At 70.7% G+C, this 57,671-nt stretch carries 46 protein-coding genes (1 of these 46 running past the window's edge); 21 read left to right on the top strand and 25 right to left on the bottom strand.

The genetic code is table 11. The features are described 5' to 3' along the window. Nucleotides 1-1,058 carry the 3' portion of a beta-N-acetylhexosaminidase gene (locus TN53_RS25095; RefSeq protein WP_324609626.1) on the top strand. It extends 469 nt beyond the left edge of the window, so only the last 1,058 of its 1,527 coding nucleotides appear in the window; its start codon lies beyond the left edge, outside the window; its stop codon occupies nucleotides 1,056-1,058. 158 nt (nucleotides 1,059-1,216) lie between these two features. Here the strand turns inward: TN53_RS25095 and TN53_RS25090 are convergent, their stop codons facing one another. From TN53_RS25090 to TN53_RS25065, 6 genes are all read right to left on the bottom strand, one after another. Then, nucleotides 1,217-2,989 (bottom strand): IucA/IucC family protein, encoded by a 1,773-nt coding sequence (locus tag TN53_RS25090; RefSeq protein WP_046260894.1) that lies wholly within the window; start codon nucleotides 2,987-2,989, stop codon nucleotides 1,217-1,219. Further along, nucleotides 2,986-3,540 carry a GNAT family N-acetyltransferase gene (locus tag TN53_RS25085; protein WP_046260893.1) on the bottom strand — a complete coding sequence of 185 codons (555 nt, stop codon included), beginning with the start codon at nucleotides 3,538-3,540 and terminating at the stop codon, nucleotides 2,986-2,988. The genes TN53_RS25090 and TN53_RS25085 overlap by 4 nt, the downstream gene beginning before the upstream one ends. Beyond that, entirely contained in the window at nucleotides 3,537-4,814 is a 1,278-nt protein-coding gene (locus tag TN53_RS25080) for a lysine N(6)-hydroxylase/L-ornithine N(5)-oxygenase family protein (protein ID WP_046260892.1), read from the bottom strand. The genes TN53_RS25085 and TN53_RS25080 overlap by 4 nt, the downstream gene beginning before the upstream one ends. Beyond that, on the bottom strand, nucleotides 4,798-6,240 hold the full coding sequence (desA, locus tag TN53_RS25075) for a lysine decarboxylase DesA (RefSeq protein WP_046260891.1): 1,443 nt from the start codon (nucleotides 6,238-6,240) through the stop codon (nucleotides 4,798-4,800). The genes TN53_RS25080 and desA overlap by 17 nt, the downstream gene beginning before the upstream one ends. 246 nt (nucleotides 6,241-6,486) lie before the next feature. Continuing rightward, nucleotides 6,487-7,353 carry a siderophore-interacting protein gene (locus TN53_RS25070; RefSeq protein ID WP_046260890.1) on the bottom strand — a complete coding sequence of 289 codons (867 nt, stop codon included), beginning with the start codon at nucleotides 7,351-7,353 and terminating at the stop codon, nucleotides 6,487-6,489. A gap of 109 nt (nucleotides 7,354-7,462) precedes the next feature. After that, nucleotides 7,463-8,512 carry an ABC transporter substrate-binding protein gene (locus TN53_RS25065; RefSeq protein WP_046260889.1) on the bottom strand — a complete coding sequence of 350 codons (1,050 nt, stop codon included), beginning with the start codon at nucleotides 8,510-8,512 and terminating at the stop codon, nucleotides 7,463-7,465. 303 nt (nucleotides 8,513-8,815) lie between these two features. Between TN53_RS25065 and TN53_RS25060 the strand changes: the two genes are divergently transcribed. Then, the gene (locus TN53_RS25060; protein ID WP_046260888.1) at nucleotides 8,816-10,744 is read left to right on the top strand and encodes a glycosyltransferase family 2 protein; all 1,929 of its coding nucleotides are present in this window, start codon (nucleotides 8,816-8,818) and stop codon (nucleotides 10,742-10,744) included. Nucleotides 10,745-10,781: 37 nt separating this feature from the next. Here TN53_RS25060 and TN53_RS25055 read toward each other — a convergent pair whose 3' ends face one another. Genes TN53_RS25055 through TN53_RS25040 form a run of 4 tightly spaced genes read right to left on the bottom strand, consistent with a single transcriptional unit; the run spans nucleotide 10,782 to nucleotide 16,436 of the window. Beyond that, complete coding sequence (locus TN53_RS25055) at nucleotides 10,782-11,942, bottom strand: acyl-CoA dehydrogenase family protein (protein ID WP_046260887.1); 1,161 nt, start codon at nucleotides 11,940-11,942, stop codon at nucleotides 10,782-10,784. Nucleotides 11,943-11,947: 5 nt separating this feature from the next. Next, nucleotides 11,948-12,892, bottom strand: coding sequence for a hydroxymethylglutaryl-CoA lyase (locus TN53_RS25050; protein ID WP_063776273.1), 945 nt, complete (start codon nucleotides 12,890-12,892; stop codon nucleotides 11,948-11,950). Continuing rightward, nucleotides 12,889-14,805 carry a biotin carboxylase N-terminal domain-containing protein gene (locus TN53_RS25045; RefSeq protein ID WP_046260886.1) on the bottom strand — a complete coding sequence of 639 codons (1,917 nt, stop codon included), beginning with the start codon at nucleotides 14,803-14,805 and terminating at the stop codon, nucleotides 12,889-12,891. Before TN53_RS25045 ends, TN53_RS25050 begins: the two co-directional genes overlap by 4 nt. A gap of 14 nt (nucleotides 14,806-14,819) precedes the next feature. Continuing rightward, nucleotides 14,820-16,436 carry a carboxyl transferase domain-containing protein gene (locus TN53_RS25040; RefSeq protein WP_046260885.1) on the bottom strand — a complete coding sequence of 539 codons (1,617 nt, stop codon included), beginning with the start codon at nucleotides 16,434-16,436 and terminating at the stop codon, nucleotides 14,820-14,822. Between the two features lie 86 nt (nucleotides 16,437-16,522). On the opposite strand from TN53_RS25040, the gene TN53_RS25035 reads away from it, so the two are divergent. From TN53_RS25035 to TN53_RS25020, 5 genes are all read left to right on the top strand, one after another. Next, nucleotides 16,523-17,119, top strand: coding sequence for a TetR/AcrR family transcriptional regulator (locus TN53_RS25035; protein ID WP_046260884.1), 597 nt, complete (start codon nucleotides 16,523-16,525; stop codon nucleotides 17,117-17,119). Nucleotides 17,120-17,787: 668 nt separating this feature from the next. Continuing rightward, nucleotides 17,788-17,955, top strand: a complete 168-nt coding sequence (locus TN53_RS47415; protein ID WP_159038192.1) for a hypothetical protein — start codon at nucleotides 17,788-17,790, stop codon at nucleotides 17,953-17,955. A gap of 119 nt (nucleotides 17,956-18,074) precedes the next feature. After that, a complete protein-coding gene (locus tag TN53_RS25030; protein ID WP_046260917.1) occupies nucleotides 18,075-19,232 on the top strand; it encodes an acyl-CoA dehydrogenase family protein in 1,158 nt (385 codons plus the stop codon). 35 nt (nucleotides 19,233-19,267) lie between these two features. Next, on the top strand, nucleotides 19,268-20,140 hold the full coding sequence (locus TN53_RS25025; protein WP_046260883.1) for an acyl-CoA thioesterase: 873 nt from the start codon (nucleotides 19,268-19,270) through the stop codon (nucleotides 20,138-20,140). 5 nt (nucleotides 20,141-20,145) lie between these two features. After that, a complete protein-coding gene (locus tag TN53_RS25020; protein ID WP_046260882.1) occupies nucleotides 20,146-21,123 on the top strand; it encodes a cation diffusion facilitator family transporter in 978 nt (325 codons plus the stop codon). A gap of 19 nt (nucleotides 21,124-21,142) precedes the next feature. Here the strand turns inward: TN53_RS25020 and TN53_RS25015 are convergent, their stop codons facing one another. Both TN53_RS25015 and TN53_RS25010 read right to left on the bottom strand, forming a co-directional pair. Then, nucleotides 21,143-21,931, bottom strand: a complete 789-nt coding sequence (locus tag TN53_RS25015) for a phosphatase (protein ID WP_046260916.1) — start codon at nucleotides 21,929-21,931, stop codon at nucleotides 21,143-21,145. Between the two features lie 62 nt (nucleotides 21,932-21,993). Further along, a complete protein-coding gene (locus tag TN53_RS25010) occupies nucleotides 21,994-23,457 on the bottom strand; it encodes a PucR family transcriptional regulator (protein WP_199924647.1) in 1,464 nt (487 codons plus the stop codon). A 122-nt stretch (nucleotides 23,458-23,579) separates the two neighbouring features. Between TN53_RS25010 and TN53_RS25005 the strand changes: the two genes are divergently transcribed. The 3 genes from TN53_RS25005 to TN53_RS24995 are packed head-to-tail and all read left to right on the top strand — an operon-like array spanning nucleotide 23,580 to nucleotide 27,725. Beyond that, on the top strand, nucleotides 23,580-25,025 hold the full coding sequence (locus tag TN53_RS25005; protein WP_046260880.1) for a sodium:solute symporter: 1,446 nt from the start codon (nucleotides 23,580-23,582) through the stop codon (nucleotides 25,023-25,025). Between the two features lie 34 nt (nucleotides 25,026-25,059). Next, nucleotides 25,060-26,040 (top strand): agmatinase, encoded by a 981-nt coding sequence (speB, locus tag TN53_RS25000; protein WP_046260879.1) that lies wholly within the window; start codon nucleotides 25,060-25,062, stop codon nucleotides 26,038-26,040. Further along, nucleotides 26,037-27,725, top strand: a complete 1,689-nt coding sequence (locus tag TN53_RS24995; RefSeq protein ID WP_046260878.1) for a thiamine pyrophosphate-binding protein — start codon at nucleotides 26,037-26,039, stop codon at nucleotides 27,723-27,725. Before speB ends, TN53_RS24995 begins: the two co-directional genes overlap by 4 nt. A 150-nt stretch (nucleotides 27,726-27,875) precedes the next feature. Here the strand turns inward: TN53_RS24995 and TN53_RS24990 are convergent, their stop codons facing one another. Further along, nucleotides 27,876-28,685, bottom strand: coding sequence for an endonuclease I family protein (locus TN53_RS24990; RefSeq protein ID WP_046260877.1), 810 nt, complete (start codon nucleotides 28,683-28,685; stop codon nucleotides 27,876-27,878). Between the two features lie 202 nt (nucleotides 28,686-28,887). Further along, nucleotides 28,888-31,212, bottom strand: coding sequence for an ArnT family glycosyltransferase (locus TN53_RS24985; RefSeq protein WP_046260876.1), 2,325 nt, complete (start codon nucleotides 31,210-31,212; stop codon nucleotides 28,888-28,890). A 144-nt stretch (nucleotides 31,213-31,356) separates the two neighbouring features. Here TN53_RS24985 and TN53_RS24980 point away from each other — a divergent pair, with 144 nt between their 5' ends. After that, nucleotides 31,357-32,196 (top strand): serine hydrolase, encoded by an 840-nt coding sequence (locus tag TN53_RS24980; protein ID WP_046260875.1) that lies wholly within the window; start codon nucleotides 31,357-31,359, stop codon nucleotides 32,194-32,196. A 48-nt stretch (nucleotides 32,197-32,244) separates the two neighbouring features. Then, complete coding sequence (locus tag TN53_RS24975; RefSeq protein ID WP_046260874.1) at nucleotides 32,245-33,267, top strand: esterase-like activity of phytase family protein; 1,023 nt, start codon at nucleotides 32,245-32,247, stop codon at nucleotides 33,265-33,267. Here the strand turns inward: TN53_RS24975 and TN53_RS24970 are convergent. After that, nucleotides 33,264-33,608, bottom strand: a complete 345-nt coding sequence (locus TN53_RS24970; protein WP_052745301.1) for a hypothetical protein — start codon at nucleotides 33,606-33,608, stop codon at nucleotides 33,264-33,266. The genes TN53_RS24975 and TN53_RS24970 overlap by 4 nt on opposite strands. A 360-nt stretch (nucleotides 33,609-33,968) precedes the next feature. Between TN53_RS24970 and TN53_RS24965 the strand changes: the two genes are divergently transcribed. From TN53_RS24965 to TN53_RS24955, 3 genes are all read left to right on the top strand, one after another. Next, nucleotides 33,969-37,682, top strand: coding sequence for an ABC transporter ATP-binding protein (locus TN53_RS24965; RefSeq protein ID WP_046260914.1), 3,714 nt, complete (start codon nucleotides 33,969-33,971; stop codon nucleotides 37,680-37,682). A 117-nt stretch (nucleotides 37,683-37,799) separates the two neighbouring features. Further along, nucleotides 37,800-38,183, top strand: a complete 384-nt coding sequence (locus tag TN53_RS24960; RefSeq protein ID WP_046260873.1) for a hypothetical protein — start codon at nucleotides 37,800-37,802, stop codon at nucleotides 38,181-38,183. Nucleotides 38,184-38,304: 121 nt separating this feature from the next. Beyond that, a complete protein-coding gene (locus TN53_RS24955; RefSeq protein ID WP_046260872.1) occupies nucleotides 38,305-39,732 on the top strand; it encodes a S28 family serine protease in 1,428 nt (475 codons plus the stop codon). A 54-nt stretch (nucleotides 39,733-39,786) separates the two neighbouring features. Here TN53_RS24955 and TN53_RS24950 read toward each other — a convergent pair whose 3' ends face one another. The 4 genes from TN53_RS24950 to TN53_RS24935 all read right to left on the bottom strand — a co-directional run bounded on the left by TN53_RS24950 (nucleotide 39,787) and on the right by TN53_RS24935 (nucleotide 46,860). Further along, a complete protein-coding gene (locus TN53_RS24950) occupies nucleotides 39,787-43,923 on the bottom strand; it encodes a trypsin-like peptidase domain-containing protein (RefSeq protein ID WP_052745300.1) in 4,137 nt (1,378 codons plus the stop codon). Further along, complete coding sequence (locus TN53_RS24945) at nucleotides 43,920-44,252, bottom strand: CU044_2847 family protein (protein ID WP_052745302.1); 333 nt, start codon at nucleotides 44,250-44,252, stop codon at nucleotides 43,920-43,922. Before TN53_RS24945 ends, TN53_RS24950 begins: the two co-directional genes overlap by 4 nt. A 71-nt stretch (nucleotides 44,253-44,323) precedes the next feature. Further along, complete coding sequence (locus TN53_RS24940) at nucleotides 44,324-44,959, bottom strand: hypothetical protein (protein ID WP_046260870.1); 636 nt, start codon at nucleotides 44,957-44,959, stop codon at nucleotides 44,324-44,326. A 122-nt stretch (nucleotides 44,960-45,081) separates the two neighbouring features. Then, nucleotides 45,082-46,860: a glycoside hydrolase family 3 protein gene (locus tag TN53_RS24935; protein WP_046260869.1), complete on the bottom strand. Its 1,779-nt coding sequence runs from the start codon at nucleotides 46,858-46,860 to the stop codon at nucleotides 45,082-45,084. A 527-nt stretch (nucleotides 46,861-47,387) separates the two neighbouring features. Here TN53_RS24935 and aroA point away from each other — a divergent pair. Both aroA and TN53_RS24925 read left to right on the top strand, forming a co-directional pair. Continuing rightward, nucleotides 47,388-48,641 (top strand): 3-phosphoshikimate 1-carboxyvinyltransferase, encoded by a 1,254-nt coding sequence (gene aroA / locus TN53_RS24930; protein WP_046260868.1) that lies wholly within the window; start codon nucleotides 47,388-47,390, stop codon nucleotides 48,639-48,641. Next, nucleotides 48,625-49,257, top strand: coding sequence for a GNAT family N-acetyltransferase (locus TN53_RS24925; protein ID WP_046260867.1), 633 nt, complete (start codon nucleotides 48,625-48,627; stop codon nucleotides 49,255-49,257). The genes aroA and TN53_RS24925 overlap by 17 nt, the downstream gene beginning before the upstream one ends. 48 nt (nucleotides 49,258-49,305) lie before the next feature. Here the strand turns inward: TN53_RS24925 and TN53_RS24920 are convergent, their stop codons facing one another. Further along, nucleotides 49,306-50,253, bottom strand: coding sequence for a LysR family transcriptional regulator (locus TN53_RS24920; protein WP_046260866.1), 948 nt, complete (start codon nucleotides 50,251-50,253; stop codon nucleotides 49,306-49,308). 50 nt (nucleotides 50,254-50,303) lie between these two features. On the opposite strand from TN53_RS24920, the gene TN53_RS24915 reads away from it, so the two are divergent. Then, on the top strand, nucleotides 50,304-50,879 hold the full coding sequence (locus tag TN53_RS24915) for an alpha/beta hydrolase (RefSeq protein WP_046260865.1): 576 nt from the start codon (nucleotides 50,304-50,306) through the stop codon (nucleotides 50,877-50,879). Here TN53_RS24915 and TN53_RS24910 read toward each other — a convergent pair. From TN53_RS24910 to TN53_RS24900, 3 genes are all read right to left on the bottom strand, one after another. Next, nucleotides 50,857-52,110 carry an MFS transporter gene (locus tag TN53_RS24910; RefSeq protein ID WP_046260864.1) on the bottom strand — a complete coding sequence of 418 codons (1,254 nt, stop codon included), beginning with the start codon at nucleotides 52,108-52,110 and terminating at the stop codon, nucleotides 50,857-50,859. The two genes, TN53_RS24915 and TN53_RS24910, sit on opposite strands and share 23 nt — an antisense overlap. A gap of 103 nt (nucleotides 52,111-52,213) precedes the next feature. After that, nucleotides 52,214-53,014 (bottom strand): sugar phosphate isomerase/epimerase family protein, encoded by an 801-nt coding sequence (locus TN53_RS24905; RefSeq protein ID WP_046260863.1) that lies wholly within the window; start codon nucleotides 53,012-53,014, stop codon nucleotides 52,214-52,216. Between the two features lie 17 nt (nucleotides 53,015-53,031). Further along, nucleotides 53,032-53,964: a bifunctional helix-turn-helix transcriptional regulator/GNAT family N-acetyltransferase gene (locus TN53_RS24900; RefSeq protein ID WP_046260862.1), complete on the bottom strand. Its 933-nt coding sequence runs from the start codon at nucleotides 53,962-53,964 to the stop codon at nucleotides 53,032-53,034. A 244-nt stretch (nucleotides 53,965-54,208) separates the two neighbouring features. Between TN53_RS24900 and TN53_RS24895 the strand changes: the two genes are divergently transcribed. The 3 genes from TN53_RS24895 to TN53_RS24885 all read left to right on the top strand — a co-directional run bounded on the left by TN53_RS24895 (nucleotide 54,209) and on the right by TN53_RS24885 (nucleotide 56,528). After that, complete coding sequence (locus tag TN53_RS24895; RefSeq protein WP_046260861.1) at nucleotides 54,209-54,877, top strand: class I SAM-dependent methyltransferase; 669 nt, start codon at nucleotides 54,209-54,211, stop codon at nucleotides 54,875-54,877. A 126-nt stretch (nucleotides 54,878-55,003) separates the two neighbouring features. Next, entirely contained in the window at nucleotides 55,004-55,909 is a 906-nt protein-coding gene (locus TN53_RS24890) for a hypothetical protein (RefSeq protein ID WP_046260860.1), read from the top strand. 31 nt (nucleotides 55,910-55,940) lie between these two features. Continuing rightward, complete coding sequence (locus TN53_RS24885) at nucleotides 55,941-56,528, top strand: hypothetical protein (protein WP_159038191.1); 588 nt, start codon at nucleotides 55,941-55,943, stop codon at nucleotides 56,526-56,528. A gap of 5 nt (nucleotides 56,529-56,533) precedes the next feature. Here the strand turns inward: TN53_RS24885 and TN53_RS24880 are convergent, their stop codons facing one another. Both TN53_RS24880 and TN53_RS24875 read right to left on the bottom strand, forming a co-directional pair. Further along, entirely contained in the window at nucleotides 56,534-56,878 is a 345-nt protein-coding gene (locus tag TN53_RS24880) for a hypothetical protein (protein WP_234441701.1), read from the bottom strand. Nucleotides 56,879-56,971: 93 nt separating this feature from the next. Continuing rightward, entirely contained in the window at nucleotides 56,972-57,472 is a 501-nt protein-coding gene (locus TN53_RS24875; RefSeq protein WP_199924645.1) for a hypothetical protein, read from the bottom strand. Nucleotides 57,473-57,671 lie beyond the last annotated feature (199 nt).

The raw sequence follows: 57,671 nt of genomic DNA, 5'->3' as shown, positions 1-57,671 counted from the left end.
GCGGCGCGATGCTGGACGTGTCCCGGCACTTCTTCACCGTCGACCAGGTCAAGCGATACGTCGACCAACTCGCCCTGTACAAGGTCAACAAGCTGCATCTGCACCTGAGCGACGACCAGGGCTGGCGGATCGCCATCGACTCCTGGCCGCGCCTCGCCCCCTACGGCGGCTCCACACAGGTCGGCGGCGGCCCCGGCGGCCACTACACCAAGGCCGACTACCAGGAGATCGTCCGGTACGCCGCCTCCCGCTATCTGGAGGTAGTCCCCGAGATCGACATGCCGGGCCACACCAACGCGGCCCTCGCCTCCTACGCCGAGCTCAACTGCGACGGCGTGGCGCCGCCGTTGTACACCGGTACCGAGGTCGGCTTCAGCTCGCTGTGTGTGTCGAAGGAGATCACGTACGACTTCGTGGACGACGTGATCCGGGAGCTCGCCGCGCTCACGCCGGGCCGGTATCTGCACATCGGCGGGGACGAGGCGCACTCCACAAGTCACGAGGACTATGTGAAGTTCATGGACCGGGTGCAGCCGGTGGTCGCCAAGTACGGGAAGACCGTGGTGGGTTGGCATCAGCTGACCGGGGCGACCCCGGCGAAGGGCGCGGTGGCTCAGTACTGGGGGCTGGACGACACCGGTGCGGAGGAGAAGGAGCGGGTGGCGGCCGCCGCGCGGGCCGGGACCGGGATCGTGCTGTCGCCCGCCGACCGTATCTATCTCGACATGAAGTACAGCGCGGAGACGCCGTTGGGGCTGGACTGGGCGGGGCTGGTGGAGGTGAAGCGGGCGTACGACTGGGATCCGGGCAACTATCTGCCGGGGGTGCCCGGTTCGGCGATCCGGGGGGTCGAGGCGCCGTTGTGGACGGAGACGATCACCAAGTCCGACGACATCGAGTACATGGCGTTTCCGAGGTTGGCGGGGGCGGCTGAGTTGGGGTGGTCGCCGGCTTCCACGCATGACTGGGATGCCTACAAGGTGCGGCTTGCCGCGCAGGCTCCGAGGTGGGAGGCGCTCGGCATCGACTTCTATCGGTCGCCGCAGGTTCCTTGGTGATTCGTCTGCGGGCCGGTGGGGGCTGGTCGCGCCCCGCGGCGGAGCCGCAGATCGACACAGCCCCGCGCCCCTTTGGGGCGCGTCGCCGCTGAGGCCCCTTGGATGTGCCGACGGGCGCCCCGGGGGACCGTACCCCGGGGCGCCCGTCTGTCTCTGGGTCAGAACCCGGCGATCGGGTTCTTCAGGTTGCCGACGAGCTGAAGTGCGCCCGCCGGGTCGGCCAGGTCCACCATCTGCTGGTTGTTGCGCAGCTGGAGCCGGTTGAGGCAGGACAGCGCGAACTCCGGGGCGAACATGTCGTACTGCCGGAACTTGTCGGCGAGTTCGGGCAGCGAGGCCTGGTACTCGCGGGTGATGTCGGCGACCGTTCGCCAGAAGTCGTCCTCCGCCACGATTCCCTCGGCGGCGAGGTTCGCGGCGAGGAAGCGGAAGAAGCAGTCGAAGACGTCCGTGAAGATCGAGAGGAGCTTCTTGTCCTCCGGCACGTCCACGCGCAGTCGCTCGACCGTCGGCGGCAGGACCGCGTCGACGTCCATGACCGCGATCTCCTCGGCGATGTCCTTGTAGATCGCGCGCTGCACGGCGCCGTCCTTCAGGACGAGGATCACGTTCTCGCCGTGCGGCATGTAGACCAGGTCGTAGGCGTAGAAGCTGTGCAGCAGCGGCGTGAAGTACGCCGTCAGATAGCGGCGCAGCCACTGTGTGGGCGTCAGGCCCGACTGCTCGATCAGGGCGCCGGCGACGGACTTCCCCTCGTGGTCGACGTGGACGAGGGAGGCCATCGTCGCCAGCGACTCGCCGTCCTGGAGGGAAACCACCGGGCTCTCCCGCCACAGGGCGGCCAGCATCTTGCGGTACGGCGAGTAGCGGTCGGTCGCCGCCTCGTACTCGAGGTGCCGGTAGCCGACGGCCGCGCGCTCGCGGATGATCGACAGGCCCGTCGACTTCAACACCGGGTCGTTGTCGATGAGTTGGGCGAGCCAGTCGTTGATCGCCGGGGTCGCCTCCATGTACGCGGCCGAGAGTCCGCGCATGAAGCCCATGTTGATCACGGACAGGGCCGTCTTCACGTAGTGCTTCTCGGGGTGCGACGTGTTGAAGAAGGTCCGGATGGACTGCTGGGCCAGGTACTCGTCGTCGCCCTCACCGAGGCAGACCAGGTGCCGGCGGGCGACCTCGGCGGCGAAGGTGACGGAGAGCTTGTTCCACCACTGCCAGGGGTGGACGGGGATGAAGAGGTAGTCGGCCGGGTCGAGGCCCTCGGCGGCGAGCTTGTCGTGGAAGCGCTCGACGGTCTGCGCGCCCAACTCGTCCCGTACGAAGGTCTCGTACTCGATCCCGACACCGGCCGTGAACGCGGCGCGCGAGCGGTGCGCGGCCAGCCACACCAGGCGGACCGGGCTCGCCGTCTCCGGGGCGTACGACAGGTACTCGTGGATGCCGAAGCCGAGCCGTCCGTTGTTGGCGACGAAGCAGGGGTGGCCCTCGGTCATGCCGGTCTCGATGGCCTGGAAGTCCGAGCGGACGAGCTCGGCGACCGGGAGCTGCGGCTTGGTGAGCTTGTAGCAGGTGCCGGAGAGGGTGGAGGAGATCTCCTCCAGGTAGACCGGCAGGATCTCGTCGCTCAGGCCCAGCGCCTTCTTCAGCTCGATGAAGAAGTCCAGCGCGGCGAGGGGGCGGTCGACGCCGTCTCGGTGACGGGTGATCGAGTCGGCGTCGACCTGCCAGTGGTCGAGGGCGCGACGCGTGGCGGTGAACCCGTAGCGGGTCAGACCGTCGTCGCTGCGGACCTCGAAGCGGCCGTCGGCGGTGGCCTCGGGCGTGATGAGCCGCTCGTGGGCGAACTCGGCGAGGGCTTTGCGGATGAGGAGGCGGTTGGCCTGCTCCCAGCGCTCGGGGGAGAGGTGGGCGACGGCGTCGGCGAGGGTCATGCGGACACCCCCGCCTTGCTCGTCGCCGCGCGGAACTGTTCGCGCGTGCAGAAACTCAACAGCGCCGTCTTCTCGGGCTTCTGGATCTCCCGCTCGGGCACGAACCCGACGGCCTCGTTCAGGGCGTGGACAGCCTTGTTGGAGACGTCCGGCTCGACCACGACACGGACGGTCGCCGGGTCCTCGAAGAGGTGGGCCATCACGGCGGTGATCACGGACCGGGTGAACCCGTGGACGGGGGTGTCGGTCGCCGGGGTGAGGAAGTGCATGCCGACATCGCCCGGCTGCGGCTCGTACAGGCCGACCAGCTCGCGGTGGGCGGGGTCGTACTTCTCCATCAGGAAGACGGGGACGCCGTACGCGTCGAGACCCACCAGCGCGTGGTGGTGCTCGTCGGCGGCTATCTCCATGTAGGCGCGCTCGACGTCCTCCAGTTTCGCGTCCTGCATCATCCAGAACGCGGCCTTGGGGTGGGTGACCCAGCCGTGCAGGAGCTCGGCGTCCTTGAGCGGGTCGAGCGGGCGGAAGTCGAAGGTGTGGGGGGTGGTCATACGGAGAACTCCTGGAACGCGATGGTCTTCTCGACCGGGTAGTACTCGGTGCCGAGCAGCTCACGGATGATGTAGGCGTTGCGGTACGCGCCCATGCCCAGGTCGGGCGAGGTGATGCTGTGGGTGTGCACACCGGCGTTCTGCAGGAAGACGCCGCGGCCCGTGGTGTCGATCGAGTAGTTGCGGGCGACGTCGAAGTTGCCCTGCGTGTCGTAGCGCAGCCGGTCCTTGACGGGGGTCAGGAACTCCGGCTCGGCGTACTTGTAGCCGGTGGCCAGGACCAGGCCCTGCGTCTGAAGGTCGTAGTCCTTCTCCTGCTCCTCCTGGCGGAAGGAGAGGGTGTACGTGCCGTTCTCGTACTCCGCGCTGTTCAGCGAGGAGTTGGTGAGCAGCCGTGTGGGGACGGGCCCGCCGAGGTTCTTCCGGTAGAGCAGGTCGAAGATCTCGTTGATGAGATCGCCGTCGATGCCCTTGAACAGGCCCTTCTGCTGGGCCGTGAGCCGGTAGCGGGTGGCTTCCGGCAGCTCGCGGTAGTAGTCGATGTACTCCGGGGAGGTCATCTCCAGCGTGAGCTTGGTGTATTCGAGGGGGAAGAAGCGGGGGGAGCGCGTCACCCAGTTCAGCCGGTAGCCGTACACGTCGATCTCGGCGAGGAGGTCGTAGTAGATCTCGGCGGCGGACTGGCCGGAGCCGACGATCGTGATCAAGTCCTTCTTCTGGAGCTCCGCCTTGTTCTGCATGTAGCGGGAGTTGTGGAAGAAGTCGCCGCCGAGACCCTGGACGGCCTGCGGGTAGTGCGGGGAGGTGCCGGTCCCGAGGACGAGCCGGCGGGCGCGGTAGGTGTCGCCGGCCGTGGTCGTCACGACGTACCGGTCGTTCTCGTACGTGACCTCCGCGACCGTCGTGCTGAAGCGGACACTGTTCAGCTTGTTCGCGGCCCAGCGGCAGTAGTCGTCGTACTCGACGCGCAGCGGGTAGAAGTTCTCGCGGATGTAGAACGAGTACAGCCGGCCCTTCTCCTTCAGGTAGTTCAGGAAGGAGTACGGCGAGGTCGGGTCCGCCAGCGTCACCAGGTCCGACATGAACGGCGTCTGGAGGTGGGCGCCTTCGAGGAACATGCCGGCGTGCCACTCGAAGTCGGGCTTCGACTCCAGGAAGACACCGTCGAGTTCGTCGATGGGCTCGGTCAGACAGGCGAGGCCGAGGTTGAACGGGCCGAGCCCGATGCCCACGAAGTCGTAGGCTTTGCTCGGGTTTTCAGGACGCGCGGTCAAGGGACTCTCCCAGGTACTGCTCGGCGTGGCCGGCTATCAGGTCGAGGACGGCGGCGATGTCGTCGGTCGTCGTCTCGGGGTTGAGCAGGGTGAACTTCAGGTAGTGGCGGCCCTGGACCTTGGTGCCCGCGACCACCGCGTCGCCGGAGGCGAACAGGGCCTTGCGGGCGTACAGGTTGGCGCGGTCGATCTCGGCCGGGTCGGTCACGGCGGCGGGGATGTAGCGGAAGACGAGGGTGGAGAGCGTGGGCTCGACGACCACGTCGTAGCGCGGGTCGGCGGCGAGGAGTTGCCAGCCCTCGACGGCCAGGTCGCACACCTCGTCGAAGAGCTGCCCGATGCCGTCGGCGCCCATCACCCGCAGGGTCATCCACAGCTTGAGGGCGTCGAAGCGCCGGGTCGTCTGGAGGGACTTGTCGACCTGGTTGGGGATGCGCTCGGTGACCATACGGCGGGGGTTGAGGTACTCCGCGTGGTAGGTCGCGTGGCGCAGGGTGGCCGCGTCCCGGACCAGCACGGCGGACGAACTCACCGGCTGGAAGAAGGACTTGTGGTAGTCGACGGTGACCGAGTCCGCGCGCTCGATGCCGTCGATGCGGCCGCGGTACTTCACCGAGGCGAGCAGTCCGCAGCCGTAGGCGGCGTCGACGTGCATCCAGGCGCCGTACTGCTCGCACAGCTCGGCGATCTCGGGCAGCGGGTCGATGGAGCCGAAGTCGGTGGTGCCGGCGGTGGCGACGACGGCCATGGGGACGAGGCCGTCCGCCTTGCAGCGCTCCAACTCGTGGGCGAGCGCGACGGTCTGCAGGCGCTTGTTCTGGTCGACCGGGATGGAGACCACGGCGTCCTGGGCGAGGCCCAGCAACTTCGCGGACTTCTTCACGCTGAAGTGGCTGACCTCGGAGGCGAAGATACGCAGTTTCGCGAAGGAGTCCGTCTTGGCCTCCTCGCGGGCGAGGAGGAGGGCCTGGAGGTTGGACTGGGAGCCGCCGGAGGTGAACACGCCGTCGGCGTTCGGTCCGAGGCCGAGCCGCGCGTTCGTCCAGTCGATCAGTTTGCGCTCGATGAGGGTGCCGCCGGCCGACTGGTCCCAGGTGTCCAGGGAGGAGTTGACCGCGGAGAGGATCGCCTCGCCGAGCACCGCCGGTATGACGACCGGGCAGTTGAGGTGGGCGAGGTAGCGCGGGTGGTGGAAGTAGACCGCGTCGCGGAGGTAGACATCCTCCAGCTCGTCGAGGGCCGCGGCGGTGTCGAGCAGCGGCTTGTCGAGGTCGATCGCGTCGATCGTCGGGGCGAGGGCGTCGACGGTGACACCCGTGAACGGACGGTCGGTGGCGGCGAGTTTGGCTGCCACCCGCTCTACTCCTTCGGTCACGGAGCGGCGGTACTGCTCCGCGGTCGTGTCATTGAGCAGGTGCGAGCGCATGGTGGGGGTCCTCCGGGGGGAGCAGTCCGTGCGGGTCGGACGGGGGTGGGGACGCGATCTTCGATCTCGCTTCGCGTTACTTAGGTTAGCCTAACCTAAGTAACGCAAGGTAAAACGTGGCATCAACCGTGACTACGGTCACTCCGGCCGCAGTCGGCCCTATCGACACAGCAGACGCAGCGGGCACAGCAGTCACCGCCGTACGCAGGGGAGTCGGGCGTACAGCGGTGGGTGTCGCTCGGTGGGTTACTCCGCGGCGCGGAGCTGCTCCTCGGTCAGCCCCTGACGCCAGTAGCCGACGAAGGTGACGCTGCGGCGGTCGATGCCCCGCTCACCCACGAAATGCCGGCGCAGCGCCTTGACGCTGCCGGACTCACCCGCGATCCAGACGTACGGGTGCTCGGCGTCCGGCAGTTGAGCGTCTCTGATGGCGCCGAGGGCCATGGGGGACCCCTCGACGCCGGGCTCGTCCTGATGGTGGTCCCGGACGAGCCAGGTGACCTCGGCGTCGGCCTCGGTCACCAGATCCTGGATGTCCTCGGCGTGCTGCACCTCGAGCCAGACGCGGGCACGGGTGCCGGCGGGCAGCGACTCGACGATCGCGGAGGCGGCCGGTACGGCGGTCTCGTCGCCCCAGACGACGACGAGGTCGGCGTCCAGCGGCGGCCGGAACCGGATGGCACGGTTGTCGGCGATCGCCGGACCCAGCAGCAGCACCCGGTCACCGGCACCGGCATCGGCGGCCCACCGGGAGGCGGGGCCGGCCGGGGTGGCGGCGCCGGGCTCGACACCGTGCAGCACGAAGTCGATGTCGATCTCGTCGGGTTCCCGGCGCAGGGCGCGCAGCGTGTACGAGCGCATCACGGCCCGTACGTCGTCGGGGAGTTCACGCCACGCCTGCCACCATCCGTCGCCGAGCTCGATCGGTACATGGGGCTCGGTCTGTCCCTCGGCGGGGATGAAGAGCGACAGCGACTGGTCGCAACCGAGGGAGTGGAACTCCCGCAGTTCGTCCCCGGCGAAGGTGACCCGGACCAGGGACGGCGACAGTCGCCGCGTCCGCACGACCTGGAGGGAGAAGAACCGGAAGGGGGCGGCGACGGCGGTGGTCATGGGGTGCGCTCCTGATCAGGGGGCGAGGGGATGCTTTTCAGGGGCGCGGGGAACTGCGCGACCAGCCACAGACGGCCGGCAGCTCACCCGCTACATCAAGCCCCGTTTTTCAGCTGACCTTCTTGGCGTTCTCCAGCGCCTCGGCGAGCGTCTCGAGAAGCGGCGTGCACTTGTCGTACGACAGGATCGGCTCGGGCGAACGGGAGATGACCTGCCCGGCCTTGACCGCGGGCAGCTTCTTCCAGGTGGCCTCGGTGATGTCGGCCGGCTGGATCGTCGAGGAGCGGTCGTCCATCATGATGATGTCGGCCTTGTACTTGTCGACGTTCTCCCAGCTGAGCGACTCGTACCAGCCGCCACCCTTCGCCTTGGCCTTCTCCGAGGGCTCGACGAAGTTCACGCCGAGGGCCTTGAAGTACTCCAGGTCGATGGAGAGGTTGGTGCCGGAGACGTAGAAGATGTCCTGGCTGGCGGAACCGGCCAGCACCTTGATCTCGGGCTTCGCCTTCGCGGCGGCGCGCAGCCGGGTGGCCGCGGCCTCGAACTTCTTCTTGGCGTCGGTGACGGAGGCGGCCGTCATGTCGGCGCCCAGCGACTCCGCGAGCTCCCACACGCGCTGCAGCGGCTCGGTGATCTGGCGGTCGTAGACGGAGATGCCGACGCTCGGGGCGAGCTTGGCGATCTTGTCCGCGGAGGCCGCGGGGACGTACCAGAGGGTGCCGGCGTCGTCGAACATCGTGGTGATGAGGACGTCCGGGGCGAGGGCGGCGTACTTCTCGACGTTGAACTGGTCCCACACGTTGCCGAGGATCTCGACCTTGGAGATGTCCATGTCGCCGGCCTGAACGTCGGCCTTGCCGTCGGTGGTCCTGGTCGGGCCGAAGACGCCCTTGACGGAGATGCCGTAGTCGTACAGCGCGGCGGCGACACCGGTGAACGCGACGATGTTCGCGGGGATCTTGTCGAGCTTCACCTCGGTGCCACGGTCGTCCTTGAACGTCCAGGGACCGGACTTCTTCGCGGCGGTCGTCTCCGTGTCAGAGCCACCGCTTTTCGCGTCGTCGTCGCCGCAGGCTGCGAGCACGGCACCGAGGCCGAGGGCGCCGCCCGCGGCGAGGATGCCGCGGCGGGTGAGGTGGGTGGCTCTGGCGTTGGACATGTGTGTGGCTGCTTTCGAACGGGGCGGAGCGCCCGCCGGACAAGTTCGAATGTAGGTTAGCCTAACCTCAGATCTTGTCCAGGGGTCGGGCCCCTTCGATCGGGAGCTGTGAGAGCCCTGTGGCGTGGGCTGTCGAGGTCCGTGCGACCCAACTCCCTTGAAATCGATGCCTGTTGGGCGACCCTGACTCCTGGTCAAGAACCATGCCGGAGGCGCCACCGCTCCCCGCCCCGCCGTGGCGCCGGAACTCCCCGGCCTCCACCGTCCACGGCCGGAACCTCGATCCGCAGTAAAGTCCGGGGAATGCTGAGAACCAAGGTCAGCGTCATCGTTCCTGTCTACAACACCGGGAAATACCTCGACGAGTGCGCGCCCTCGCTGCTGGGCCAGAGCCTCCCCGCCGATGAGTACGAGGTCATCTACGTCGACGACGGTTCGACGGACGACACCCTGGGCCGACTGGAGAAGATCGCGGCCGCACACCCGAACGTCCAGGTGCACACCCGGCCGAACTCGGGATGGCCCGGGGCCCCGCGCAACCACGGCATACGGCATGCCAAGGGTGAGTACATCCAGTTCGTCGACCACGACGACACGCTCGGGCCCGAGGCCCTGGAGCGGCTGTACGAGCACGCGAAGCGGAACGACGCCGACGTGGTGATCGGCAAGATGTCCAGCACGATAGTGCGACCCCGGCGGCTGTTCCGGTACACCGTGGACGCCTGCACGATCGAGAACGACGAGCTCATGCAGAGCCTGTCGCCGCACAAGATGTTCCGGCGGGCCTTCGCCGAGGAGCACGGGCTGCGGTTCCCCGAGGGGCCCTGGATTCTGGAGGACCTTCTCTTCGTCAGCGCCGCCTATCTCAAAGCGGAACGGATCTCGGTCCTCGCCGACTACCCCTCCTACTACTGGATGAAGCGGGACGACGGCGGCAACAACACCCAGCACCGGTTCAACCCGCGGCACGGATTCTGGCCCAACTGCCGCACCGTCGTCCGCCAGATCAAGGACGGGACCACTCCCTCCGACGACATCGACGCGCTCCAGAACCGGCTGCTGCACCGCCTCTACCACATCGAGATCCTCTCCCGGGCCCGTGAGCCCGAGATCCTGCGCGAGGACCCGGCCGAGCAGCGCCGGCGGTTCGAGGCGGCCCGGGAGCTGGCGCTGGCGGAGTTCCCGGCGGCCGTGCGGGAAGGCCTGCCTGCCGTGTCCCGGCTGCGGGCCGAGCTGCTCGAGGGCGGTGACTTCGCCGGGGCGCAAGCCCTCGCCGAGCGGATCCGCGACATCAAGGCCCGCAGCCGCGTCGGTGGACTGCGGTGGGAGGACGGCCGTCTCGTCGGCGACGTCACGCTCGACCTGCTGCGCGGCGACGGCGAGCCGCTCGTCCTCGTCGAACGGGACGGGAAGCGGTGGCTGGACCCCGCGCTGCTGGACGGCGTCCCGGGAACGGAGGACGGCTGGGAGGTCCGTGACCCCTTCCGGCTGGCGTACGCGGAACTGGTCGTCAAGGACCGGGACCGGGAGGACTGGTGGTACCCGGAGGGCGAACTGGAGGTGCGGCTGAGGTCTCTCGGAGAGGGACGGTCCCAGCTCGTCGCGTCCGGGCGGCTGCGCCTCGACCCGGAGCGGCTGGCCGGCGGTCGACCGCTGCAACGCGGGGTCCACGACGTGTGGGCGTACGTCCAGCTGCTGGGCGTCGAGCGGATACTGCGCGTCACCGGGGACGGCGAGCCGGGCGCCCCCGCCGTGGGGCCGGCGCTGACCGGCGGGCGCCTGTCCCTGCCGTACTGGACGGTCAAGGGGCAGCTCGCCCTGGATGTGGACCAGCGCCAGCGCCGGCTCGGTCCCGACACGGCAGACCTCGTCGGCGCGAACCCCGCGCGCGCCCGGCGGTCGCTCGGACTGCCGTACATGGCGGCGGCGCCCGGCGACCCGTTGCCCGTCGAGGTCACCGTGTCCACCCTGACGATCGCGGCCGAACTGCTCCCCGGCGTCGACGGCACGGCACGGCTGCGCCTGCCCGCAAGCCTCAGGAAGCTCCCCGACGGACGCCACCCGGTCACCCTCCCGAAGGCGGACACCCCGCTCGCGTACGCCGAGGTCCGCGACGGCACCCTGCTGCGGCTGGAGGGCCCGGCCCACCAGGCCGGCAGGGGCCGTCGGTTCCTGGACGCGGTCGGCGACAACCCTCAGGTCCGGCGGGTGCGCCGGCGCCTGGGCAGGTAGGGCAGTGCCGACCCGCCCTCAGTGGGTCGGCACGCGCTCAGCCCACCAGCCCCAACTCCCGTGCGATCAGCATCCGCTGCACCTCACTCGTGCCCTCCCCGATCTCCAGGATCTTGGAGTCCCGCCACATGCGGGCCACCGGGTATTCGTTCATGAAGCCATAGCCGCCATGGACCTGCGTGGCGTCCCGGGCGTTGTCCACCGCGACCGTCGACGAGTAGAGCTTCGCGAGGGCCGCCTCCTTCTTGAAGGGCTCGCCCGAGACCAGGCGGGAGGCCGCGTCGCGCCAGGCGAGTCGGGCCGTGTGGGCCTTCATCTCCATGTCGGCGATCTTGAACTGGATGGCCTGGTTCGCACCGATCGGCCGGCCGAAGGCGTGCCGCTCCTTCGCGTACTTCACCGACTCGTCCACACACCCCTGCGCCAGCCCCGTCGCCAGCGCCGCGATCGCGATGCGGCCCTCGTCGAGGATGCGCAGGAACTGGGCGTACCCACGGCCCTGTTCGCCCAGGAGGTTCGCCGCGGGCACGCGGACGTCCGCGAAGGACAGCTCGCGGGTGTCCGAGGCGTTCCAGCCGACCTTGGAGTAGGGGGCCGCCACCGTGAAGCCGGGGGTGCCCGACGGGACGATGATCGACGAGATCAGCGGCTTGCCGTCCGGCTTGCGGCCCGTCACCGCCGTCACGGTCACCAGACCCGTGATGTCCGTGCCCGAGTTGGTGATGAAGCACTTCGTGCCGTTGATCACCCACTCGTCCGTCTCCGGGTCCAGCCGGGCCGTCGTACGCGTCGCCCCCGCGTCACTGCCGCCGTCCGGCTCCGTCAGGCCGAACGCGCCCAGGATCTCGCCCGAGCAGAGCCGGGGCAGCCACTCCCGCTTCTGTGCCTCGGTTCCGTAGAGGTGGAACGGCATGGCGCCCAGCGACACCCCCGCCTCCAGGGTGATGGCGACCGAGGAGTCGACCCGGGCCAGTTCCTCCAGGGCCACGCCCAGCGCCAGGTAGTCGCCGCCCATGCCGCCGTACTCCTCCGGGAAGGGCAGGCCGAACAGGCCCATGCGGCCCATCTCGCGGACGATCTCGTACGGGAACTCGTGGTGCTCGTAGTACTCGCCGATCTTCGGCGCCACGACGTCGTGCGCGAACGCCTCGACCGTACGGCGGAGTTCTTCGAGCTCGGGGGAGAGTCGGTGGTCCATTGCGGTCACTGCTCCTTGTGGGACAGGGCTCGTACGGTGCGGGACGGGCTGGGTCGGCCCAGTTGTTCGGCCATCCAGACGCTGGTGGCGACGAGACGGTCGAGGTCGACTCCGGTGTCGATGCCGAGCCCCCGCAGCATCCACACGAGGTCTTCGGTGGCGAGGTTGCCGGTGGCGGACTTGGCGTACGGGCAGCCGCCGAGGCCGCCCGCGGAGGCGTCGACCGTGGTGACGCCGTGCTGGAGGGCGGCGTAGGTGTTGGCGAGGGCCTGGCCGTAGGTGTCGTGGAAGTGCACGCCCAGGAGCTCCACGGGGACGCCTTGGCCGGTCAGTTCGGTCAGCAGGGCCCGGACATGTCCCGGTGTCGCCACGCCGATCGTGTCGCCCAGGCTCAGCTCGTCGCAGCCCATGTCCAGCAGCGTCCGGCAGACGTCCACCACCTGCTGGACGGGGACCGGACCCTCCCACGGGTCGCCGAAGCACATCGACAGATAGCCGCGGACATGGACGCCGGCCTCCTTCGCCCGCGTCACCACGGGCGCGAACATCGCCAGTGCCGCGTCCATCGTGCGGTTGAGGTTGGCCTTGGCGAAGGACTCGCTGGCGCTCGCGAAGACGGCGACGCGGGTCGCCTTCAGTGCCAGGGCGCGGTCCAGGCCGCGTTCGTTCGGCACCAGGACCGGGAGGTCCACCGGAACGTGGGCGATCTGCGGGAACAGCTCCTCCGCGTCGGCCAGTTGGGGCACCCACTTCGGGTGGACGAAACTGGTGGCCTCGATCGTCGTCAGGCCCGCGTCGGCGAGGCGGCGGATGAACTCCGCCTTGACCTGCGTCGGGACGGTGCCCTTCTCGTTCTGCAGGCCGTCACGCGCGCCGACCTCGTGGATGCGGACCCGGGCGGGCAGGCCCTTCTCCGGTACGACCATGGGCAGTGCCAGGGGGTGTGTCATTCCGTCGCCTCCTCGTGAGGTGCGATCACAGCGAGCACCTGGTCCATGACGACCGTCGAGCCCGGTGCCACGTCCAGTTCGGCGACCGTGCCGGCGTGTGGGGCGGAGATGACGTGCTCCATCTTCATCGCCTCCACCACCAGCAGGCTCTGTCCCGCGGTCACCTCGTCCCCCACAGCGACCTTCACCACCGTCACCGTCCCCGGCATGGGCGCCGTGAGCGAGTCGGCGCCCGCGTGCGCGGCCCCGGTGAGCGAGGCGGCCACCGGGTCGTGGTCGCGCACATGCCAGGCGTCGCCGTCGCGGCCCACCCAGTCGGCGGCCCGGTGGAAGGTGTGGCGCACGCCGTCGAGGGTGACGCAGACCCGGTCCTCCGTGACGGTGGCGGTGCCGCGTGGGGCGTACTCCACCGGGTCCTGCACCCGCAGAGGGAAACCGACGGGCTTCGGGGTCCCGCCCAGGCGCCAGCCGCTCGGCACCGAGAACGGGTCCGTCCAGCCGTCGCCGTGCGGGCGCAGCGCGTCCAGCCGTACCGCCGCCGCCGCCTCGTACACCTCCTCCGGCACGTCGACCGCGACGAGTCCCGCCACCTCCCGCTCCACCAGCCCGGTGTCCAACTCGCCCGCCACGACCGCCGGATGGCCCAGCAGCCGCCGCAGGAACCCGGCGTTCGTCTGCACGCCCAGCGTGACCGTCCCGGCGAGGGCGGCCCGGAGCTTGCGGATCGCGGTCGCACGGTCGGGGCCGTACGCGATCACCTTGCTCAGCATCGGGTCGTACAGGCTCCCGACCTCGGTGCCCTCGCTGAGCCCGGAGTCGGTGCGGACGCCGTCGCCCTGGGGCTCGGACAGCCTGAGGACCGTGCCGCCGGAGGGGAGGAACCCGCGGGAGGGGTCCTCCGCGCAGATCCGTGCCTCGATCGCGTGCCCGGTCAGCGTGACGTCCTCCTGGCCGAAGGCCAGCCGCTCGCCCGCCGCGACCCGCAGCTGCCACTCCACCAGGTCCAGGCCGGTGATGAGCTCGGTGACCGGGTGTTCCACCTGGAGGCGGGTGTTCATCTCCATGAAGTAGTACGACGAGGGATCGCCGCCCGGCACGATGAACTCCACCGTGCCCGCGCCCCGGTAGCCGCAGGACCGGGCCGCCTGGACCGCCGCCTCGCCCATCGCGGCGCGGGTCTTGTCGTCCAGCAGTACCGAGGGCGCCTCCTCGATGATCTTCTGGTGGCGGCGCTGGAGGGAGCACTCGCGTTCGCCGAGGTGGATGACGTTGCCGTGGCCGTCCGCCAGGACCTGGATCTCGATGTGCCGGGGGCGGTCGACCCACCGCTCGACGAGGAGGGTGTCGTCGCCGAAGGAGGTGCGGGCCTCACGGCGGGCGGCGGCGATCTCCTCGTCCAGGAGGTCGAGGTCCCGGACCAGGCGCATGCCCTTGCCGCCACCGCCGGCGGAGGGCTTCAGCAGGACCGGGGCGCCCAGGGCGCGGGCGGCGTCCGCCAGTTCGGGGTCGCGGCCGCCGGGGACCACGGGGACGCCCGCCGCCTCGACCGTCTCCTTGGCGCGGATCTTGTCGCCCATGAGGGCGATGGCGTCGGCGGGCGGTCCGATGAAGACCAGCCCGGCGTCGGCGCAGGCGCGCGCGAAGGCGGCGTTCTCCGCGAGGAAGCCGTACCCGGGGTGCACCGCCTGGGCGCCGGTCCGGGCGGCCGCCTCCAGCAGCCGCTCGGCGGACAGATAGCTCTCGGACGCCGGGGCCGGACCGATCCGTACGGCGGTGTCGGCCTCCCGGACGTGCCGGGCGTCGGCGTCCGCGTCGGAGAAGACGGCGACGCTCCGCACCCCCATCGAGCGCAGGGTGCGGATGACGCGGACCGCGATCTCGCCCCGGTTGGCGACAAGCACTGTGTCGAACATCGTTTGGAAGTCCCTCACATCCGGAAGACGCCGAACTGGGGGTCACCCAGCGGCGCGTTGGCGCAGGCGGTCAGGGCCAGTCCCAGCACCTGACGGGTCTCCAGGGGGTCGATGACCCCGTCGTCCCACAGGCGGGCCGTCGCGTAGTAAGCGTTCCCCTGACGCTCGTACTGCGCACGGATCGGGTCCTTGAAGGTCTCTTCCTCCGCGGCGGCCCATTCCTCGCCGCGCGCCTCCAGCTGGTCCCGCTTGACGGTCGCGAGGACCGAGGCGGCCTGCTCGCCGCCCATGACCGAGATCTTGGCGTTGGGCCACATCCACAGGAAGCGGGGGGAGTAGGCCCGGCCGCACATGGAGTAGTTCCCGGCGCCGTACGACCCGCCGACGACGACGGTCAGCTTGGGCACGCGCGTGCAGGCGACGGCCGTGACCATCTTGGCGCCGTGCTTGGCGATGCCGCCGGCTTCGTACGAACGCCCCACCATGAACCCGGAGATGTTCTGGAGGAAGAGCAGCGGGATGCCGCGCTGGTCGCACAGCTCGATGAAGTGGGCGCCCTTCTGGGCGGACTCGGAGAAGAGGATGCCGTTGTTGGCGACGATGCCCACCGGGTGGCCGTGGACATGGGCGAAGCCGGTGACCAGGGTCTGCCCGAACTCGGCCTTGAACTCCGAGAAACGGGAGCCGTCGGTGATGCGGGCGATGATCTCGCGCACGTCGTAGGGGGTACGGGAGTCGACGGGCACGGCGCCGTACAGCCCGTACGGGTCGACCTTGGGTTCCTCCGCCGGCTCCACGGACCAGGGCATCGGCCCGCGCGCGGGGAGGGTCGCGGCGATGTTCCGCACGATCCGCAGGGCGTGGGCGTCGTCCTCGGCGAGGTGGTCGGTGACGCCGGAGATCCGGGAGTGCACCTCGCCGCCGCCCAGCTCCTCGGCGGTGACGACCTCACCGGTGGCGGCCTTCACCAGCGGAGGTCCGCCGAGGAAGATCGTCCCCTGGTTCCGGACGATGACGGCCTCGTCGCTCATGGCGGGCACGTACGCCCCGCCGGCGGTGCAGGAGCCGAGGACGGCAGCGATCTGCGGGATGCCCGCGCCGGACATCCGGGCCTGGTTGAAGAAGATCCGGCCGAAGTGCTCACGGTCCGGGAAGACCTCGTCCTGCATCGGCAGGAAGGCACCCCCGGAGTCCACGAGATAGAGACAGGGGAGCCGGTTCTCCAGGGCGACCTCCTGGGCCCGCAGATGCTTCTTCACGGTCATCGGGTAGTACGTGCCGCCCTTGACGGTCGCGTCATTGGCGACGATCACGCACTCGCGCCCGCTGACCCGCCCGATCCCGGCGATGACACCGGCGGCCGGGGCCTGGCCCTCGTACATCCCGTCGGCGGCGAGGGGGGCGAGCTCCAGGAAGGGGGAACCGGGATCGAGGAGGTGGTCGACCCGGTCCCGGGGCAGCAGCTTGCCGCGCGCGGTGTGCCGGGCACGTGCCTTCTCACCGCCGCCGAGCCGGGCGGCGGCGAGCTTGTCGCGCAGCTCCTCGACGAGCTTTCGGTGGCCCCGCTCATTGGCCCGCCAGGCCTCCGACGCGGGGTCCGCCGCGCTGTGAAGCTCCGGTGCCTGATGCATCCCGCGATCCCCTCACCTTGTTAATGAGCGTTAACGTATGTCCTCCAGGTTAACGAGCGCTAACCTCCCTGTCTAGAATTGCCTCCATGGCCACCAGAACCGACGCCCCCACCCGCCGCGAGCAGATCCTCAAGGAAGCCGCTCGACTCTTCGCCGAGCGTGGCTTCCACGGTGTCGGCGTGGACGAGATAGGCGCCGCGGTCGGCATCAGCGGACCCGGGCTGTACCGCCACTTCGCGGGCAAGGACGCGATGCTCGCCGAGCTGCTGGTGGGGATCAGCGAGCAGCTGCTCAGGGGCGCGAGGCGCCGGCTGGCGGAGGTCGACGGAGGCTCCGCGGAGGACGTCCTCGACTCGCTGGTCGAGGGCCACATCGACTTCGCCCTGGACGACCGGCCCCTGATCACGCTCCACGACCGGGAGCTGGACCGGCTGAGGGACAGCGACCGCAAGCTCGTACGCCAGCTTCAGCGGCAGTACGTCGAGCTGTGGGTGGAGGTGGTGCGCGAGGTGTACCCGGTCCTGACGGAACCCACGGCCCGCTCGGCGGTGCACTCGGTGTTCGGACTGCTGAACTCGACGCCGCATCTCGGCCGCCCGGGGTCCCTGCCGGGCCGCGGTGCCACGGGCGAGCTGCTGCACCGCATGGCCCGGGGGGCGTTCGCGGCGGCGGGGACGGAGTGACCCGCCGGCGGGGGGCGATGGGTGGCTCGCCCTGCGCCGACGGGTCAGGTCGTCGCGTGAACCGCCACGACCCGGTCGGTGAAGCAGAGCCGGACCGGCATCCCCTCCCTGTCGGCCCGGTGTGATCATGGTGCCGAGTCGGCCGCCCCCATGGCCAGGGGGAGCACGTCCCGTCTCGTCGTGGGACCTCCGCCACACCGATGACCAGGAATGACGCAGACGTGTCGGGACAAGCGTCTCTGATCAGCTTGGAGATCTCATGTCAGACGTAGTGTCTGGCTCGGGTTCTGCCCATCGTGGAGGCGTGGTGTGGGCGTGCAGGTGGAAGCCCGCGCCCAGCGCTGTTCCTCGCGGCCGGTGTCGGCTGATGGGTGTGCTGATCGTCGTCACGCCCTGGTGCCGGTCGGCTGCGCGGGGCAGCCGTCTTTGGTCCGTGTGAGCGTGTCCCTCCGGACGCCGGCCCGCCGGACCCGAGGGTCCGGCGGGGGAGGGTGTCCGGCGTCGCCTGGGCGTCGGACGTGCTGGGTGTCGCCGGGTGGGTCCGGTCTTGGACCGGTCCGTGCGGCGGGTCTTCGGCGCGGGGGTGATGACGGCGCCCGCTTCGAGTTCGTCGATCACGGTGCGGATGGCCATGGCCCCGCTGGTGCGGTCGGTGACGGTCTTGGCCAGTGCCGGGAGGTGCCTCGCGGGTCCGCTGGACCCTCTCCGGCACGGCGGACGTCCCGGCGGGCACGGGCGCGTACCGCGTCGACCACCTCGACGGCACCACGCGCGAGACGGACGCCGAGGACGTCGTACGGATCACCGAACGGCCGGTTCTGGTGCGGTACCGCTGAGGCGGCGTGACGAGCGTTACGGACGGGTTCCTCTGGACGGTCGTCCCTACTGGCCGGTACATTTGGTGTCTGAGCAAGCGCTTAGACAAGTGATCCTGAGCCAGGTGGAGGTGGCGGCGGTGCGCCGTACGGTGTTCAACGAGGACCACGAGGCGTTCCGGGAGACCCTCCGGGCCTTCATCGAGGCCGAGGTCGTTCCCGTCTACGACGAGTGGTTCGCAGCCGGCCAGGCGCCGCGCGACTTCTACTACAAGCTCGCCGAGCTCGGCGTCTTCGGTATCCGCGTCGACGAGGAGTTCGGCGGCGCGGGCATCGACTCGTACAAGTTCGAGGCGGTGATGTACGAGGAGACCGCGCGCGCGGGTGTGCAGTTCGGCGGCTCCGGTGTGCACGTCCTGCTCGGACTGCCGTACATCAAGATGCTCGCCACCGACGAGCAGAAGAAGCGCTTCCTGCCGAAGTTCGTCTCCGCCGAGGAGATGTGGGCCCTCGCGATGACCGAGCCGGGCACCGGCTCCGACCTCGCGGGCATGAAGACCACCGCCAAGCTGTCGGAAGACGGCACGCACTACGTCCTCAACGGCTCCAAGACCTTCATCACCGGCGGCGTCCACGCCGACCGGGTGATCGTCTGCGCCCGCACCGCCGCGCCCACCGCCGAGGACCGCCGCCACGGCATCTCCTTGTTCGCGGTGGACACCAAGTCCGAGGGCTACTCCATCGGCCGCAAGCTCGACAAGCTCGGCCTGAAGACCTCCGACACCGCCGAGCTGGCGTTCGTCGACGTGAAGGTCCCCGTCGAGGACCTCCTCGGCGAGGAGAACAAGGGCTTCTACTACCTCGGCCACAACCTGGCCTCCGAGCGCTGGGGCATCGCCTTCGGCGCCTACGCGCAGGCCAAGGCCGCGGTGCGGTTCGCCAAGGAGTACGTGCAGGAGCGCACCGTCTTCGGCAAGCCGGTCGCCTCGTTCCAGAACACCAAGTTCGAGCTGGCCGCCTGTCAGGCCGAGGTGGACGCGGCCGAGGCCGTCGTGGACCGCGCCCTGGAGGCCCTGGACGCGGGCGAGCTGACCCCCGCCGAGGCCGCCAGCGCCAAGCTGTTCGCCACCGAGGTCGCCCACCGTGTGATCGACCGCTGCCTCCAGCTGCACGGCGGCTACGGCTTCATGAACGAGTACCCGATCGCCCGCCTGTACGCGGACAACCGCGTCAACCGCATCTACGGCGGCACCAGCGAGATCATGAAGACGATCATCGCCAAGGACATGGGCCTGTAAGGCTCCCGAAATTACTGACCAGTAGAAACGACTGCATGAGTCAGGCACTGCAGAATCTCCTCGATCTGCTCGACCTCGAGCAGATCGAGGAGAACATCTTCCGCGGCCGGTCCCGGCCCGCCATCGTCCCCCGTGTCTTCGGCGGGCAGGTCGCGGCCCAGGCGCTCGTCGCCGCGGGGCGGACGGTCCCCGAGGACCGCCTCGCCCACTCCCTCCACGCGTACTTCCTGCGCATGGGGGACCCGGGCGCCCCCATCGTGTACACGGTCGACCGCATGAACGACGGCCGCTCCTTCACCACCCGCCGCGTGGTCGCGGTGCAGCACGGGCAGCCCATATTCGCCCTGTCGGCGTCCTTCCAGAAGTACGAGGAAGGCTTCGACCACCAGATCCCGATCCCGGCCGCCCCCGACCCGGCCACCCTCCCCACCTCGCAGGAGCGGCTGCGCGGCTACGACCACATCGCCCCGGACGTCATCGAGAGGTTCCTCGAGACCCGCGAGGCGATCGACCTGCGCTACGTCGACGAGCCGCCGTACGGCAGATTCGGCGAGCCGCGCGAACCGCACTCCCAGGTCTGGTTCCGCACCAACGGCAAGCTGGCTGACGACCCGCTCCTGCACGTCGTCCTCGCCACCTACGTCTCCGACATGACCCTCCTCGACTCGGTCCTGCTCGCGCACGGCCGCGGCGGCTGGGCGGTCCACGACGTCGTGGGCGCCTCCCTCGACCACGCGATGTGGTTCCACCGGCCCTTCCGCGCCGACGAGTGGCTCCTGTACGACCAGGAGTCGCCGTCCGCGTACGGCGGCCGCGGTCTCGGCCAGGCCCGCATCTACACACAGGACGGACGGCTCGCCATCTCGGTGATCCAGGAAGGCGTCGTCCGCGCACCCCGGCAACACTGAGGGGCATGACGAACGGCAGCACTTCTGAAGACGACGGCGGCGGCGAGTCCACCTTCACGGTGATCGTCGCCGCCGTCGCCAATCTCGGGATCGCGGTCGCCAAGGCCGTGGCCGGTGTCATCAGCGGATCGAGCGCGATGCTGTCGGAAGCGGCCCACTCGGTCGCCGACACGGTCACCGAGGTACTGCTCCTCACCGCCCTCAAGCGCAGCGAGAAGCCCGCCGACGAGGACCACCCGCTGGGCTACGGGCCCGAGCGGTACATCTGGGCCATGCTCGCCGCCGTCGCCACCTTCGTCGGCGGCGCGGTCTTCTCGATCTACGACGGCATCCACACCCTCGTCGCGGGCGAGGAACTCGGCGACCCGCTCGTCTCGTACATCGTGCTCGGCGTCGCCTTCCTGCTGGAGGGCTACTCGCTGCGGACCGGCGTGAGACAGGCGCGCGGCGAGGCGGCCCGGTTCCGGGCGCCCTTCAAGGTCTATCTGCGCCACACCCCCGACACCGCCGTGAAGGCCGTGGTCCTGGAGGACGCCGCCGCGCTCGTCGGGCTCGTGCTCGCCGCCGGCGGACTGCTCGGCGGCGAGCTCACCGGCTCCGGAGTCTGGGACGGGATCGCCTCGCTGCTCATCGGGCTGCTGCTGCTCTGCGTGGCATGGGTGCTCGGGCGGTCCAACGCGGAGCTGCTGATCGGCCGTCCGCTCCCGCGGCCCATGCGGGAGCGGATCAGGGCCGAGCTGCTGGCGGTGGAGCACATCGAGGCCGTGCTGGAGCTGACCACCCTGGTCCAGGGGCCGCGGGAGGCGCTGGTCGCGGCCAAGGTCGACTTCCGGGACGTGTCGACGGCGGCCCAGGTCGAGTGGGCCTGCGAACAGGCCGAGCTGCGGCTGCGGGCCGCGTTCCCCGGTGTGAGCAGGGTGTACCTGGACCCGACGCCGGGGCATGCGCAGCAGCGGACGGAGGGCCTGAACCCCTGGCCGTGACGCCGGGTCCGGGCCCGGCCTACTTCAGTCCCGCCTCCGCCAGGAGGTACGCCGTCAGCGGGTCGTAGTAGCGGGGGCTGATGACGTGGTCGTCGAGGGGGACCGTCACCTGGACGGTGCCCTCGGCCTCGGCGAGGAAGAGCGCAGGGTCGTTGCAGTCGGCGTAACCGAGGGAGTCGACGCCGTGCTGACCGGCGTAGCCCGCCCACCCGTGGTCCGCGACCACCAGATCCGGCAGCGGACGGCCCTCGCGCTCGAGCCCGGTGAGGATCGCCTTCATCGGCTCGCCGGAGTGGGTGTGCCACAGCGAGGCGCCGTGCTCCAGGACCGCCACGTCCGCGAACTGCATGACGTAGCCCTCGTCCGTCTGCAGCCCCTCCGGGATGACGACGATCTCGCAGCCGGCGCTCCGCAGCGCGGCGGCGGTGGAGTGGTGCACTTCGAGGAGGCCGCCCGGGTGGCCGGTGGCGAACAGGACACTCTGCCGGCCGTCGGCGGCCTTGCGCAGCCGCGCCGCCATCCGGTCGAGGCCGTCCACGGTCAGCTCGGGGTCGATGGTGTCCTGGCCGTACCGGTACTCCGGGTCGTCGTTCACACCCACCCGCTCCGCCATCACCGCGAGCACGTCCTGCTCGTCGGCCCAGCGGTCGCCGAGCTCCAGGCCGAGCCAGAAGTTGCGGACGCCGTTCGCCAGCTGGCGGTAGTGGGAGAGGTTGTTCTCGCGGGGCGTCGCGACATCGCCCGCGATGCGGGTCCGTACGAGGTGGTCGACGAGCTCGGCGCGGCTGGGAGTCCCGGGTATCGGCATGGTGTCCATTGTGAGGCAGGCGGCCGCGGGCGTGCCCGATGTACCGGACGCTGGGACGCGGGTCACTGTCGCAGATCCTGGCTCAGCGCGAACCACAACTCCATGCGTACGTCGGGGTCGTCCAGGTCCGTGTCCAGCAGGGACGCGCAGCGGGCGATGCGTTGGCGGACGGTGTTGCGGTGCACGGCCAGCGCCACGGCGGTGCGGTCCCAACTGCCGTGCAGGGACAGCCAGGTGCGCAGGGTGTCGGTGAGGGCCGGGGTGTCCGCGATGGGCGCGAGGAGGGCACGCGCGTGTGCCTCGGCCTCGTCGTGCGGGACGAGGGCGCTCAGGCCGGGGCGGGCACCGTGGCGGACGAGTCCGCTGCGGGTCGCCCGGGCGCGGGTGAGGGCGCGGGCGGCCTGGGTGTCCGCGGTCGGCCACTCGTGCGGGTCCGCCGGCGCGCTGATGCCCAGGGTCCAGCCGGGCTGTGGTCGCGCCTCGCGGTCGGCCGGGACGAGGACGCGTACGACGTCCTGCGCGAGGTCGACGAGCGGTGAGCCGAGCGCGGCGCCCAGTGCGGAGGCGGCGACGGCGTCGGGTGCGTGCGCGTCGGGACGGGCGTGCACGACGACCCACCGCTCGGCCCCCAGCAGCACGGCCACGTCCTGCGGCGGGGTGCCCAGCAACAGCCGTACCAGCGCGGACGACCGCGCCGCCCCCGAACCGCTCTGCTGCTCGCCGGTGAGCAGGGAGAGCAGCACGGCGGCGACGGAGGCGATGGTGTGGTCGCCGGGAACACCCTGGGGCGAGGTGACCCCGAGCACGAACCCCTGGCCGGCACCGAGGGCGTAGGCGGCGAGGTGGGTGTCGGCGACGGTGTCGGTGGCCGTGGCGGAGGAGCGGCTGGTGACGACCTGTGTCAGATGCGCGAGAGCGCTGTTCACGGCGGCTTCGGGGGGCCGTCCCGCCGAGGCGATCTCCGTCCCCTCCGGTCCGTACAGCACCGCCCGTCCGCTCACCCGCTGGGCCAGCTGCCGCAGCACCGAAGGCACCGGGTCCGGTCGTGAGGCCGCCGCCGCCAGGCTCTGCTGGGCCTCCGTCACGCGGCGCAGCTCGGCGAGGCGGGCCTGGGCCATGAGCTGCCAGACCGCGCGGGCCACGCCGGAGAAGGTGGTCCGGGGCGGGACCTCGATGAGCGGGAGCTCGTAGGCGTCGCAGGCCTCCACCAGCGCCCGCGGCACCGTGTCGTGGACCGGGGCCACTCCGAAACCGAGGGCCGCGCCGCCCGCCGCCACGATCCGGGAGACGTAGTCGTCGAAGTAGGCCCCCGAGCCCGCCGCCTCCGGGACGTGGACGCCGGCCGTCAGCAGCAGCTCGCCGCCCAGCAGATAGGGATACGGGTCCGCCATCTCCGAGGTGTGCGCCCAGTGGATCACCGTGGCGGGATCGGAGGGGCCCGCGATCTGCCGCAGGGCGAGGTCCTCACGGGCCAGGAGGGCCGCGAGGGGCACGGGGGGAGTGGGCGGAACGGAGGGATCCGGCATGGTGTGCACTTCCTCCATGCGGCGCGGCTCGAATGGATAAAACCTACACTTCGCGGCCGCTTTCCGGCCACCTAGTGTCAATGCTCGACACCCGCCGGCGAGAACGCGCGAAGGAGGGCCCAGTGGCCGTCGACTACACAGTGATCGTCATCTACCTGGCCGGCATGCTGGCCATGGGCTGGTGGGGCATGCGCCGCGCCAAGTCCAAGAGCGAGTTCCTCGTCGCCGGGCGGCGGCTCGGTCCCGCCATGTACTCCGGGACCATGGCCGCGATCGTCCTCGGCGGCGCGTCCACCATCGGCGGTGTGGGGCTGGGCTACCAGTACGGACTGTCCGGCGCCTGGATGGTCTTCGCCATCGGTCTCGGGCTCCTCGCCCTCTCCGTCTTCTTCTCCGCGCGCATCGCCCGCCTCAGGGTCTACACCGTCTCCGAGATGCTCGACCTGCGTTACGGCGGCCGGGCCGGCATCATCTCCGGCGTGGTCATGTGGGCGTACACCCTCATGCTGGCGGTCACCTCGACCATCGCGTACGCCACGATCTTCGACGTCCTCTTCGACGTGAACCGGACCGTCGCGATCGTCCTCGGCGGCTCGATCGTCGTCGCCTACTCGACGCTCGGCGGCATGTGGTCGATCACCCTCACCGACATGGTGCAGTTCGTGGTGAAGACCATCGGCGTGCTGCTCCTGCTGCTGCCCATCGCGGTCGTCAAGGCCGGTGGCTTCAGCGAGATGAAGGCCGAGCTGCCCACCGAGTACTTCGACCCGCTGGGCATCGGCGGCGAGACGATCTTCACCTACGTGCTGATCTACACCTTCGGCATGCTCATCGGGCAGGACATCTGGCAGCGCGTCTTCACCGCCCGCAGCGACAGGACCGCCAAGTGGGGCGGCACGGTCGCGGGCACCTACTGTCTCGTGTACGCCCTCGCCGGCGCCGTCATCGGTACCGCGGCCAAGGTGCTCTACCCCAACCTGGCGAGTGCGGACGACGCCTTCGCGACCATCGTCAAGGACGAACTCCCGGTCGGTGTGCGGGGGCTGGTGCTCGCCGCCGCGCTCGCGGCCGTCATGTCGACGTCCTCCGGCGCGCTGATCGCCTGCGCGACCGTCGCCAACAACGACATCTGGTCCCGGCTGCGCGGCCGGACGGCCTCCGGTGACCACGACGAGGTGCGGGGCAACCGTGCCTTCATCCTCGTCATGGGCGTGGCCGTGGTCGGTACGGCGATCGCGCTGAACAACGTCGTCGAGGCGCTGACAGTGGCGTACAACCTCCTCGTCGGCGGCCTTCTCGTACCGATCCTCGGCGGACTGCTGTGGAAGCGCGGCACGGCCCAGGGCGCGCTCGCCTCCGTCGCCGTCGGCGGTCTCGCCGTCATCGGGCTGATGGCGGGTTACGGCATCCTCGCCAACGAGCCCGTCTACTACGGCCTGCTCTCCTCCCTGGTGGTCTACATCGCCGTATCCCTGGCGACGCCGGCCACCGACACCGCCGTACTCGAAGCGTGGCGGGAACGACTCGCCGGGCGCGAGGTTCCCGAGCCGGTCCCGGCATCCCGGTAGACCGAACGCAAAGACACAAGGAAGGCATACGACCATGAGCTCCACCGAGACGCCCCGCGGCCCCGTCGACTCCTCCCGCATCCCGCGGTACGCCGGACCCGCGACCTTCGCCCGGCTGCCCCGCCTCGACGAGGTCGGCCGCGCCGATGTCGCCGTCGTGGGCGTGCCGTTCGACTCGGGCGTCTCCTACCGGCCGGGCGCCCGCTTCGGCGGCAACGCGATCCGCGAGGCGTCCCGGCTGCTGCGGCCCTACAACCCGGCGCAGGACGCGTCCCCCTTCGCGCTGGCGCAGGTGGCGGACGGCGGCGACATCGCGGTGAACCCGTTCAACATCCACGAGGCCGTGGAGACGATCGAGGCCGCCGCGGACGATCTCCTCGGTACGGGCGCGCGGCTCATGACCCTGGGCGGCGACCACACCATCGCGCTGCCGCTGCTGCGCTCGGTCGCCAAGAAGCACGGTCCGGTGGCGCTGCTGCACTTCGACGCGCACCTCGACACCTGGGACACCTACTTCGGCGCCGAGTACACGCACGGGACGCCGTTCCGCCGGGCGGTGGAGGAGGGCATCCTCGACACCGAGGCCCTCTCCCACGTCGGCACGCGCGGTCCGCTGTACGGCAAGCAGGACCTCACCGACGACGAGAAGCTCGGCTTCGGCATCGTGACGTCCGCGGATGTCATGAGGCGCGGCGTGGACGAGATCGCCGACCAGCTGCGCCGGCGCATCGGCGACCGTCCCCTCTACATCTCCATCGACATCGACTGCCTGGACCCGGCCCACGCGCCCGGCACCGGCACGCCCGAGGCCGGCGGCATGACCTCCCGCGAGCTCCTGGAGATCCTGCGCGGACTCGCGTCCTGCAACCTGGTCTCGGCGGACGTCGTCGAGGTGGCTCCCGCGTACGATCACGCGGAGATCACGTCGGTGGCCGCGTCCCACACGGCGTACGAACTGACCACGATCATGTCCCGGCAGATCGCGGCGGCCCGGAAGGACTCGGAAGCGAAGTGACTCACGACCACGACCTGGTGCTCCGCCCGACGCAGGCGCAGACTTCCGCCGCGCTCAACCCTCCTCCCGGCCGCAACGGCGGAGACCTGGTCGTGGAGACACTCGCCGCGCTCGGCACGACGACGGTCTTCGGGCTGCCGGGCCAGCACGCGCTGGGCATGTTCGACGCGCTCAGGCGGTCGTCCCTGCGGTACATCGGTCTGCGGGTCGAGAACAACGCGGGGTTCGCGGCGGACGCGTACGGCCGCATCACGGGAGAGGCGGCCCCGCTGCTGCTGTCGACGGGCCCGGGCGCGCTGACCTCGCTGGCGGCGCTCCAGGAGGCGGCGGCGGCGAGCGCGCCGGTGCTGGCGATCAGCAGCCAGATCCCGACCGCGGGGCTGGGCGGCGGCCGCCACGGCTATCTGCATGAACTCCCCGACCAGTCGGCCTCGTTCCGGGGCGTGGTGAAGTCGGTCCACACCGTGCGCGCCCAGTCCCAGATCCCGTCCGCGATCGAGGCGGCCTGGAAGTCGGCGCTGACCGCTCCGCACGGGCCGGTGTGGGTGGAGATCCCGCAGGACGTGCTGCTCGCGGAGACGGTGATCCCGGTGGTCACGGGCGGCGACGCGTTCCCGGAGGAGCTGCCGCCGAGGCCGGAACTGACGGCGGTGGCGGCCGACTTGCTGTCGCGTGCGGCCCGTCCGGCGATCATCGCGGGCGGGGGAGTCGTACGAGCGGACGCCTCCGGCAAGCTGAAGCAGCTGGCCGAGATGTTGCAGGCCCCCGTGGTCACCACTCCCGGCGGCAAGGGCGCGTTCCCCTGGAAGCACCCGCTCTCGCTCCAGTCCTGGATCGAGGACCGGCACACCACCGACTTCCTGGAGGACGCGGACGTCCTCCTGGTCGTCGGCTCCGGGCTCGGTGAACTCTCCTCGAACTACCACACGTTCAAGCCGCGCGGCCGGGTCGTCCAGATCGAGGCGGACCTCGGCAAGCTGGAGTCCAACCATCCGGCGCTGGGCATCCACGCGGACGCGCGGCTGGCGTTGCAGGCGCTGCTGGAGACGGTGTCCGTACGGGAGGACGCCAAGGCCCCGGAGCGGGTGCGCGAGGTGCTCGCGAAGGTCGCCGAGCGGATCGGGTCCCAGGAACTCACGCTGGAACAGGATGTGTTGGCCGCCGTCCGCAGGGCGCTGCCCGCCGACTCCCCGTCCTTCTGGGACATGACGATCCTCGCGTACTGGGCCTGGTCGGCCTTCGACGCCAAGGGCCCCAACCACATGCACTCCGCCCAGGGCGCCGGCGGCCTCGGCTACGGCTTCCCGGCGGCGCTGGGAGGAGCGGTCGCGGACCCGACCCGGCCGGTGCTGGCGGTGTCCGGCGACGGCGGGGCGCTGTACTCGATCGCCGAGCTGGCGACGGCACGCCAGTACGACCTGAACGTGACGTGGCTGATCGTCGACGACGGCGGCTACGGCATCCTGCGCGAGTACATGACCGACGCGTTCGGCGAGGCGACGGCGACCGAGCTGACGCGGCCGGACTATGTGGCGCTGGCCGAGTCGTTCGGGGTGCCGGGGGTGCGGACCATGCCTCAGACGCTGGAGGCGGACCTCGCGAAGGCGCTCGCGGTGCCCGGCCCTTCGGTGGTCGTGCTTCCGGCGGTGCTGCGGATGTTCGCGGCGACGCACCTGGAGAGCTGACGAGCTGGGAGAGCCGACGCGCCGGGGCAGTTGACGTACCACCGCCGCCCCCGCGACCGCCTGGCGGACCAGGTGGGTCACGGGGGCGGCGACCCGTACCGCGGGTGTGGGGCCCCGGCGGTACGGGCGTACGGTCCGGCGACCGCGCTGCTACCAGATCGCCTCGACCCACTCCGGGTGGTCGATGAACGGGTTGCGGTTGTGCTGGTAGGTGTCGTAGATGACCTGGTTGCGCTTCTCCTCGAACGCGCTGGGCGGGTCCGCCTCGTTCCAGGCCTTGAGGACGGAGAGCTTGCCCATGTACGGGTTGCTGCCGTTGCCCACCTGCTCGTTGGGCTCCAGGTTGGCGAAGCCGTCGTCGCCCTCGTAGCGCACGGCCATGTAGAGGATCATGCGGGCCACGTCGCCCCGGTCCGCGGCGCGCGGCGCGAAGGAGTCGGAGTCGACGGTGCTGCCGCCACCGTTGGTGACCGAGCTGCCGCCGTTGTCGAAGTCCAGGTTGCCGCGGGTGCTGTTGACCTGGACGTCGCAGGGGCGCAGGTGGTGCAGGTCGGTGCCGGGGCCGGTGACCTCGCCGAAGTCGCCGTGGGACTTGGCCCAGGTGTGCTCGCGGTTCCAGTCGCCGACGTCGCCGCCGTTGAGGGACTTGCTGCGCGAGACACCGCTGTAGAGCAGGATCACGTTGCTGCTGTTGTTCGGGTCCTGGTCGGTGACCTTGAGCGCGTCCCAGACCGCGGCGTACGAGATCTTCGTCTGGCTGCTGATGATCGTGTGCAGCGAGGACTTCAGGCTCGTGCCGGTCTTGCCGATCGCGTTCTTGTAGTACGTCGCGTCGTACGCCGTCGTGGTGGCTGCCGCCGGGGACGAGGCCACCACGGGAGCGGTGAGGCCGACGAGTACGGCTGAGACGGTGAGCGCCAGGGACTTCCAGCGGCGCTTGCGTATGGGGTTCACGGGCATCGGGGGCTGTCCGTTCTACGCGTGTTGAATGGAGCGGGCAATCGGGAGCGTGACATGGACATGCGTTCCTGTAAATGGCCGGTAGATGTCGATCAGATGACCGGAAACGGCATATCGCCCCGCATCTACGCGAGTTGACATACCAAAACGACCCCCGGCCTTTCGGTCGGGGGTCGTTCGGCGGTCGCCGGGGGTCGGGACGTCAGCCGACGTCAGACGCGTCCAGGCGGTAGATGGTCGAGGTGTTCGACGAGTTCGACGAGTCGGACGAATCCGAGGATCCGGACGAACCGGACGTGCCCGACGTCGAATTCGAGCTGTATTCGCTCTCCTTCACCGCCGTGCCGTTCTTCTGCACCCACTCGGTGACCTCGGTGCTGAGGCTGGAACCGCCGCCGGGGCCGCCGCCCATGCCACCGCTGCCGAGCTGGATGTAGTGCAGCTTGCCCGCCTTCACCAGCTCCTTGAGCCTGGCCAGGGTCATCGCCTGGTCGGAGCCGGACCAGCCCCACATCGAGATGACCGGCTCACCGCTGCTCATGATGAGCTGCGCGGCACTCTGCGAACTGGCCACCGCCAGCAGCCAGGTGGCGCCGTCCTGGTGCTTCTTGAGGTACGAGATGAGCTCGCTGCTCGTGCCGCCGCCCATGCCGCCACCGCCGCCGGTCATGCCGCCGGGGCCGCCCTGGCCGTTCTGGCCGCTCTGGCTGTTCTGGCCGCTCTGGCCGTTCTGGGTGTCGCCCGAAGTGCCGTTCTCGCCGGTGCCGTCCGGGGGCGTGCCCCCGCCCGCCTGGCCGCCGCTCGGAAGCTCGCCGTTGCCGCCGCCGGGCATCATCTGACCGCCGCCGGGCGCCTCGCCGTTCTGGCCACTGCCCGGGAAGCCGCCCTCGGCCTGACCGCCGGCCTGGCTGTTCCGGCCACCCTGCTGGGTGCCGCCAGGACCGCCACCGGTGCCGCCACCGGGCATACCGCCCCGGCCGCCACCGCCCCCACCGAAGCCGCCGCTGCCCGTGGAGGGCCCGGCCGTCGGGTTCGTGCCGCCCATGCCGCCGCCCGAACCGGACGGCACCGACCAGGCGTACGCGGCCGGACCGGCCACCGAGGCGACGACCGCCGCGGCGAGGGAAGCCGCCAGCAGACGTGCCTTGTTGCCGTTGCCACCGGACCGGAAGACCAGCAGGCCCACGATCGCCGACGCCATGACGACGAGGATCGTCGGCCACAGCCAGGTGTTCCAGCCGGAGGCGCGGCGCAGCAGCACCGCCGCCCAGACCGCCGTGACCGCGAGGCCGAGCGGCAGCACCCACGCCCACCGCCTGTCGGCGCGGAAGGCGCGCAGCAGCATCACACCGCCGCCTCCGCACAGGACCGCGATGCCTGGGGCGAGCGCGGTCGTGTAGTACGGGTGCATGGTGCCCTCGGCCATGGCGAAGGTCAGGTAGTGCAGGCCGGTCCAGCCGCCCCACATCACCAGCGCGGCACGGGTCATGTCGGTGCGCGGGGCGCGGCCGCACAGGACCAGGCCGCCGATCAGGGCGATCGCCGCGAAGGGGATCAGCCAGGAGATCTGGGCGCCGAGGACGTCGTTGAAGAGCCGGCCGAGTCCCGCCGTACCGGAGAAGCCGCCGCCGCCTCCACCGCCGCCTCCGCCGTTGCCCTCGCCGCCGAAGATCCGGCCCAGGCCGTTGTAGCCCATGATCAGGTTCCAGGCGCTGCCGTCCGTCGAACCACCGATGTAGGGGCGGTCGTCGGCCGGGACCAGGGAGACCGCGGCCGCCCACCAGAAGCTGGAGACGGCGAGGACCACTCCCGCGAGCAGCAGGTTGACGACCCGCTTCACCAGCTTCGGCCTGGCGGCGTAGAGATAGACCGCGAAGACGATCGGCAGGGGGATCCAGCCCTGGAGCATCTTGGTGTTGAAGGCGAGGCCGAAGCAGGCCGCCGAGCCGAGCAGCGGCAGCAGCCTGCCGTCACGCGTGGCGCGCAGCGCGAGGGCCGCGCCCGCCGCCATCAGGAACACCAGCAGCGTGTCGGGGTTGTTGTCCCGGTTGATGGCGACCGTGATCGGGGTGAGGGCGAGCACCAGCGCGGCGACCGTCGCCGCGACATGGCCCCACACGCGCTTCACGGACGCGTGCACGATCCAGATCGTCCCGAGGGCGGTCAGGATCATCGGCAGCATCATCTGCCAGGTGCCGAGGCCGAGGACGCGGCACGACAGTCCCATGACCATCAGCGCGAACGGCGGCTTGTCGACGGTGAGGAAGTTGCCCGCGTCCAGCGATCCGAAGAACCACGCCTTCCAGCTCTGCGTGCCGCTCAGCACGGCCGCGCTGTAAAAGCTGTTGAGGCCGGCTCCGGACAGGTTCCAGGAGTACAGGGCCGCCGCCAGGACCAGGATCGCGAGCAGCGCGGGGAGCGACCAGCGCGGTGCCTTGTCCGGGGTCGCCGCGGGTGGGGCCGGCGGTGGCCGGTCGGTGGATACGGCAGTGTCGGTGTGGGGGTGGGGATCGGTGGCAGATGTCACCCGGGCATGGTCCGAACCCCGGGTGAGTGCGCGCTGTGCCGTACCTGGGGCTCTCCTGTGAATTCGCAGAGGAGGAAGTAACGACTGGCACATCCGTTCCCCAACTCGTACAACCTTTCCCTCGAACTCATGAGTCAACAGGGCATGACTCAGGGGATATCCAGACGTGCGAGATGGGTGGCGGGGGGCGCGCTCCTCGCCTGCGTCGCCGCCGCCACACCGGCCGCGGCGGCCACGCCGACCGTCAGCTGTACGTCCGCCAAGGCCGGCCTCGCCGACAAGCTGAAGAAGGACATCACTTCGGCGCTCGCCAACCGCAAGGGCACGATCGCGGTGGGCCTCTACGACCGCACCACGAAGACCACCTGCACGCTCCGCTCCTCGACGGCCTACGACTCCGCGAGCGTCGTCAAGGTCACCGTCCTCTCCACCCTGTTGTGGGACGCGCAGAAGACCGGCCGGTCCCTCACCAGCCGGGAGAAGTCCCTCGCCACGGCCATGATCACCAAGTCGGACAACACCGCCACGTCCACCCTGTGGAAGCAGCTCGGCGTGACCAAGGTGAAGGGTTTCCTCGCCAAGGCGGGCATGACCCAGACCAAGCCCGGCGCCAACGGCTACTGGGGTCTGACCCAGATCACCGTCACCGACGAGCAGAAGCTGATGAAGCTGCTCACGGCCAAGAACGCGGTCCTCACCGACGACTCGCGCTGGTACGTCCGCAAGCTGATGGGCGACGTGATCTCCTCCCAGCGCTGGGGCACCCCGTACGGCGCTCCCTCCGACGTCCTCGTGCACGTCAAGAACGGCTGGCTGCAGCGCTCCACGCACGGCTGGCGGGTGCACAGCGTCGGCACCTTCAAGGGCGGCGGCCACGACTACGTGATGACGGTGCTCACGCACGGCAACAGCACCATGAACTACGGCATCACGACCATCCAGGGCGTCGCGAAGGTCATCCACAAGGACCTCGCCGCGTCCTGACGCCTGCTGGACTCCCGCCCTTCACCGGGCGGCCCTACGGTGACGCCCATGCGCATCAGAACCCTCCTCGCGACCGTCACCGCCGGACTGGCGGCGGCCACCTGTCTGTCCGCCGCCGGTCCCGCCAACGCCCAGCCGGGCAATGCCTGTTCGCCGTCCGTCTCCCTCGACCGCTTCTCCGACGCGCTCGACAAGACGACGTACGAGGGCACCTACGTCGGCAACCTCTCCGCGCTCGCACTGGACCGGGACGGCTCCCTCGCCGCGCTCTCCGACCGGTCGGCGCTGTTCGGCCTGGACGCGAGGACCCTCGCGCCGAAGTCGGTGGTCCCGCTCACCGACGAGAACGGCACGGCGCTCGACTCCGAGGGCCTGGTCGTCGACCGTGACGGCACCCGCCTGATCACCTCGGAGACCGAGCCGTCCATACGCCGCTACTCCCGCGACGGCGCGATACTCGACCGCCTCCCGGTGCCGGCCGCGCTCCAGGTGGCCCCCGCCGGCCGGGCCGTCTCCAACGGCACCTTCGAGGGGCTGACCCTGCTGCCGGGTGGCCGCACGCTGCTCGCGTCGATGGAGTACGCGCTCTCCGGTGACTCCTCCGGTGCCGTCCGCTTCCAGACGTGGCAGCGGGCCGGGGGCGGGTTCGCGCTCGCCGACCAGTACGCCTATCAGCCCGACGCCGGCCTCGGCGTCCCCGAGGTCCAGGCCCTCCCCGACGGCCGGCTCCTCGTCCTGGAGCGCGGCTTCACCTCCGGCGTCGGCAACACGGTCCGCCTCTACCTCGCCGACCCCCGGCACGCCACCGACACGAGCGGTGTCGAGAACCTCACGGGACAGCCAGGCGTACGCCTGATCGGAAAGACCCTGCTCGCCGACATCGTGAACTGCCCGACCCTGGGCGCCACCGCCAAGCAGCCCCAGCCCAACCCGCTCCTCGACAACATCGAGGGCATGGTGGTGACGGGCCGGAGCAAGGGGGCCTGGAAGGTGCTGCTGGTGAGCGACGACAACCAGAACGCGGTGCAGACGACGCGGTTCTATCACCTGCGGGTACGCACGACGCCCTAGTACGGCCGCTCGTACTCGTCGACCGTTCCGTCGCCGTTGTCGTCGAACATGTAGTCGTACTCATCGCCGTACTCGTCCCGGTAGCGCATGCACGAGCCCTGCGTGCGCAGCACCGGCTCACCGTCGTGGTACCCCGGGTGGAGCGTGACCCGGATGCCGTCGTCGACGGTCGTCGCGATGCCGTTCTCGATCTCCTCGACCGTGCGGCCGTCCTCGCGCCAGGCGGACCTGAGGGACGCCACCGCCTCCCGGTAGTCCGCGTCGCTCGCGAAGTCCAGGTCCCAGGTGTAGGTCGGCTCGTCCCGGGCGACGCCCGTCTCGTCGAAGCCGAAGTCGTCCACACAGGACGAGCTGCCCTCCTGGGAGGCCCAGGTCTGGCCCGACGGTGCGGGGACGGGGTGTGGAAGACGTCCTCGCCGGGCCCGGGTGGTGGCGGGCCACAGTTCCCAACCCCTCGGCCACCAGCCCGAACAGCGCCACGGGGGCCACGGAGAGGGCGGGGACCATGATCTTCGACTTCATGCCGTCGATCAAAGCGGCTCCGGCGGGGCGTACGGCAGCGCTGTGCTGCTCAGCCGGTCCGAGCACAGGCACCCAGGCCGACCGGCCCGGTTTGTTGCGGAGGGATGAAATCCGGTTCTTTTCGCGTTGGTGCCTTGCGGAAGATCAGGACCGCAGACAGACCGATGGAGGGCACCCGCGTGAGCGAGCAACGGGGCTGGGCACGACGACTGGCCGGATACGCCTGGCGGTATCCGAAGGACGTCGTCCTCGCCCTCGGTTCCTCGCTCGTCGGCATGGCCGTCATGGCGCTGGTCCCGCTGATCACCAAGGTGATCATCGACGACGTCATCGGCGACCACAGCCGGGACATGGCCCCCTGGGCGGGCCTCCTCATCGGCTCCGCCGTCGTCGTCTACGTCCTCACCTACGTCCGCCGCTACTACGGCGGCCGCCTCGCCCTCGACGTCCAGCACGACCTGCGGACCGAGATGTACGGCACGATCACCCGCCTCGACGGCCGCCGCCAGGACGAGCTGTCCACCGGGCAGGTCGTCGGCCGGGCCACCAGCGACCTCCAGCTGATCCAGGGCCTGCTCTTCATGCTCCCGATGACCATCGGGAACTTCGCCCTCTTCCTGGTCTCCCTCGTCGTCATGGCCTGGCTGTCCCTGCCGCTCACCCTGGTCGCCCTCGCCGTGGCCCCCGCGCTCGCCTGGATCGCGAGACGTTCCCGCAGCAAGCTGCACCCCGCCACCTGGTACGCCCAGGCCCAGGCGGCCGCCGTCGCGGGCGTGGTCGACGGGGCCGTGGGCGGCGTACGCGTGGTCAAGGGCTTCGGGCAGGAGGAGCAGGAGACCGGGAAGCTCCGGGAGGTCAGCCGCCGGCTCTTCGCGGGGCGGCTGCGCACCATCCGCTTCAACTCCCGCTACACCCCGGCCCTCCAGGCCGTGCCCGCCCTCGGCCAGGTCGCGATGCTCGCCCTCGGCGGCTGGCTGGCCGTGCGCGGACACATCACCCTCGGCACCTTCGTCGCCTTCTCCACCTACCTCGCCCAGCTGGTCGGGCCGGTCCGCATGCTCGCCATGGTCCTCACGGTCGCCCAGCAGGCCCGCGCGGGCACCGAGCGGGTCCTGGAGCTGATCGACACGGAGCCGTCGATGCGGGACGGGAAGAAGGAGCTGCCCGCCGACGCGCCCGCGACCGTCGAGTTCGACGACGTGTCCTTCGGTTACGAGGACGAGCGGCCCGTCCTCAGCGGCCTCAGCTTCGAGATCCGCCCCGGCGAGACCCTCGCGGTCGTCGGCTCCTCCGGCTCCGGCAAGTCGACGGTCTCCCTCCTCCTGCCGCGCTTCTACGACGTCACCCACGGAGCCGTCCTCGTCGGCGGCCACGACGTCCGCGAGCTGAGCCTGGAGTCCCTGCGGGCCGCGATCGGGCTGGTCCCCGAGGACTCGTTCCTCTTCTCGGACACGGTCCGCAACAACATCGCGTACGGCCGTCCCGAGGCGACCCAGGAGCAGATCGAGCAGGCCGCGCGCGCCGCCCAGGCGGACCGTTTCATCGCCGAGCTCCCCGAGGGCTACGACACCACGGTCGGCGAGCACGGCCTCACCCTCTCCGGCGGCCAGCGCCAGCGCGTCGCGCTCGCCCGGGCGATCCTCACCGACCCGAGGCTCCTCGTCCTGGACGACGCCACCTCCGCCGTGGACGCCCGGGTCGAGCACGAGATCCACGAGGCGCTGAAGCAGGTCATGGAGGGCCGCACCACCCTCCTCATCGCCCATCGCCGCTCCACCCTGAACCTCGCCGACCGCATCGCCGTACTCGACGACGGCCGCCTCGCGGACCTCGGCACCCACGAGCAGCTCCAGAAGCGGTCCGCGCTCTACCGGCGCCTGCTCACCGACCCCGACGAGCTCGGCGGCGTCTCGCCCGGTCACGCCCAGCCCGCCGCGCCCTGCGAGGACACCTCCCTGCGGGAGGAGCTGGACGCCGAGTTCGACGCCGAGCGCGGCATCACGCCCCGGCTGTGGGCGGGGGAGCGCGGCCCCCGGGACACCGCCCTCGACGGCATGCCCGCCACTCCGGAACTCCTCGCCCAGGTCGAGGCGCTGCCCCCGGCCCATGACACCCCCGGCATCGACGAGGCCCGCGCGGTCACGCCGGAGGAGTCCTACGGTCTGCGCAGACTGCTGCGCGGCTTCGGGCTGCCGTTGCTCATCAGCCTCGCACTGGTCGCCGTGGACGCCGGGATGGGGCTCACCCTCCCGATCCTGATCCGGCACGGCATCGACTCCGGCGTCGGCGAGCTCGCCCTCGGCGCGGTGTGGGTGGCGGCGCTGCTCGGTCTGCTCACCGTGGGTGTGCAGTGGGTCGCGCAGGTCGGTGAGACGCGGATGACGGGACGTACCGGTGAGCGGGTCCTGTACTCCCTCCGCCTGAAGATCTTCGCGCAGCTTCAGCGGCTCGGACTCGACTACTACGAGCGGGAGCTGACCGGCCGGATCATGACCCGCATGACCACCGACGTCGACGCGCTCTCGACCTTCCTGCAGACCGGCCTGGTCACGGCGTTCGTCTCGGTCGTCACGTTCTTCGGCATCATGGGCGCCCTGCTGGTGCTCGACGTGGAGCTCGCGCTGGTCGTGTTCGCGACGCTGCCGCCGCTCATCGTCGCGACGTACTTCTTCCGCCGGGCGAGTGTGAAGGCGTACGAACTGGCCCGGGAGCGGGTGTCGGTGGTCAACGCCGATCTCCAGGAGTCGGTGTCCGGGCTGCGGATCGTGCAGGCCTTCCGGCGTGAGCGGGACGGCGGGGCGCGGTTCGCGGAGCGCAGTGACAGCTACCGGCAGGCGCGCATCCGGGGTCAGTGGCTGATCTCGGTCTACTTCCCCTTCGTACAGCTGCTGGCGTCGGTGGCCACGGCGGCCGTGCTGGTCGCGGGCGCCGGGCGGATCGACGACGCGACGCTGACGACCGGTGCGCTGGTGGCGTATCTGCTCTACATCGACCTGTTCTTCGCGCCGGTCCAGCAGCTCTCGCAGGTCTTCGACGGCTACCAGCAGGCGACCGTCTCGCTGGGCCGTATCCAGGAGCTGCTCCAGGAGCCGACGTCCACGAAGGCGGCCGACGAACCCCTCGAAGTCCTGTCCCTGCGGGGCGAGATCGCCTTCGAGGACGTGCGGTTCGCCTATGGGTCCTCCGACGGACCCGAAGCGGCCCTCACGGGCATCGAGTTGACCATCCCCGCCGGCCAGACCGTCGCCTTCGTCGGTGAGACCGGCGCGGGCAAGTCGACCCTCGTCAAGCTGGTGGCGCGGTTCTACGACCCGACGGGCGGCCGGGTGACGGTCGACGGCTCGGATCTGCGGACGCTGGACCTCACGTCGTACCGCCACCGCCTCGGTGTCGTCCCGCAGGAGGCGTACCTCTTCCAGGGCACCGTGCGGGACGCCATCGCCTACGGCCGCCCGGACGCCACCGACGCCGAGGTGGAGGCGGCGGCCCGCGCGGTCGGCGCCCACGAGATGATCGCCACCCTCGACGGCGGCTACCTCCACGAGGTCGCCGAACGCGGCCGCAACCTCTCCGCCGGCCAGCGCCAGCTGATCGCACTGGCCCGCGCCGAACTGGTCGACCCCGACATCCTCCTCCTCGACGAGGCCACAGCCGCCCTGGACCTGGCCACGGAGGCCCAGGTCAACCAGGCCACGGACCGCCTCGCAGGCCGCCGCACGACCCTCGTGGTGGCCCACCGCCTGACCACGGCGGCCCGCGCGGACCGGGTCGTGCTGATGGACCACGGCCGGATCGCCGAGGACGGCACGCACGAGGAACTGCTGGCCAGGGGCGGGCGGTACGCGGAGCTGTGGCGGACGTTCGTGGGGGAGGACGCGCCCGTGGTGGCCTGAGCCCACGGCGGTGGTGCGTGGCCTGAACTCGTGACGGCCGTGCAACCATCCGACATACGTCCTGCGTCCGTACACCAGTACGCTCATCGCCGGGGTACGGGAGGGACGAGAGTGGCCATGGGTGCGATACGGCGGCGGGTCGCCGTCGGGCTGGCCGTGCTGACCGCTTCGGGGCTGCTCGCTGTCGCGGCGCCGGCGGAGGCCGTCGCGGCCACACACTGCGAGGGCCGCAAGATCCGGACGTACACCTTCTCCACGGGCCATGTGAAGGTCTACCGCCACGGCACCTCGCTGTGCGCCGTCACCGTCCCCAAGCGGGTCGGCTCCCCGCGCACGATGATGGTCAGCCTTCAGGTGCGCGGCTTCGAGGCCGTCGTCGACGCGGGGGTCTACACCAAGCGCGCCGGGCCGGTGAAGTCGTACGTCGGGGGCCGCAAGGTGTGGATCAAGGGGCGGGTCGGCAGCGGGTCGTACTCGACCGGCGGCTGGATCCGTCTGTAGACGTCCGACAAATCCCCCTGCGAACCCGCCAATATCCGAGGGTTTTCCCTATCTCCCCTGGTGCGCAAGCGAGTTGCTCCGATAGCTTCCGCTCGCACATCTGTCTCACAGGGGAGGGTGCATGCGCAAGGCGCTCAGATGGCTGCTGGCGCTCACAGTGCTCATAGGCACAGTGAGCACGGCAGGGGCGGCCACCGCCGCCGAGCCGGCCACCGGCACCACCGACATCAAGGAGAGACTGCTCTCCATACCGGGCGTGAGCCTGATCGAGGAGAAGCCGTACACCGGTTACCGCTTCTTCGTCCTCAACTTCACGCAGCCGGTCGACCACCGGCACCCGTCCAAGGGCACGTTCCAGCAGCGCATCACCGTGCTGCACAAGGACGTCTCCCGCCCGACGGTCTTCTACACCGGCGGCTACAACGTCTCCACGACGCCCAGCCGCCGCGAGCCGACCCAGATCGTGGACGGCAACCAGGTCTCCCTCGAGTACCGCTTCTTCACCCCGTCCCGGCCCGACCCGGCCGACTGGACGAAGCTGGACATCTGGCAGGCCGCCAGTGACCAGCACCGCGTCTTCAAGGCGCTGAAGAAGATCTACACCAAGAACTGGATCACCACCGGCGGCTCGAAGGGCGGCATGACCGCCACCTACTACGAGCGCTTCTACCCCAAGGACATGGACGGCGTCGTCGCCTACGTCGCCCCCAACGACGTGGTGAACAACGAGGACTCGGCCTACGACCGCTTCTTCGGATCCGTCGACACCAAGCAGTGCCGGGACCGTCTGAACGCGGTGCAGCGCGAGGCGCTCGTGCGCCGCGAGCCGCTGGAGAAGAAGTACGCGGAGTACGCCGCCGCCGAGGGCTTCACCTTCGACACCGTCGGCAGCCTCGACAAGGCGTACGAGGCAGTCGTCCTCGACTACGTGTGGGGCTTCTGGCAGTACGCCCAGGCGGCCGACTGCGACGAGGACGAGCTGATCCCGCCGGACGCGAAGACCGCGACCGACGACCAGATCTGGAACTCGATCGACACGATCTCCGGGTTCTCGTTCTACACGGACCAGGGCCTGGAGCCGTACACGCCGTACTTCTACCAGGCGGCCACCCAGCTCGGTGCGCCGAACATCCACTTCCCGCACATCGAGAAGAAGTACATCCGCTACGGCTACCAGCCGCCGCGCAACTTCGTCCCGCGCGAGATCCCGACGAAGTTCCAGCCGTACGCGATGCGTGACGTGGACAACTGGGTGCGCCACAACGCCCGCCACATGCTCTACGTCTACGGCCAGAACGACCCGTGGGGCTCGGAGCGCTTCCGGGTCGACAAGGGTGCGAAGGACGCGTACGTCTTCACCGCCCCCGGCATGAACCACGGCGCCAACGTGGCAGGCCTGGTCGCCGACCAGAAGGCCTTCGCCACCGCCCGCATCCTCGACTGGGCCGGCGTCCCGGCCTCGGCCGTCGCGCAGGCGAAGCCGCTGGCGAAGTTCGACAGGAAGCTGGACGTCCGCGACGTGGAGCGGGAGCCTGCGCTGCGGCCGTAACGTCTCTTGAGGTTTCGCGTGGTGCGCTGACGGCGGGTCCGGGTGGGCCCGCCGTCAGTTCTTTGGGCAGACGGATGCGTCTGAGTCGTCGCGGAGGTAGGCCGTACTTTCCTCCGGCGTGAGGTCGCGGCCGAAGGTGCGGCAGATCTGCTTGATGATCTTGTCGGGTCGGGGGGATGTGGTGATGTCCCACAGTTGCGCTGTTCCATCGAGGCTCGCGGTCGCGAGGAGACGGCCCTTTGGGCTGAATGCCAGTGAGTTCACACCACTGAGGCTGGCGAGGCGTGTGGTGCGGGTCTTGCCGCTGGCCGCGTCCCGCAGCCTGACGGTCCCGTCTTGGCTGCCAGTGGCGAGGATGTCGCGTTGAGGGTGGAACGCCACTGCGCTGACGGCCCCGGCGTGCTCGGTCAGAATGGCGATCGGCCGACCGGTGTCCGCGTTCCACAGGCGGGCGGTTCCGTCTGCGCTGCCGGTGGCGACAGTGTCGCCGTCGGGGCTGAACGCCACTGACCAGATTGGGCCATTGTGTCCGGTCAGGGTGCGGAGGAGCTTTCCGTCCGAGTTCCAGAGCTTCGCCGTCGAGTCGTCGCCGGCCGTGGCGAGGATGCGGCTGTCGGGACTGAACGTCATGTCACGCACCGAGTTGCTGTGTGCGCTGAAGTGGGTGCGAGACACACCGGTGTCCGGGTCCCGTAGGTGGACGGTGCCGTCCCCGCCCCCGGTGGCGAGGGTCTTGCCGTCACGGCTGAAGGCCACCGAGCGCACCGGAGAGTTGTGATCCGCCAGTGGGGCTCGGCTCTGCCCCTTCTTTGTGTCCCAGAGCCGGACGGTTTTGTCTTCGCTTGCGGTGGCGACCATGTCGTCGTCGGGATGGAAGGCCACGGCATTCACCAAATCGCTGTGTTCGGTGAGTTCCCTGCCGGGCAGCCCGGTGTCCGCGTTCCACAGACGGGCGGAGTTGTCAGTGCTGGCGGTGACGATGGTCTGACCGTCAGTGCTGAACGCCAGCAACAACAACCCACCCGTGTGCCCTTTCAGGGTGAAGCGGTCCTTGCCGGCGTTCGCGTCCCACAGGCGTACCGTCGTGTCACGACCTGAGGAGGCGAGGGTACGGCTGTCGGTGCTGAACGCCAGTGCCAACACCTCGTTCGCGTGACCGGCGAAGGTGGCGCGAAGTGCGTGGGTATCCGTGTCCCACAGCTCCACGAAGCGATCGGTGGCGGTGGCGAGGGTCTTGCCGTCCGGGCTGAAGGCGACCACGTGGGCTGTGTCCGACAGCTCGGTCCAGCTCTTGCCGGTGCTCGGATCTCTCAGGTGAACGTAGTCGCCGTCCGTGGTGGCAAGGGTGTCGCCCTCCGGGCTGAATGCCACCGAAGTCACCGGATATTCGTGGCCCTTGAGCGTGGTGAGGAGTTCGCCGGCTTCCGTGTCCCACAGGCGGACGGTCTTGTCGTCGCTGCCGGTTGCGAGGGTGTGGCTCTTGGGGCGGAAGGCCACTGACGTGACATGACCCGTGTGCCCTCTGAGGGTCTTGAGGTGTTTGCCGGTTTTCGTGTCCCACAGGCGGACGGTCTTGTCGTCGCTGCCGGTTGCGATGGTGCGGCCGTCGTGGCTGAACGCCACCGCCCTGACCTGGTCGGTGTGTTCAGCGAGTGTTCTTAGGTGTGTGCCGTCCGCCGGGTTCCACAGGCGGACGAGCCGGTCGGCGCCTGCGGTTGCGAGGGTGTGGCTCTTGGGGTGGAAGGCCACCGCGTTCACCGGATTGTCGTGCGCGAAGAATCTCCGGAGGGGCTTCATCGTGGTCGCGTGACGCAGCCGGACGGTGTTGTCGGCACCGGCGCTGGCGAAGACGCGACCGTCGGGGCTGTACGCCACCGCACGCACCTCGTCGTCGTGCCCGTACAGGCGGCGGTGCGGCTGCAGGGCCGCGGCGCTGCTCAGGCTGTCCACGGCTTCGGACGTATGGCTGCTGCCGTAGGCCTTGACCGCCAGCAGCGCGGAGAGTTCCGGGTTGGTGCCGAGGAGTTCACTGGACTGCGCGGCAAGCTCCCGCGACAGCGCCCGCTCCTTCGCGTTGCCCACCCTGATCCCCTGCCACAGCGCACCCCCCGCCGCCAGCAGTGCGAGGACCAGCAGTCCGCTGAGGACGCCGATGAGCATCCGGTTCCGCCGGATCGCGGACCGATGGCGCTGCTTGCTCGCCGTCAGGAACTCCGCGATGTCCGCCGGGAGTCGCCGCCGCTGGGACAGCTCGATGCCCTCTTCCAGCGCCGTCCCGCCCAGCAGGTCCCCCGGGTCCTTCCTGTCGGCCCAGTGGACCTGGCGTTCGCGGGTGCGGTTGAGCCAGTCCTGGAAGCGGTGGTCCTGGTCCACCCACTTGCGCAGGGCGCCCCAGTCGCGGATGAGGGCCTCATGGATCAGCTCGGCCACCGGTTCCCCGGGCTGGGCGCCGAGGTGCTCCGGGGCCCGCAGCGTCTGGGTCGTGATGATGCGGCGACGGGCGAGCGCGGCGATGACGGCGTCGACGTCCGTCCGCCCCTCCCCGTCGCCCGGGTCCGCCGCCAGGTCGCGCAGCTCGTGGAGGGGAACCTGCGTGCGTACGGCGGTGATGTTGTGGCTGGGATCGCCGGGGTGGACCAGGGAGGTGAGGGCCCGTCGGGCGATGTCCTGCTGCTCGGGGGAGAGTTCGTCGAGCGCGCTGTCGCACCATGTGGTGACGCTGCCGCTGACCTCTCCGATGCGCTCGTACTCCTCGTGGGTGAGATATCCGTCGTGCCGCCGGTTCCACAGCTGCTGGAGCGTCATCTCCAGCAGCGGCAGCACGGTGACCGCCGCCTGGCGGGTGATGGCCGCTCCGGGGGTGATGTCCAGTACGTCGCCGATGATCCGTTCGGGCAGTCCCGGCTGGAAGCGGAGACCGACGTCCTCGGCGGGCAGGACGATGATGTCGTGCAGGTCCTGCCGGCCGAGGGTGCCCGGCACGTTGAGCAGGCCCGGCATGGCGGCGTCCAGCAACTTGGGGGCGAGAGCGGCCAGTTGCGGATAGAAGTCGTCCCGCATGATCAGGATCACGGTGATCTTGGTGTAGGCGTCGGCGGCCTCGGTGACCTCGTCGATCACGGCCAGCAGGTTCCGCAGCCGGCCGTTGGTGCTCTGCACCAGCAGTTCCTCGAACTGGTCGATCACGAGGAGGACGCGCCCGAACGACAGCTCCGCCGCCAGTCTGCGGTTGACGGCCGCGATGATGCCGTCCTCGCTCGCCCCGGGCAGCCCGGCACGCTCGATCTCGGCGAGCATGTCCTTTCTGGGCCGCGTCAGCACCGGCAGCCACCGGTCACTGCCCGGCAGTTCCCCCTCCGCGAGCGCGCGCAGCACGCCCGCCTGGATCAGCGACGACTTGCCCGACCCGGACGGCCCGAGCAGCAGTGTCAGCCGCCGTTGCCGGGCCAGGTTCGCCACGACCTGCCGTACCGCCTCTGCCCGGCCCTGGAACCATCGGGCATGCTCGGCGGTGAACGGCTCCAGGCCCCGGTACGGGCACACCTCCTGCTCGGCCAGCTCCGGCAGGATCTCCCGCAGAACCTCGGTGGGGGTGGCGTACGCGATGCCCTGGCCGCGTTCCCACATGTCCGGCGCGGTGATCTCGGTGAGCATGCCGATGGCCAGGCCGGTCACCTCGTCGAGGACGGGGCCGCCGCTGAATCCGGTGGTGAGGTCGTTGGCGCCGGTCAGCTGGAGATGCGCGCCCCGGTCGTCCGTGGCGGGCAGCGGATCGCCGGCCTCGGCGTAGCCGTAGTGCCCTTCGGGATGGGCCTGCGAGGGGAATCCGTACGAGCGCACCTTGTGGCCCCGGCAGCCCTCCGAGGAGCCGAGCGGCAGGACGCGCGCCCCGGCCGGCGTACCGCTGAGCCGGATGAAGGCCACGTCCTCGTCCTCGGCGGAACGCCACAGCTCCTGCGGAACGCTGCCCTCCAGCCGGTCGGCGTCGACCACGTGCGGGAAGGACAGCAGGACCGTCGTGCCGGGACCGCCGCCGGCCGCCTCGACGACGTGCGCGCAGGTGACCAGCACATCCTCGGCCACCAGGAATCCGGTCCCGGCCACCCGGCCGTCCGGGGTGAGGATCTGGGCCACCGCCGTCGGCAGGTCGGAGGGCATGCCGTCCCCCGGCGCACCCTGCTCGCCGGTCATGACGCATCCGCCTGCGGGTCGTTCTTCCAGGCCACGGTCACCTTCAGATGGCACCCGGCCTGGGTCTTGGTGATCACGGCCCCGGCCTCGAACGCGAGGTCGACGCCGAACTCGACGGTGATCTCGTCGGGCCGGGCCTTGCGCAGCGAAGCGAGGGTGGCCCGAGCGGCCTCCGCGATCGGCTCCAGGGCGCCTTCGAGGGTGACCGGCAGCTCGCGCACGGTATCGCCGATGCGGCCGGCTTTCACCGGCCCCGCGTCCGGCGGACCCGGTTCCTCGACCAGCAGCCAGCCTCCGCCACCCAGGGGTATCCGAGTCAGTGGTGTCACGAACGCCACTCTTCGTGAACCTGGCATATGCCGCACGCCGGAGTGGGCCGTCCGCGTGCCCCGTCAGCCAGTCACACCGGCCTGGCGCAGCCCACCGGTTTCTCGCCCTGGAGCTGTACGTACAACGCCGTCGACACCGGGCACTTCGCGCGGGTCGCGGTCGCCTTCGTCACCTCGTACTCCGGTTTCTTCCCGCTCTTGCCGTCGCAGGGCGTCTCGCGGACCTGGCCGTCGCCGGAGCTGTAGACGCAGTCGCCGACGATGGTGCGCGGACCGCCTCCGCCGCCCGGGTCGCCGGGGTGCGGTGGGGTGAGGTTGCGCATACAGGCGTAGCCCTGCGGGACGGCGCCGTCGCCGTCCTCGTCGGAGGACGGGCTCTGTTCGCTGATGTGCAGCACGAAGTCCGTGGTGCCCGGGCACAGCGGACCGTCGCCCACCGCGCCGTCGAAGCGCGCCACGACCCGTGCCGCCGCCCGCTCGCTGGTGCACGAGACCTCGGTGAAGCTGGTCTTTCCGAAGGAACTGCACTCGTCGACCGAGAGGAAGGCCGCCCCGTACCCCGAGGGCCGGGTGGGTGCGACCTCGTTGCTGAGCCGGCTGTCACCGTCGGTGGTGGCGCCGTCCGTCGAGTTCTGGCATCCCGTCAACAGGGCGGCGAGCAGTGCCAGCAGTGCGCACACCACCCCCATGGAACATCTCTCACGCATCGCAGTCCCCCCGGATACCCCCGCCCAGCGTGACCCGCCGCAGCGGGCACACGCCAGACGTGCGGGGTGCTTTGCGCCCTTTGGGGGGCGTACGCCGGGTGTGTGGCGTACGCGCACTACGTCTAATACGACAAGCCGTACCCGATCGGATACAGCACCGCGGTCGGATCGTCGGCCTTCTGCACCGGCACCGGCAGCCTCCCGCGCGGCGCCGCCCTCCCCGCGATCACCCGTGCGGCGGCCCGCAGTTCGACGTCGGTCCAGGAGTACGCGGCCACGACGGCCGGTACGGAGGGCAGTTGAGCCACGTCGAACGGGTTGCGGACCGCGATCGCGACCACCGGCCTGCCCGTCGCGACGAGCTGCTCGACGAGCGTCCTCTGGCTGCTGGTCGCCGAGACGTTGTACGTCCCCACGACCACCGCGTCCACGTCCTGCGCCGCCGCGACCGCCTTGGCGATGGTGGCGGCGGACGGTGCCGTACCGGTCGACAGGGCCGTGGCCGTGAAGCCGAGCTCGGTGAACGCGGCCGCGAGCACGCCGGTCGGCGGGCCCGTCGTACCGGACGGGGAGGCCGGGTCGGCGCCGACGACGAGGAGCCTGCGCGGCGACAGGGGCAGCAACCTGCCCTTGTTGACCAGCAGCGTCGTCGTCCGCTGGGCGATCCGGTCGGCCTCCGCGAGGTGCGCGGGGATGCCGACGGTCCGGGTGACGCCGGCCTGGCTGACGTACGGAGCCTCGAAGAGCCGCAGCTTCGCCTTCAGCCGCAGCACCCGCAGGATCGACTCGTCGAGCCTTGCCTCGGTCAGCTCCCCGTCCCGTACGGCCTTCAGGACGGCGTTCCAGGCGACGTCCAGGTTCGGCGGGTTGAGGAGCTGGTCCACCCCCGCCTTCAGCGCGAGCACGGGCACGCGGTCGTCACCGTACTTCGTGCGGACGCCCTCCATGCCGAGGGAGTCGGTGACGATCACACCGTCGTAGCCGAGCTCCTCGCGCAGGATGCCGTTCAGGATGGGGCGGGAGAGTGTGGCCGGATCACCGGAGTCGTCGAGGGCCGGGACCATGATGTGCGCGGTCATGATCGAGTCGATGCCGGCGGCGATCGCCGCGCGGAACGGGGGAGCGTCGAGCTTGTCCCACTGGGCGCGGGTGTGGGTGATGACCGGGAAGCCGTAGTGGCTGTCGACGGCGGTGTCCCCGTGTCCGGGGAAGTGCTTGGCGGTGGCGGCGACCTGCCGCGACCGCTGGTACCCGCCGACCTCGGCGGCCACCATCGCGGCCACCGCGCCCGGGTCGGCGCCGAAGGAGCGGACACCGATGACGGGGTTGGCCGCGTTGACGTTGACGTCGGCGACGGGGGAGTAGTTCTGCCGGATGCCCAGGGCTCTGAGCTCCCGCCCCGCGATACGGCCCAGGGTGCGGGCGTCTTTGCGGGAGCGGCCGGCACCGATGGCCATCGCGCCCGGGAAGAGGGTGGCGGGCTCGCCCACCCGGCAGACGATGCCGTGCTCCTGGTCGGTGGAGACGAGGACGGGCAGGCCCCGGGGGAGGGTGAGGGACGCCTTCTGGATGCCGTTGGACAGGTCGGCGATCTGGTGCGGATCCCGGGTGTTGTGCGCCCAGGTGAAGTAGATGATGCCGCCGACGCGGTACTTGGCGATCAGTTCGGCGGCCGTGCGGACGCCGATCTCCTTGAGGTTGGCGTCGATGTCGGCCTGGTCGGGGGCGGTGGCGGAGTGGCCGTAGACCCGCATCACGAAGAGCTGGCCGACCTTCTCTTCCAGGGTCATACGGGAGACGAGGGAGCGGAGCTTCTTGTCGTCCGCGTATGCGGTCCCGCCGGCGGCGAGGGTGGCGGCGACTCCCGCGGTGGCGGCGAGGACGGTACGTCTGGAGGGCACGTGCGCTCCTTCCGGAGGTGATCCGCTGAAGGAAACTTCCGAGGAGTCACCAATATCCGGGAAGTTTCTGCCAGTCAAGGGAGTGCACATTAACCCGGGGTCAGCCCGGGGCCCGGCAATGAGGGGCCGCCATCGGCGCTGTTGGAGGGGGGCGCGCCGATGGCGGCGTGCTGCCGGCCGCAGTACGGCGGAGAGGGTAAGTCAGCGTTCGCAGCCAGCAGCGAGGCCGACACCGCACCGCGGTGACTCTCCGACAGCTTGCGGGTTGGACGAGCGGGGGTGGGGCGGGGTTCCCGGGTTGGCCCCGAATCCCGGAAGTTGGTGAGCCCGGGGTCAACGGGACGGATGGGCCGCCACTTCGGGCCAGTGCGCCTGTCCTCGGTCGGGCGGTGCTGTTCTCCGGTGCAGTGCGGTTGGCCGGTCGCCCGAGGCTGCGGTGGGTCTCGTCCGGAGGTGTCGGTCGTCGTGGGTGGTCCATCCCGTGGACGGCCCGGCGTCGGAGGGGGACGTCGGCCGATCATGAGGGTATGCCCGCAGTCGACATTCCCGGTTCCAAGTCCATCACCGCCCGCGCACTCTTTCTCGCGGCGGCGGCCGACGGAGTCACCACGCTCGTGCGTCCCCTGAGGTCGGACGACACGGAGGGCTTCGCGGAGGGGCTGACGCGGCTCGGGTACCGGGTGGGGCGGACGCCGGACGCGTGGCAGGTCGACGGGCGCCCGCAGGGCCCCGCGGTGCCCGAGGCGGACGTGTACTGCCGGGACGGCGCGACGACGGCACGCTTCCTGCCGACACTGGCGGCGGCCGGGCACGGCACGTACCGCTTCGACGCCTCGGAGCAGATGCGGCGCAGGCCACTGCTGCCCCTGACCCGTGCCCTGCGCGACCTGGGCGTGGACCTGCGGCACGAGCAGGCCGAGGGCCACCACCCGCTGACGGTACGGGCGGCCGGCGTCGAGGGCGGCGAGGTGGTGCTGGACGCGGGTCAGTCCTCGCAGTACCTGACCGCACTGCTGCTCCTCGGCCCGCTGACCCGCAAGGGCCTGCGGATCCGGGTGACGGACCTGGTCTCGGTGCCGTACGTGGAGATCACGATCGCGATGATGCGGGCGTTCGGCGTGGAGGTCGGCCGGGAGGGGAACGTCTTCCTGGTCCCGCCGGGCGGCTACCGCGCGACGACGTACGCGATCGAACCGGACGCCTCCACGGCCAGTTACTTCTTCGCCGCGGCGGCGGTGACCCCGGGCGCCGAGGTGACGGTCCCGGGCCTGGGGACCGGCGCGCTCCAGGGCGACCTGGGCTTCGTCGACGTACTGCGGCGGATGGGCGCGCAGGTGTCGGTCGGCGCGTCGGGCACGACGGTCCGGGGGACGGCCGCACTGCGCGGCCTGACCGTCAACATGCGGGACATCTCGGACACGATGCCGACGCTGGCGGCGATCGCGCCCTTCGCGGACGGCCCGGTCCGTATCGAGGACGTGGCGAACACCCGGGTCAAGGAGTGCGACCGCCTGGAGGCGTGCGCGCAGAACCTGCGACGGCTCGGGGCGCGGGTGACGACGGGTCCGGACTGGATCGAGATCCAGCCGGGTGCGGCCGGTGCGGGCGCGGAGATCACCTCGTTCGGCGACCACCGCATCGTCATGTCCTTCGCGGTCACGGGGTTGCGCGTGCCGGGTATTTCGTTCGACGACCCGGGGTGCGTACGCAAGACTTTCCCCGGTTTCCACGAGGTGTTCGCGGAGTTGAAGGGTCGGCTGGGGGATGGCGTTCAAGCTTGAAGGTCCGGTGCTGGAGGGTGAGTTGGTGCGCCTGGAGCCGCTCTCGCACTCGCATGTGACCGAGTTGGCGGTGGCGGCGGAGGAGGACCGGGGCACGTACGCGTTCACCTGGGTGCCGAGGGCCGACGAGGTGGCGGACTACGTCGACGCGCAGCTCGCCCGGGCCGCGACCGGCCGGCTGGCACCGTACGCCCAGATCTCCAGGGCGACGGGCCGCGTGGTGGGCGCGACGTCCTACTGGGAGCCGCGCAGCTGGCGCTCGGACGACACCCTGGACGCGATCGAGATCGGCTTCACCTGGCTGGCCCGTTCCTCCCAGGGCACCGGCGTCAACGCCGAGGCCAAGCTCCTCCTCTTCCGCCACGCCTTCGAGGTGTGGAACGTGTCGAGAGTGGACCTGAAGACGGACGCCAGAAACGCCCGCTCCCGAGCGGCGATCGAAAGCGTCGGCGCCCACTTCGAGGGCGTCCTGCGCAACTGGTCCCGCTCCTGGGCCCCCGGCGAGGACAACCACCTGAGGGACTCGGCGATCTTCTCGATCACGGCAGCCGAATGGCCGGAGCGCCGGAAGCGCCTGGAGCAGCGGGTGGCAAGGTCCATCCCCAGGTTTGGGTGATCGGCAGATCCGTCCTACGCCGGACCCCGGCGACCTGCGGTTTTGCGCCTAGGTCTGGGACACATCTGCCAATCGCCGCGCCTCCGCGCCCAGCTGGTCCCGGATCACCTCCAGGACCGGGTCCGCTTCCGCGCCGGTGCGGACCGCCGCGAAGATGTTCCGTGAGGGAGGGGCGCCCTGCGGGGTCAGTACCGCCAGTGCGCGGTGGGCGTACAGGGGGTGGACCAGGCGGGGGATCAGGGCCACGCCCGCTCCCGCCTCCACCAGGGCCGCCAGCGCGCCCCAGTCGTTCACGGCGTGCCGGATGTCCGGGGTGAAGCCGGACGTCGCGCAGACGGCGCGGGCGATCGCGCCCACGCAGCTGCGGGCGTCCCCCGCGATCCAGGTCTCGCCGGCCAGCTCCCGCAGCGGAACCCGCCCGCGTCCCGCCAGCCGGTGCTCCGCCGGGACCACGATGTCCATCACGTCCGTCAGCAGGTCGGACCGGCTGTAGCGGCGGTCCGTGTGGGGCGGGGTCGCCGCGAAGTCCACCGCCACGGCCACGTCCACCTGGCCGGCGTCCAGGGCCGTGAACAGGTCCGGCGGTTCCGCCTCCACGACGTCGACGCGGACGTGCGGGAGGTGTTCGGCCAGTCCTCGCAGCACTCCCGGCAGCAGGCCCAGGATGCCGCTGGAGAAGCAGCCGATGGTCACCGAGCCGCGGCCGCCGCTCCCGTACGCCGCCAAGTCGGCCCGGGCCCGCTCCAGTTGGGCGGCGATCTCGTCGGCGTGGGCCAGCAGGACGCGGGCCTGTCCGGTGAGCCGCACGCCTCGGCCGTCCCGTTCCGTCAGGGGTGCCCCGATCTCGCGGGCCAGCGCGGAGAGCTGTTGCGAGACCGCCGACGGGGTCAGGTGCAGGGCCTCGGCCGTTCTCGCCAGACTGCCCCGGCGCTGGAGTTCGCGCAGGACGGTCAGACGGCGCAGATCGACTGTGAAGGTCTCACTTACCTGTTCCATCGAGAAAGGTTAACTGGACCCCAGGGGCGGGTTCGGAAACGATCGATGCCATGACCGCCTACCTCATCCTCCACGGCTGGCAGAACCACCGGCCCAAGGACCACTGGCAGCACTGGCTCGCCGACCGTCTCGGCGAGCTCGGTCACCAGGTGACGTATCCGCAGCTGCCCGACCCGGACGACCCGGACCTGGAGGTGTGGCTCGGTGAACTCGCGCGCCATCTTGCGCAGGACGCCCCGGACGTCGTCGTCGCCCACAGCGCCTCCGTCCTGCTGTGGCTGCACGCCGTCGCCCGCGGGATCGCCGGGCCCGGTGACGTGGACCGTGTCCTGCTCGTCGGCCCGCCCTCCCCCTCCGTCCTCGCGCGGTACCCCGAGGTCGCCGGGTTCGCGCCGCCCTCGCTGGACCTCACCCTCCCCGGGCCGACCCTGCTCGTCGCCGGCGACGACGACCCGTACTGCGAGGGGGGCGCGCAGGCCGTCTACGGCGACCCTCTCGGCATCCCCACCACACTCCTCCCCGGCGCGGGCCACCTCGACCTGAACGCCGGTTACGGCTCCTGGCCCTCCGTCCTGGAGTGGTGCCTGGACCCGGCCGCCGAGTTCACGGTCCGGCCGGAGCGGTAGCCGCACCGGGCGCGCCCGTCCGCCGCAGTTCCGGCGTCGTGACGCCCACCGCCGTCACCGCCGCCAGACACATCAGCCCGCCGGAGATCAGCGCCGTCGCGCCCGAGGACCAGCCCGCGACCAGGCCGCCGCGCAGATTGCCGAGGTGGGGGCCCGCCTGGCCGACGATCGTCTCGGCGGCGGTGACGCGGCCGAGGAGGGCGTCGGGGGTGAGGGTCTGGACGATGGTCGTACGGGAGAGAACGGCGAGGGCGTCCGCCGCGCCGGCCAGGGCCAGCAGCCCCAGGCCCGCCCAGGCGCTGGTCGTCAGGCCGAAGAGGAAGAGGGCCGCGCCCCAGCCGGCGGACGCGCACAGCATCACCGGGCCGGGGCGGGCCAGCCGGGTCACCGGGCCGGAGAAGGCCGTCGCGGTGACCCCGCCCACGGCCAGCGCCGACAGGAACAGGCCGAGGGCGCGTGGGTCGCCGCCGAAGCGTTCCTCGTTGACCAGGGGGAACAACGACGTGGGCATCGCCAGGAGACAGGCCGCGAGGTCCGTCAGCAGCGCGCCGCGCACCGCGCGGTGGCCGGTCAGAAAGCGCAGACCGTCCAGGACGCCGTGGACGCCGGGCCGGGACCTGGCGCCCTCGGGTGGCAGCGCGGGCAGGCCGTAGGCGCCGTAGAAGGACAGCGCGAAGCTCAGGGTGTCCAGCAGGTAGCAGACGCCGATGCCCCACCAGCCGAGGACGACACCGGCGACGGCGGGGCCGACCAGCATCATCGCCTGGCCGGTGACCTGCTGGAGGGCGAGACCGGCGGCCACCTGCTCCTTGGGCAGCAGCCGGGGTACGAACACACCCGCCGCTGGAGCGCCGAGCGCGGCGAAGGACGTCTGGGCCGCCACCAGCACGAGGACCACGGGCACCGGCGCGTGTCCGGCGAAGCCCTGCACGGTCAGCAGCAGGGAGCAGACCGCCGAACCGACGGTGCCGGTGAGATACATACGGCGGCGGTCGACGCGGTCGGCCCAGGCGCCCGCGAACAGACTGACGGCGACCATCGGCACCGCCTGCGCGATGCCGACCGCGCCGCTCCAGAACGCGCTGTGCGTCATGTCCCAGACCTGGTACATGACGGTGACCATGGTCATGAAGCTGCCGAGCGTGGACACGGTGCGCCCGAACAGCAGCCGCCGGAAGACGGGGGAGGTGCGCAGGGGCCGGACGTCGAGGAGCACGTCGGACAGGCTCATGAGAGGGGGACCGGGAGCGGGGTGGGCTGATGCACCCGGGGACGCTAACCGGCCCCCGGTCCCTGAGCCACTGAATTAGTCACGCGATCAGTCACGCGATCAGTCACGCGCTCTCGTTCAGGAGCCGGGCCAGGTGCTCGCGGCCCGCGCCCAGCAGCTCGGGAAGCGGTGCGGCACCCTCGTACCAGCGCTTCTCGTACTCCCAGCACAGCCAGCCGTCCCAGCCGTGGCGGGAGAGGACCTCGACGCACTCGGCGAGGGGCAGTACGCCCGCGCCGAGCGGGAGCGGGGTGGTGTCGTCGGGCGAGGCGATGTCCTTGACCTGGACGTACCCGAGGAACGGGGAGAGCGCCGCGTAGGTCTCCGAGGGCTGCTCGCCGCCCAGCCAGGTGTGCATGACGTCCCAGAGCGAGCCGACGTTGCGGTGGCCGACCGGGCCGAGGACACGGATCGCGTCGGCTCCGGTGCGGTGCGAGTCGTGGGTCTCCAGGAGGACACGTACCTGGGCGTCCGCCGCGTACTCCGCCGCCGTGCCCAGGCGCCGCGCCGCCGTCGCGTCGGCCTCGGCGGTCGACTGCTCGGGGCTCGCGCCGGGGAAGACACGGATGTACGGGGCGCCCAGGTCGCGGGCGAGGTCCAGGAGGGCGCGGATCTCCGCCAGCACCGGCTCGTCGTCGCCCGGCGCGGCCACGCGCGCGTACCCGGCGAGACCCAGGATCTCCACCCCGGCCGCCTTGAACTCGGCCACCACGTCGGCCCGTTGGGCGGCATCGATGCCGGGATGCACCGCCTCTTCCGGGTGCGCGCGCAGCTCTACGCCGTGATAGCCGTGCGTGTTCGCGAGGCGGAGCACCTCGGGGACGGGGAGACCGGGGACGCCGAGAGTGGAGAACGCCAGCTTCATGCTCCGGACTCTACGCGTCACTCCTGGGTGGCGTGCAGATCCAGGCGCCAGTCCTGGCCGACCAGGTCCTTGCCGAAGGAGCGGTGCGGTTTCTCGGCGACGAGGACGAAGCCGTGGCGCTGGTAGATGTGGCGGGCGGAGGCGAGGATGTCATTCGTCCACAGGACCAGGTCGCGGTAGCCGACACCGCGTGCGAAGTCGATGACGGCCGAGACGAGCCGGTCGCCGATGCCGAGTCCGCGCGCGTCCGGCTCGACCAGCAGCAGGCGCAGCCGGGCCGTGCCGGGTGCCTCGTCCCGTACGCACATCACGCAGCCCACCGGCCGGCCGTCGAGCTCCGCGATCCACACCCGCTCCAGGTGCGGGTCGTGGTCCTCCGCGAAGTCGGCGACGATCCGGGCCACCAGCCCCTCGTAGTCGGCGTTGAAGCCGTGCTCCGCGGTGTAGAGGGCGGCGTTGCGCTGCACGATCCACCCCAGGTCGCCCGGGCCCGGTTCGCGCAGCAGGACGTCCTCGCGGCGGGGAGGGCGGCCGTCGGAGAGAAGCCCCCGGACGGTCCGCATGGCCTCGGCGAGACGGGGACGGTCGGCCGGCGGGACCGTGGCGAGCAGGGCGCCCACGGATTCGTCCGCGCGCTCGGCGAGCAGTGCGGCGGTCTCCCGACCCCGCGCCGTGAGCGTCACACGCCTGCGACGCGGGTCGCGGCGCGACGGGGTGCGCTCGATCAGCCCGTCCTGCTCGAACTTGTTGAGGATCCGGCTCAAATAGCCCGCGTCCAGGGAGAGTTCACCCCGCAGGTCCGCCGCGTCCGTACGCGGGGAATGCGCGAGCTCGTACAGGACGCGGGACTCGGTGAGGGTGTACGGGGCGTACAGCTGACGGCTGTAGTCGAGGGCGCCGATGACGTTGGTGTAGAAGCGGTTGAAGGCGCGGATGTCCTGGACGGTCATGATCGTCGGTTCCCTCCTCGACCCCTTCGCCAACCCTCGAATGGTTGACTCAGTCAGAGATACCGTACGACGGCCCCGCACCTCCGTCCAGGGTCAGGCCCGGCGATACTCGCGGACCTGCGTCCCCGTCGGCGCGGTGGCCGTCGAGCCGGTGCGCCCTCGGGGGATTGCCGGCGGGGCTCGCGGCCGACGCCATGAGCGAACGGGGGTTTGCGGCGGGGGAGTTGTTCCCAGCCTCTAGGGCATGACGACGACCACACCGGCGTACGACGCCCACGCGGACTGGTACAACCACTACATGTCGCCGACCTCGGGCGGCGAGTACTTCGCCCGGGTGCACACGACGCTGAGGGAGCTGCTGGGCCCCGGCGAGGGGATCTGTCTCGACGTCTGCTGCGGCACCGGCGCCCACGCGTCCGTGGCGGCGGAACTCGGCCGGACCCCGTTCGGCGTCGACCTCTCCGGCGGTCAGCTCCGCCACGCGGCCGGCCGGCTGCCGGTCGCGGTCGCCGACGCGACGGCACTGCCGCTGGCCGACGCCTCGGTGCCGGCCGCGATGTGTGTGCTGGCGAGCACGGACGTCCCCGACTATGCGGCCGTCCTTCGGGAGATCGCCAGGGTGCTGGCGCCCGGCGGACGGTTCGTGCACCTGGGCGTGCACCCCTGCTTCGTCGGCGCGTTCGCCGACTGGCGGGAGCGGGGGCGGGTGGTGCTGGACGAGCGGTACGCCGACCGGGCCCGCACCCTCGACTCCTGGAACCCCGCCGGTGTACGGGCCCGGGTGGGGGCCTGGCACATCCCGCTGGCCGATCTCCTGAACGCCGTGGTGGCGGCGGGGCTGCGGTTGGAGCGGACCGTCGAAGTCGGGCCGGGCGGGGTCCCGGAGCTGTTCGGATTCGTGGCGGTCGGATGAGGTTCGTGCCGGAAATCCCGGGCCCCTAGAGAAACGCTTGCGTTTCGTTAAACCTCCTCGTAGGCTGTCGGTACGAAACCGTTTCGTATCGAAAGAGCGTGCCGACAGATGGGGAGGTGGACCGCGATGACAGGTTCTCCGGTGTTCCTGGCCGTCGTCCTCTCCCTGGTCTCGGCGATCTGCTACGCGGCGGCCGCGGTCGTCCAGGAGCGGACCGCCGCCGGGACCACGAGCGTGCGCGGGGCGCTGGCCCGCGGCGCGTGGTGGGGGTCCGTGCTCCTCAACGCCTCCGGTGCGCTGCTGCACGTGGCCGCCCTGCGCTACGGACCGCTGACCCTGGTGCAGCCGCTCGGCGCGCTGAGCCTCGTGCTGGCGGTACCGCTGGGCTCGCTGGTCTCGGGCCGCCGGACCTCGGGCACGCAGTGGAGCGGCACGGCCTTCACCCTCGTAGGACTGACGACCTTGCTGGCTGTCACGGCTTCGGGGCGCGTGAACACCCTGAGCGCCACCGAGGTCGTGCTGGTGGCACTCGCCGCCGCGGCGGCCGTCGCGATGCTCTCGGCCCGGGGCGGACTCGCGGTCGCCGCCGCGTCCGGTATCGCCTCCGGCGTCGGCTCCACGCTGGCACAGAAGCTCGCGGTCGGCCCGACGCTCTCCTGGACCACGGCGCTGGTGGCGCTCCTGACGGTCGCCTTCGCGGTGGGCGGCCTGCTGCTCTCCCAGAAGGCCTACCGCCACGGCCTCGGCGGCCCCCTCGCCCTCCTCACCCTCGTCAACCCCGTCACCGCGGCCGCCATCGGCATCACCCTCCTCGGCGAGGGCTTCCGCTACGGCACCACAGGCACCCTCCTCGCCCTCACCGCCGCCGCGGCCGCCGTACACGGCGTGACACTCCTCAGCCGTCCGGAGACCGCCCCGGACGCCGGACGGGTGAAGCCCGCGCTCCCCGTCCCCGCCCCGCCGGTGCGCACCGAACCCCTGCGCCCCCTCCCCGTCTCCGTCGAACTGACCGGCGCGAGCCGGGCCATGTGAGAGGCAGAACCCGAAGATGACGATCCTGCAGATGCCCCCTCGGACCGCCGTACGCAGGGCGGGACTGGTGGACGTACCCGCCGTGGTGCGCCTGTTCGCGATGCCGGAACACTCCGCCGTGGACCGGGACCAGGCACAGCGCGCCATGCGGCTGATGCTGGCCCACTACGCGCTCGAGGAGGGCCAGGTCTGGGTGGCCGAGCGTGCGGACGGCACCCTTCTCGCGGCCGCCGTGTGGCTGCCGCCCGGCACCGAGTCCCCCCACACCCGCTTCAGCGGCCTCTTCGCCCGCGAACTCGCCGCCCCGCTGCCGCAGGAGCCGGTCCTGCCGACCGCACTGAAGCGGGCCAAGCCCGACGCGCCGCACTGGAGCGTGGTCACCGTCTGCACACCGGACGACTCGGAGGCCTGGGACCGCAGAGTGGTGTCCGACCTGCTCTCCCCGGGCCTGCACACCGCCGACGAGGAGGGCGCCGACGCGGTCGCGGTCACCCTCTCGCCCCGCCACATGGACCCACTGCGCCCGCTGGGCTTCCGCGCCCCGCACCAGGTCCCGTTCGCCGAGGGCGCTGGGGTATGGCTGGCGACCCGCCGTCCGGTGCCCCGCCTGGCCGCGTGACGTCCCTACGGGCACCCCGGTGAGGCGACCGCGTCGACCCCGGCCTCCCGCAGCCTGCGCGCGAGAAGCTCCACCTCGGGCGTCGTCCCCGCGTACGCCCCACCCCAGACCTGCTCCAACACGTCCTTGGCGGCACCGAGTTCGAGCCCGAGCGCGGCACGCAGCACACGCAGCACGGTGACCCGATGCGCGGGCGCCCGCAGCCGCAGTACGGTGGCCCCGTGCTCGGCGAGAAGTTGTTCCCGTACGTCGTCCGACAACTCGCCCCCGCAGTCGGCGACGGCGAACCGGCAGGCGGCGCACGTCACTTCGACGTCCCATCGCAAGGAGTCACCGACGAGAGCCTGCACTCCGACCCATTCGGCGGGGGAGCGGCATTGGGGACAGGGCGTGGTGCGGCGTAGGGACGCGTACGCGTGCACGGACACGAGATGCCTCACCCCTCATAGGTAGGAGAAGAACCGGGTCTCCCATGTGACCGGATCGTTCGGGCTCCCGTCCCAGTCGACTTCGGGATACCAGCCGGCCAGGCCGCTCACCCCGTCATACGGCCGCAGCAACAGCCGCTGCGGAACCCGCACATACCCCAGGTCGGACAGCGCCGACTCGATGATCCGCCGCTCGGCCTCGGTGAGCGCGCATTCCGTCCCGCCGTCGGCGGCGGTGACCAGGGCCAGGTCCCCGAAGTTGCTGAGATCGACACTGAGGGCCACACCGGCATCGGTCGCCGCGGCGGGGACGTGGATGCCGAAGTACGCACTGGCATCCTGCCGCGACACACCCCTGCACGGCTGCCCGAACTCCCGGCTCAGCCGATCAAGCAGCACACTCCTCATGAACCCGGCCCGCTCATGGTCGTACCCATAGGGAAACTCAAGGTGCTCCGGCCCCGGCAAACGGTCCAGAGCATCCAACAAATCGAGAATCCGCCGATCGCCTTCCACACCCAAGTCATACAACAGAACCCCGAAAGCGACCGAAGCCCCGCCCGGCGCCACAGAACGAGGACACACCGCCCCACCCGCGCCTTCAGCAGGCCTGCCGTCCCGATCCCCCACCCACCCGCAGGCGGCTCCGCCTTCCGACGCCGGTCGGGGTCTTTCAGCCGGCCCGGCGTTCGAGGACGAGGGCTTACCGTCCCGA

This window comes from Streptomyces sp. WM6386 (assembly GCF_000972385.1).
In the GTDB taxonomy this organism is placed as follows: Bacteria; Actinomycetota; Actinomycetes; order Streptomycetales; family Streptomycetaceae; genus Streptomyces.
The sequence above is the reverse complement of the archived record's forward strand: the minus strand, read 5'-3'. Positions and strand labels throughout refer to the sequence as shown.

Excerpts from the sequence above, each read along its gene's own strand:
- TN53_RS24925 (WP_046260867.1), top strand. The coding sequence starts at position 48,625 with ATGGCGTTCAAGCTTGAAGGTCCGGTGCTGGAGGGTGAGTTGGTGCGC.
- TN53_RS25020 (WP_046260882.1), top strand. The coding sequence starts at position 20,146 with ATGACGAACGGCAGCACTTCTGAAGACGACGGCGGCGGCGAGTCCACC.
- TN53_RS24895 (WP_046260861.1), top strand. The coding sequence starts at position 54,209 with ATGACGACGACCACACCGGCGTACGACGCCCACGCGGACTGGTACAAC.
- TN53_RS25070 (WP_046260890.1), bottom strand. The coding sequence starts at position 7,353 with ATGACCACCGCCGTCGCCGCCCCCTTCCGGTTCTTCTCCCTCCAGGTC.
- TN53_RS25015 (WP_046260916.1), bottom strand. The coding sequence starts at position 21,931 with ATGCCGATACCCGGGACTCCCAGCCGCGCCGAGCTCGTCGACCACCTC.
- TN53_RS24900 (WP_046260862.1), bottom strand. The coding sequence starts at position 53,964 with ATGACCGTCCAGGACATCCGCGCCTTCAACCGCTTCTACACCAACGTC.
- TN53_RS24910 (WP_046260864.1), bottom strand. The coding sequence starts at position 52,110 with ATGAGCCTGTCCGACGTGCTCCTCGACGTCCGGCCCCTGCGCACCTCC.
- TN53_RS25055 (WP_046260887.1), bottom strand. The coding sequence starts at position 11,942 with ATGGACCACCGACTCTCCCCCGAGCTCGAAGAACTCCGCCGTACGGTC.
- TN53_RS24885 (WP_159038191.1), top strand. The coding sequence starts at position 55,941 with ATGCCCCCTCGGACCGCCGTACGCAGGGCGGGACTGGTGGACGTACCC.
- TN53_RS25035 (WP_046260884.1), top strand. The coding sequence starts at position 16,523 with ATGGCCACCAGAACCGACGCCCCCACCCGCCGCGAGCAGATCCTCAAG.
- TN53_RS25060 (WP_046260888.1), top strand. The coding sequence starts at position 8,816 with ATGCTGAGAACCAAGGTCAGCGTCATCGTTCCTGTCTACAACACCGGG.
- TN53_RS24975 (WP_046260874.1), top strand. The coding sequence starts at position 32,245 with ATGCGCATCAGAACCCTCCTCGCGACCGTCACCGCCGGACTGGCGGCG.
- aroA (WP_046260868.1), top strand. The coding sequence starts at position 47,388 with ATGCCCGCAGTCGACATTCCCGGTTCCAAGTCCATCACCGCCCGCGCA.
- TN53_RS24955 (WP_046260872.1), top strand. The coding sequence starts at position 38,305 with ATGCGCAAGGCGCTCAGATGGCTGCTGGCGCTCACAGTGCTCATAGGC.
- TN53_RS24915 (WP_046260865.1), top strand. The coding sequence starts at position 50,304 with ATGACCGCCTACCTCATCCTCCACGGCTGGCAGAACCACCGGCCCAAG.
- desA (WP_046260891.1), bottom strand. The coding sequence starts at position 6,240 with ATGCGCTCGCACCTGCTCAATGACACGACCGCGGAGCAGTACCGCCGC.
- TN53_RS25085 (WP_046260893.1), bottom strand. The coding sequence starts at position 3,540 with ATGACCACCCCCCACACCTTCGACTTCCGCCCGCTCGACCCGCTCAAG.
- TN53_RS24940 (WP_046260870.1), bottom strand. The coding sequence starts at position 44,959 with ATGCGTGAGAGATGTTCCATGGGGGTGGTGTGCGCACTGCTGGCACTG.
- TN53_RS24950 (WP_052745300.1), bottom strand. The coding sequence starts at position 43,923 with ATGACCGGCGAGCAGGGTGCGCCGGGGGACGGCATGCCCTCCGACCTG.
- TN53_RS24890 (WP_046260860.1), top strand. The coding sequence starts at position 55,004 with ATGACAGGTTCTCCGGTGTTCCTGGCCGTCGTCCTCTCCCTGGTCTCG.
- speB (WP_046260879.1), top strand. The coding sequence starts at position 25,060 with ATGAGCTCCACCGAGACGCCCCGCGGCCCCGTCGACTCCTCCCGCATC.
- TN53_RS25065 (WP_046260889.1), bottom strand. The coding sequence starts at position 8,512 with ATGTCCAACGCCAGAGCCACCCACCTCACCCGCCGCGGCATCCTCGCC.
- TN53_RS25040 (WP_046260885.1), bottom strand. The coding sequence starts at position 16,436 with ATGCATCAGGCACCGGAGCTTCACAGCGCGGCGGACCCCGCGTCGGAG.
- TN53_RS25045 (WP_046260886.1), bottom strand. The coding sequence starts at position 14,805 with ATGTTCGACACAGTGCTTGTCGCCAACCGGGGCGAGATCGCGGTCCGC.
- TN53_RS25090 (WP_046260894.1), bottom strand. The coding sequence starts at position 2,989 with ATGACCCTCGCCGACGCCGTCGCCCACCTCTCCCCCGAGCGCTGGGAG.
- TN53_RS24920 (WP_046260866.1), bottom strand. The coding sequence starts at position 50,253 with ATGGAACAGGTAAGTGAGACCTTCACAGTCGATCTGCGCCGTCTGACC.
- TN53_RS25010 (WP_199924647.1), bottom strand. The coding sequence starts at position 23,457 with ATGCCGGATCCCTCCGTTCCGCCCACTCCCCCCGTGCCCCTCGCGGCC.
- TN53_RS24990 (WP_046260877.1), bottom strand. The coding sequence starts at position 28,685 with ATGCCCGTGAACCCCATACGCAAGCGCCGCTGGAAGTCCCTGGCGCTC.
- TN53_RS25050 (WP_063776273.1), bottom strand. The coding sequence starts at position 12,892 with ATGACACACCCCCTGGCACTGCCCATGGTCGTACCGGAGAAGGGCCTG.
- TN53_RS24980 (WP_046260875.1), top strand. The coding sequence starts at position 31,357 with ATGACTCAGGGGATATCCAGACGTGCGAGATGGGTGGCGGGGGGCGCG.
- TN53_RS24905 (WP_046260863.1), bottom strand. The coding sequence starts at position 53,014 with ATGAAGCTGGCGTTCTCCACTCTCGGCGTCCCCGGTCTCCCCGTCCCC.
- TN53_RS25025 (WP_046260883.1), top strand. The coding sequence starts at position 19,268 with ATGAGTCAGGCACTGCAGAATCTCCTCGATCTGCTCGACCTCGAGCAG.
- TN53_RS24960 (WP_046260873.1), top strand. The coding sequence starts at position 37,800 with ATGGGTGCGATACGGCGGCGGGTCGCCGTCGGGCTGGCCGTGCTGACC.